57 protein-coding genes, 1 rRNA gene and 1 other annotated feature (1 of these 59 running past the window's edge) are annotated in these 56,515 nt (G+C 43.1%); of the genes, 6 read left to right on the forward strand and 52 right to left on the reverse strand.

From position 1 onward, the window contains the following. From rpsC to pplA, 12 genes are all read right to left on the reverse strand, one after another. Positions 1-295 carry the beginning of a 30S ribosomal protein S3 gene (rpsC, locus tag EP57_RS15220; RefSeq protein ID WP_036088104.1) on the reverse strand. Its footprint begins 362 nt before the window's first position, so only the first 295 of its 657 coding nucleotides appear in the window; it begins with the start codon at positions 293-295; its stop codon lies beyond the left edge, outside the window. Between the two features lie 3 nt (positions 296-298). Next, positions 299-643: a 50S ribosomal protein L22 gene (rplV, locus tag EP57_RS15225; RefSeq protein WP_036088106.1), complete on the reverse strand. Its 345-nt coding sequence runs from the start codon at positions 641-643 to the stop codon at positions 299-301. A 19-nt stretch (positions 644-662) separates the two neighbouring features. After that, positions 663-941, reverse strand: coding sequence for a 30S ribosomal protein S19 (rpsS, locus tag EP57_RS15230; protein WP_036065502.1), 279 nt, complete (start codon positions 939-941; stop codon positions 663-665). Between the two features lie 90 nt (positions 942-1,031). Then, complete coding sequence (gene rplB, locus EP57_RS15235; RefSeq protein ID WP_036088108.1) at positions 1,032-1,865, reverse strand: 50S ribosomal protein L2; 834 nt, start codon at positions 1,863-1,865, stop codon at positions 1,032-1,034. Positions 1,866-1,902: 37 nt separating this feature from the next. Next, positions 1,903-2,187 carry a 50S ribosomal protein L23 gene (rplW, locus tag EP57_RS15240; protein ID WP_036088112.1) on the reverse strand — a complete coding sequence of 95 codons (285 nt, stop codon included), beginning with the start codon at positions 2,185-2,187 and terminating at the stop codon, positions 1,903-1,905. Then, positions 2,187-2,810 carry a 50S ribosomal protein L4 gene (gene rplD / locus EP57_RS15245; RefSeq protein WP_036088114.1) on the reverse strand — a complete coding sequence of 208 codons (624 nt, stop codon included), beginning with the start codon at positions 2,808-2,810 and terminating at the stop codon, positions 2,187-2,189. Before rplD ends, rplW begins: the two co-directional genes overlap by 1 nt. A 24-nt stretch (positions 2,811-2,834) precedes the next feature. Then, a complete protein-coding gene (gene rplC / locus EP57_RS15250) occupies positions 2,835-3,464 on the reverse strand; it encodes a 50S ribosomal protein L3 (RefSeq protein WP_036088116.1) in 630 nt (209 codons plus the stop codon). Between the two features lie 105 nt (positions 3,465-3,569). Further along, the gene (rpsJ, locus tag EP57_RS15255; protein WP_025729837.1) at positions 3,570-3,878 is read right to left on the reverse strand and encodes a 30S ribosomal protein S10; all 309 of its coding nucleotides are present in this window, start codon (positions 3,876-3,878) and stop codon (positions 3,570-3,572) included. A 312-nt stretch (positions 3,879-4,190) separates the two neighbouring features. Next, positions 4,191-4,991 (reverse strand): FAD export ECF transporter transmembrane subunit FmnA, encoded by an 801-nt coding sequence (fmnA, locus tag EP57_RS15260; protein WP_036088118.1) that lies wholly within the window; start codon positions 4,989-4,991, stop codon positions 4,191-4,193. Between the two features lie 32 nt (positions 4,992-5,023). Then, a complete protein-coding gene (gene menA / locus EP57_RS15265; RefSeq protein WP_036088121.1) occupies positions 5,024-5,980 on the reverse strand; it encodes a 1,4-dihydroxy-2-naphthoate polyprenyltransferase in 957 nt (318 codons plus the stop codon). Between the two features lie 14 nt (positions 5,981-5,994). Next, a complete protein-coding gene (locus tag EP57_RS15270) occupies positions 5,995-7,077 on the reverse strand; it encodes an FAD:protein FMN transferase (RefSeq protein WP_036088122.1) in 1,083 nt (360 codons plus the stop codon). Between the two features lie 144 nt (positions 7,078-7,221). Next, positions 7,222-8,118: an extracellular electron transfer flavoprotein PplA gene (gene pplA, locus EP57_RS15275; RefSeq protein ID WP_036088124.1), complete on the reverse strand. Its 897-nt coding sequence runs from the start codon at positions 8,116-8,118 to the stop codon at positions 7,222-7,224. A 392-nt stretch (positions 8,119-8,510) separates the two neighbouring features. Here pplA and EP57_RS15280 point away from each other — a divergent pair, with 392 nt between their 5' ends. From EP57_RS15280 to EP57_RS15295, 4 genes are all read left to right on the forward strand, one after another. Continuing rightward, positions 8,511-10,394 (forward strand): FAD-dependent oxidoreductase, encoded by a 1,884-nt coding sequence (locus EP57_RS15280; protein ID WP_036088126.1) that lies wholly within the window; start codon positions 8,511-8,513, stop codon positions 10,392-10,394. A 113-nt stretch (positions 10,395-10,507) separates the two neighbouring features. Next, the gene (locus tag EP57_RS15285; RefSeq protein ID WP_036088128.1) at positions 10,508-10,945 is read left to right on the forward strand and encodes a NusG domain II-containing protein; all 438 of its coding nucleotides are present in this window, start codon (positions 10,508-10,510) and stop codon (positions 10,943-10,945) included. Between the two features lie 22 nt (positions 10,946-10,967). Continuing rightward, on the forward strand, positions 10,968-11,504 hold the full coding sequence (gene eetB, locus EP57_RS15290) for a flavinylation system FAD exporter subunit EetB (RefSeq protein ID WP_036088129.1): 537 nt from the start codon (positions 10,968-10,970) through the stop codon (positions 11,502-11,504). An 18-nt stretch (positions 11,505-11,522) separates the two neighbouring features. Further along, entirely contained in the window at positions 11,523-12,503 is a 981-nt protein-coding gene (locus EP57_RS15295) for a polyprenyl synthetase family protein (protein WP_036088131.1), read from the forward strand. 54 nt (positions 12,504-12,557) lie between these two features. On the opposite strand, the gene EP57_RS15300 is transcribed toward EP57_RS15295, so the two are convergent. The 34 genes from EP57_RS15300 to EP57_RS15460 form a co-directional block, all read right to left on the reverse strand. Then, the gene (locus EP57_RS15300) at positions 12,558-13,040 is read right to left on the reverse strand and encodes an NUDIX hydrolase (RefSeq protein WP_036088133.1); all 483 of its coding nucleotides are present in this window, start codon (positions 13,038-13,040) and stop codon (positions 12,558-12,560) included. Positions 13,041-13,120: 80 nt separating this feature from the next. Beyond that, positions 13,121-14,308, reverse strand: coding sequence for an elongation factor Tu (gene tuf, locus EP57_RS15305; protein WP_036088134.1), 1,188 nt, complete (start codon positions 14,306-14,308; stop codon positions 13,121-13,123). 106 nt (positions 14,309-14,414) lie between these two features. Next, positions 14,415-16,505, reverse strand: coding sequence for an elongation factor G (fusA, locus tag EP57_RS15310; protein ID WP_036088135.1), 2,091 nt, complete (start codon positions 16,503-16,505; stop codon positions 14,415-14,417). A gap of 75 nt (positions 16,506-16,580) precedes the next feature. Next, on the reverse strand, positions 16,581-17,051 hold the full coding sequence (rpsG, locus tag EP57_RS15315) for a 30S ribosomal protein S7 (RefSeq protein ID WP_036088137.1): 471 nt from the start codon (positions 17,049-17,051) through the stop codon (positions 16,581-16,583). A gap of 29 nt (positions 17,052-17,080) precedes the next feature. Further along, positions 17,081-17,494: a 30S ribosomal protein S12 gene (gene rpsL, locus EP57_RS15320; protein WP_036088138.1), complete on the reverse strand. Its 414-nt coding sequence runs from the start codon at positions 17,492-17,494 to the stop codon at positions 17,081-17,083. Positions 17,495-17,753: 259 nt separating this feature from the next. Beyond that, entirely contained in the window at positions 17,754-19,394 is a 1,641-nt protein-coding gene (locus EP57_RS15325; protein ID WP_036088139.1) for a peptide ABC transporter substrate-binding protein, read from the reverse strand. Positions 19,395-19,412: 18 nt separating this feature from the next. Then, positions 19,413-20,195, reverse strand: a complete 783-nt coding sequence (locus EP57_RS15330; RefSeq protein ID WP_052167717.1) for a gamma-glutamyl-gamma-aminobutyrate hydrolase family protein — start codon at positions 20,193-20,195, stop codon at positions 19,413-19,415. A gap of 137 nt (positions 20,196-20,332) precedes the next feature. Further along, positions 20,333-22,363 (reverse strand): penicillin-binding protein PBP4(5), encoded by a 2,031-nt coding sequence (pbp4, locus tag EP57_RS15335; protein WP_036088141.1) that lies wholly within the window; start codon positions 22,361-22,363, stop codon positions 20,333-20,335. Between the two features lie 58 nt (positions 22,364-22,421). Continuing rightward, the gene (locus EP57_RS15340) at positions 22,422-23,408 is read right to left on the reverse strand and encodes an aromatic acid exporter family protein (protein WP_036088142.1); all 987 of its coding nucleotides are present in this window, start codon (positions 23,406-23,408) and stop codon (positions 22,422-22,424) included. Between the two features lie 384 nt (positions 23,409-23,792). Further along, positions 23,793-27,407, reverse strand: coding sequence for a DNA-directed RNA polymerase subunit beta' (gene rpoC / locus EP57_RS15345; RefSeq protein ID WP_036088143.1), 3,615 nt, complete (start codon positions 27,405-27,407; stop codon positions 23,793-23,795). A 107-nt stretch (positions 27,408-27,514) separates the two neighbouring features. After that, the gene (gene rpoB, locus EP57_RS15350) at positions 27,515-31,072 is read right to left on the reverse strand and encodes a DNA-directed RNA polymerase subunit beta (protein WP_036088145.1); all 3,558 of its coding nucleotides are present in this window, start codon (positions 31,070-31,072) and stop codon (positions 27,515-27,517) included. Positions 31,073-31,355: 283 nt separating this feature from the next. After that, on the reverse strand, positions 31,356-32,228 hold the full coding sequence (locus EP57_RS15355; protein ID WP_036088147.1) for an anti sigma factor C-terminal domain-containing protein: 873 nt from the start codon (positions 32,226-32,228) through the stop codon (positions 31,356-31,358). A gap of 164 nt (positions 32,229-32,392) precedes the next feature. Continuing rightward, positions 32,393-32,998 carry a class I SAM-dependent methyltransferase gene (locus tag EP57_RS15360; RefSeq protein ID WP_036088148.1) on the reverse strand — a complete coding sequence of 202 codons (606 nt, stop codon included), beginning with the start codon at positions 32,996-32,998 and terminating at the stop codon, positions 32,393-32,395. Positions 32,999-33,141: 143 nt separating this feature from the next. Beyond that, the gene (gene rplL, locus EP57_RS15365; RefSeq protein ID WP_036088149.1) at positions 33,142-33,510 is read right to left on the reverse strand and encodes a 50S ribosomal protein L7/L12; all 369 of its coding nucleotides are present in this window, start codon (positions 33,508-33,510) and stop codon (positions 33,142-33,144) included. A 76-nt stretch (positions 33,511-33,586) separates the two neighbouring features. Beyond that, positions 33,587-34,087, reverse strand: a complete 501-nt coding sequence (gene rplJ / locus EP57_RS15370) for a 50S ribosomal protein L10 (protein ID WP_036088151.1) — start codon at positions 34,085-34,087, stop codon at positions 33,587-33,589. A gap of 46 nt (positions 34,088-34,133) precedes the next feature. Next, positions 34,134-34,275: a sequence feature (ribosomal protein L10 leader region), on the reverse strand. A 61-nt stretch (positions 34,276-34,336) separates the two neighbouring features. Then, positions 34,337-35,026, reverse strand: coding sequence for a 50S ribosomal protein L1 (rplA, locus tag EP57_RS15375; protein ID WP_036088152.1), 690 nt, complete (start codon positions 35,024-35,026; stop codon positions 34,337-34,339). A gap of 180 nt (positions 35,027-35,206) precedes the next feature. Beyond that, positions 35,207-35,632 carry a 50S ribosomal protein L11 gene (gene rplK, locus EP57_RS15380; protein WP_036071367.1) on the reverse strand — a complete coding sequence of 142 codons (426 nt, stop codon included), beginning with the start codon at positions 35,630-35,632 and terminating at the stop codon, positions 35,207-35,209. Positions 35,633-35,764: 132 nt separating this feature from the next. After that, entirely contained in the window at positions 35,765-36,244 is a 480-nt protein-coding gene (locus tag EP57_RS15385) for an Imm63 family immunity protein (RefSeq protein ID WP_036088154.1), read from the reverse strand. Positions 36,245-36,419: 175 nt separating this feature from the next. Continuing rightward, positions 36,420-36,953 (reverse strand): transcription termination/antitermination protein NusG, encoded by a 534-nt coding sequence (gene nusG / locus EP57_RS15390; protein ID WP_036088155.1) that lies wholly within the window; start codon positions 36,951-36,953, stop codon positions 36,420-36,422. A 167-nt stretch (positions 36,954-37,120) separates the two neighbouring features. Further along, positions 37,121-37,300, reverse strand: a complete 180-nt coding sequence (gene secE / locus EP57_RS15395; protein WP_036088156.1) for a preprotein translocase subunit SecE — start codon at positions 37,298-37,300, stop codon at positions 37,121-37,123. Positions 37,301-37,319: 19 nt separating this feature from the next. Further along, a complete protein-coding gene (rpmG, locus tag EP57_RS16750) occupies positions 37,320-37,469 on the reverse strand; it encodes a 50S ribosomal protein L33 (protein ID WP_077912854.1) in 150 nt (49 codons plus the stop codon). Positions 37,470-37,626: 157 nt separating this feature from the next. Then, complete coding sequence (locus EP57_RS15400; RefSeq protein ID WP_077916885.1) at positions 37,627-38,247, reverse strand: RNA polymerase factor sigma-70; 621 nt, start codon at positions 38,245-38,247, stop codon at positions 37,627-37,629. A gap of 87 nt (positions 38,248-38,334) precedes the next feature. Next, entirely contained in the window at positions 38,335-38,847 is a 513-nt protein-coding gene (locus tag EP57_RS15405; RefSeq protein WP_036088157.1) for an NYN domain-containing protein, read from the reverse strand. Positions 38,848-38,849: 2 nt separating this feature from the next. Further along, a complete protein-coding gene (rlmB, locus tag EP57_RS15410) occupies positions 38,850-39,599 on the reverse strand; it encodes a 23S rRNA (guanosine(2251)-2'-O)-methyltransferase RlmB (RefSeq protein ID WP_036088159.1) in 750 nt (249 codons plus the stop codon). Positions 39,600-39,615: 16 nt separating this feature from the next. Further along, on the reverse strand, positions 39,616-40,014 hold the full coding sequence (locus EP57_RS15415) for a Mini-ribonuclease 3 (protein WP_036088160.1): 399 nt from the start codon (positions 40,012-40,014) through the stop codon (positions 39,616-39,618). Positions 40,015-40,016: 2 nt separating this feature from the next. Beyond that, positions 40,017-41,435 (reverse strand): cysteine--tRNA ligase, encoded by a 1,419-nt coding sequence (gene cysS, locus EP57_RS15420; RefSeq protein WP_036088162.1) that lies wholly within the window; start codon positions 41,433-41,435, stop codon positions 40,017-40,019. Continuing rightward, positions 41,432-42,064, reverse strand: coding sequence for a serine O-acetyltransferase EpsC (epsC, locus tag EP57_RS15425; RefSeq protein ID WP_036088163.1), 633 nt, complete (start codon positions 42,062-42,064; stop codon positions 41,432-41,434). The genes cysS and epsC overlap by 4 nt, the downstream gene beginning before the upstream one ends. 528 nt (positions 42,065-42,592) lie before the next feature. Continuing rightward, a complete protein-coding gene (locus EP57_RS15430; RefSeq protein ID WP_077916881.1) occupies positions 42,593-43,072 on the reverse strand; it encodes a GNAT family N-acetyltransferase in 480 nt (159 codons plus the stop codon). Between the two features lie 89 nt (positions 43,073-43,161). Continuing rightward, the gene (gene gltX, locus EP57_RS15435) at positions 43,162-44,634 is read right to left on the reverse strand and encodes a glutamate--tRNA ligase (RefSeq protein ID WP_036088165.1); all 1,473 of its coding nucleotides are present in this window, start codon (positions 44,632-44,634) and stop codon (positions 43,162-43,164) included. 16 nt (positions 44,635-44,650) lie between these two features. Next, positions 44,651-45,124: a 2-C-methyl-D-erythritol 2,4-cyclodiphosphate synthase gene (ispF, locus tag EP57_RS15440; RefSeq protein ID WP_036088167.1), complete on the reverse strand. Its 474-nt coding sequence runs from the start codon at positions 45,122-45,124 to the stop codon at positions 44,651-44,653. Continuing rightward, positions 45,121-45,816 (reverse strand): 2-C-methyl-D-erythritol 4-phosphate cytidylyltransferase, encoded by a 696-nt coding sequence (ispD, locus tag EP57_RS15445; RefSeq protein WP_036088169.1) that lies wholly within the window; start codon positions 45,814-45,816, stop codon positions 45,121-45,123. The genes ispF and ispD overlap by 4 nt, the downstream gene beginning before the upstream one ends. A gap of 25 nt (positions 45,817-45,841) precedes the next feature. Continuing rightward, complete coding sequence (locus EP57_RS15450; protein ID WP_036088170.1) at positions 45,842-46,915, reverse strand: PIN/TRAM domain-containing protein; 1,074 nt, start codon at positions 46,913-46,915, stop codon at positions 45,842-45,844. Positions 46,916-47,030: 115 nt separating this feature from the next. Next, complete coding sequence (gene radA, locus EP57_RS15455; RefSeq protein ID WP_036088171.1) at positions 47,031-48,404, reverse strand: DNA repair protein RadA; 1,374 nt, start codon at positions 48,402-48,404, stop codon at positions 47,031-47,033. Positions 48,405-48,485: 81 nt separating this feature from the next. Then, entirely contained in the window at positions 48,486-49,385 is a 900-nt protein-coding gene (locus EP57_RS15460; protein ID WP_036088172.1) for a LysR family transcriptional regulator, read from the reverse strand. A 100-nt stretch (positions 49,386-49,485) separates the two neighbouring features. Here EP57_RS15460 and EP57_RS15465 point away from each other — a divergent pair, with 100 nt between their 5' ends. Then, on the forward strand, positions 49,486-49,896 hold the full coding sequence (locus EP57_RS15465) for a tautomerase family protein (RefSeq protein WP_036088174.1): 411 nt from the start codon (positions 49,486-49,488) through the stop codon (positions 49,894-49,896). Then, positions 49,886-50,212, forward strand: a complete 327-nt coding sequence (locus EP57_RS15470; protein ID WP_036088175.1) for a carboxymuconolactone decarboxylase family protein — start codon at positions 49,886-49,888, stop codon at positions 50,210-50,212. Before EP57_RS15465 ends, EP57_RS15470 begins: the two co-directional genes overlap by 11 nt. Positions 50,213-50,430: 218 nt before the next feature. Here EP57_RS15470 and EP57_RS15475 read toward each other — a convergent pair whose 3' ends face one another. The 6 genes from EP57_RS15475 to rrf form a co-directional block, all read right to left on the reverse strand. After that, positions 50,431-51,429, reverse strand: a complete 999-nt coding sequence (locus EP57_RS15475) for an aldo/keto reductase (protein WP_036088176.1) — start codon at positions 51,427-51,429, stop codon at positions 50,431-50,433. 125 nt (positions 51,430-51,554) lie between these two features. Next, a complete protein-coding gene (locus EP57_RS15480; protein ID WP_052167719.1) occupies positions 51,555-54,068 on the reverse strand; it encodes an ATP-dependent Clp protease ATP-binding subunit in 2,514 nt (837 codons plus the stop codon). Positions 54,069-54,094: 26 nt separating this feature from the next. Beyond that, entirely contained in the window at positions 54,095-55,126 is a 1,032-nt protein-coding gene (locus tag EP57_RS15485) for a protein arginine kinase (RefSeq protein WP_036088178.1), read from the reverse strand. Continuing rightward, the gene (locus EP57_RS15490; protein WP_036088180.1) at positions 55,116-55,625 is read right to left on the reverse strand and encodes a UvrB/UvrC motif-containing protein; all 510 of its coding nucleotides are present in this window, start codon (positions 55,623-55,625) and stop codon (positions 55,116-55,118) included. The genes EP57_RS15485 and EP57_RS15490 overlap by 11 nt, the downstream gene beginning before the upstream one ends. A gap of 10 nt (positions 55,626-55,635) precedes the next feature. Beyond that, positions 55,636-56,094, reverse strand: a complete 459-nt coding sequence (locus tag EP57_RS15495) for a CtsR family transcriptional regulator (protein WP_036088181.1) — start codon at positions 56,092-56,094, stop codon at positions 55,636-55,638. Positions 56,095-56,238: 144 nt separating this feature from the next. Next, a 5S ribosomal RNA gene (gene rrf, locus EP57_RS15500) occupies positions 56,239-56,354 on the reverse strand. Positions 56,355-56,515 lie beyond the last annotated feature (161 nt).

Consider the following 56,515-nt stretch of genomic DNA (forward strand, 5'->3'; position numbering starts at 1 on the left):
GAACTCGTTTACCTGTAAGTTCATTCAGATTTTTACGTAATGATTCTACTTCAGATCCACCTTTACCGATAACCATACCAGGTTTCGCAGTGTGGATAGTGATATTAACACGGCTTGCCGCGCGTTCGATTTCAACACGTGATACAGAAGCATCTGATAAGTTCTTCGCGATATATTCACGGATGCGTAAATCTTCGTGTAAGAAGTTCGCGTATTCTTTACCAGCGTACCATTTTGAATCCCAATCACGGATTATACCGACACGCATACCAATTGGATGTATTTTTTGACCCACGAATTATCCCTCCTCGATTTCAGATACCACGACTGTAATGTGGCTTGTACGTTTATTAATTGCACTTGCGCGTCCCATCGCACGTGGACGGAAACGTTTCAATGTTGGCCCTTCGTCAACGAATGCCTCAGAAATTACCAAGTTATTTACATCTAAATCATAATTATGCTCAGCGTTTGCGATTGCTGATTTTAAAACTTTTTCGATGATTGGAGAAGCTGCTTTTGGTGTAAGTTTCAAAATAGCAACGGCTTCACCGACTTGCTTACCACGAACTAGATCCATTACGAGTCTAGCTTTACGAGGAGCAATACGAACAGTTTTTGCAACGGCTTTTGCAGTTGTCATCAGGATATCCTCCTCTCAATTAGCGTCTAGTTTTTTTATCGTCGCCCGCGTGACCACGGTACGTACGAGTTGGTGCGAATTCACCTAATTTATGTCCAACCATATCTTCTTGGATATAGACTGGAACGTGTTTGCGTCCATCATATACAGCAATTGTTTGACCAACAAATACTGGGAAAATCGTTGAACGACGAGACCAAGTTTTGATAACTTGTTTCTTCTCGCTTGCATCAGCTGCTTCAACTTTCTTCATCAAATGATCATCTACAAAAGGTCCTTTTTTCAAGCTACGACCCATGTCGGAACCTCCCTTCGCATAGTCAGGAATCGGTAAGCCAACGCTTGCCCGTTCCTGCTACCTATAAATTCGTTAAAATGACAAACCCGATTATTTCTTCTTACGACGACGTACGATAAATTTATCGGAGTTATTGTTTTTCTTACGAGTTTTGTAACCAAGTGTTGGTTTGCCCCAAGGAGACATTGGTGATTTACGTCCGATTGGTGCTTTACCTTCACCACCACCGTGTGGGTGATCGTTAGGGTTCATGACAGATCCACGAACTGTTGGGCGTTTACCCATCCAACGTGAACGACCTGCTTTACCAATGTTGATAAGTTCGTGTTGCTCGTTACCAACTTGGCCGATAGTAGCACGACAAGTAGCAAGAATCATGCGAACCTCACCAGAGTTAAGACGGATTAATACGTATTTGCCTTCTTTACCAAGTACTTGCGCGCTTGTTCCAGCAGAACGTACTAATTGTCCACCTTTACCAGGTTTCATTTCGATATTGTGGATAACTGTACCCACTGGAATATCTTTAAGTTCTAGCGCGTTACCAACTTTGATATCCGCTTCTGAACCTGAATAAATTGTTTGGCCTACTTCTAAGCCTTTTGCTGCGATGATGTAGCGTTTTTCTCCATCAACGTAGTGAATTAATGCGATGTTAGCAGAACGGTTCGGATCATATTCGATCGTAGCAACGCGTCCTGGAATACCATCTTTATTACGTTTAAAATCGATCACGCGGTATTGACGTTTGTGTCCTCCACCGTGATGACGAACAGTTAACTTACCTTGGTTATTACGACCAGCCTTCTTTTTCAGAGGACGTAGTAAAGATTTTTCTGGAGTACTTGTAGTAATCTCAGCGAAATCTGAACTCGTCATGTGACGACGGCCGTTTGTGGTAGGTTTATACTTTTTAATCGCCATTGTATTCCCTCCTCTATTAGTTCAATTCATGGAAGTATTAAACTTCGAAAAATTGGATTTCTTTGCTATCAGCTGTCAAAGTAACGATAGCTTTACGACGCTTGTTTGTATAGCCAGCGTAACGGCCCATACGTTTTAATTTACCTTTGTAGTTCATTACGTTTACTTTCGCAACTTTTACTTCGAAGATTTCTTCGATAGCTTTTTTAACGTGCGTTTTAGTAGCGCGTGTATCAACTTCAAATGTATATTTCTTGTCATCTAGAACACTAGTTGATTGCTCAGTGATAATTGGGCGCTTAATGATGTCGCGTGCATCCATTATGCAAGCACCTCCTCTACTTGTTCAAGAGCTGCTTTAGTGATAATTAGCTTATCATGTTTAGCAACGTCTAGTACTGAGATACTTTGAGCTGGAATAACTTTAATGCCTTGTAAGTTACGTGCAGATAGTTCTACATTTTCACTTCCATCGGCTACTACTACCAATGCTTTTGTATCTACAGAGATATTTTTAAGGAAAGCCGTGAATTCTTTAGTCTTAGGAGCTGCGAAAGTTAAACCTTCTAATACTACTAAGCTCTCTTCTTTTACTTTAGAAGAAAGGATCGATTTGATCGCTAAACGACGAACTTTCTTAGGTAATTTGTAAGCATAGCTACGTGGTGTTGGACCGAATACGATACCACCTCCACGCCATTGTGGGGAACGAATCGAACCTTGACGGGCACGACCTGTACCTTTTTGACGCCATGGTTTACGTCCACCGCCGCGTACTTCTGAGCGGCCTTTTACTTTATGAGTTCCTTGACGTAAGGAAGCTCGTTGACTCAAAATTACATCAACAACCACTTTTTCATTTGGTTCAATACCGAAAATAGTATCGTTAAGTGTAATTTCGCCAGCATTTGTTCCATCTTGTTTCAATAAAGCTACGTTGGGCATTTGTTAGTCCTCCTTTCCAATAAATTATCTTGATTTGTTTGCTGTTTTGATTTGGATCAACGCTTTTTTAGCTCCTGGTACGTTACCTTTAACTAAAAGAACATTTTTCTCTACGTCTACTTTGACGATTTCTAGGTTTTGGATAGTGATTTGATCTCCACCCATACGACCTGGAAGTAATTTATTTTTGAATACACGGTTAGGCGCTACAGGACCCATTGAACCCGGGCGACGATGGTAACGAGATCCATGGGCCATTGGTCCACGAGATTGTCCGTGGCGTTTAATAACACCTTGGAATCCTTTACCTTTTGATACGCCTGTCGCGTCGACGATGTCACCTTCTGCGAATACGTCTACTTTAATTTCTCCACCAATTTCATACTCGTCTAAGTTTACATCGCGTAATTCGCGAATGAAGCGCTTAGGAGTAGTATTGGCTTTTTCTACATGACCTTTTTCGGGTTTGTTTGACAACTTTTCGCGTTTATCCTCGAAACCGATTTGAATTGCTTCATATCCGTCTGTTTCAACAGTTTTCTTTTGAAGTACTACGTTAGCACCTGCTTCGATTACTGTTACTGGAATAAGTTCGCCGTTTTCTGTGAAAACTTGTGTCATCCCTACTTTTCTACCTAAGATTCCTTTGGTCATGAGTCACACCTCCTGTTATTTTTGGATTTGGTTTAGCTTGCTCGAGATTGTCGAGTTATAAGCTAGTTATGCATGCGAATGTTTCGCGAGCATGTAATTCATTATTTATAGTTTGATTTCGATGTCCACACCGCTTGGTAAGTCTAAACGCATAAGGCTATCAACAGTTTGTGGTGTTGGATTAACGATATCGATTAAACGTTTGTGTGTACGCATTTCGAATTGCTCACGTGAATCTTTGTATTTGTGGACCGCACGCAAGATTGTGTATACAGATTTCTCTGTTGGCAACGGAATCGGACCAGATACGCTAGCACCTGAACGTTTCGCTGTTTCTACAATTTTCTCCGCCGATTGATCCAAGATACGGTGATCATACGCTTTTAAACGAATACGAATTTTTTGTTTTGCCATTATTTTCCCTCCTTCTCGCCTATTTTCAAAATAGACATTCTCCGTGAAAATCTCCTGAACACTCGCCATGGCAAAGCGGCCGGGTGTGTCAGCAACCTCTCACTTCATCACATCTACAGCCCCAACATATGGGGGTGTCGCACAAAATGGGCAGACCACTGCCTGTTCAATTGCACTTTATCTATTATACACGTCTAGCCTAGTAATTTCAACGATTTTCTTAAAAAACTTTTATGACGGTTATATTACATGATTCCACTTATTTTTAAATGCGAAAAGACCGGCAATCGCAAGTGACGAAAGCCAGTCTTCTCAGGAAATTCTTAGTGTTACTAAACCTACTGTCAACGCTACTAAAACAAGCCCTGCGACTAAATCGCACCAATGCCAATGTAGGATGCGGAATCGGGTTCTTTTTTGGTCACCTTGGTATCCGCGGGCTTCCATTGCGTCTGCAAGGTCTTCTGCGCGATTGAAAGAACTTACGAATAGCGGGATGAATATCGGAACGACGACTTTCATTTGTTCAAATAGGTTGCCTTCACCGAATTCTACACCACGTGCTCGCTGCGCTTTCATAATTTTATCAGTTTCTTCCATTAATGTGGGGATGAAACGCAGAGCTACTGAAATCATGAGCGCGATGTCTTGTACTGGCATTTTTAGAACTTTGAACGGTCTTAGTATGTATGCAATGGCATCTGTCAGGTCCATAGGGGTCGTTGTGAGCGTGATTACTGTGGAGATGAAGATAATCAGCACGAATCGAATGAACACGTAAACACCGTTGATTAGACCGAATGAAGAGATGGCGAAAGGCCCCCAGCTGAAAAAGATTGTGCCGCCGCTCGTGAATAGCATTTGCAAAACTACCGTGAACAAAATCAGCCAAATCAATGGTTTCACGCCTTTTATGAAAAAGCGATAGGAAATACCCGTTAACGCGATGACTGCAAAAGTGAACAATGTTAACAGCGCATAGGTTTGCCAATTGTTTGCCAGGAACAGAATGCCAATAAAGTAAAAACCGGCAATCAATTTCGTTCTGGCATCTAAATGATGAATAAGGGATTCCCCAGGCATGAAGCGCCCAAATATTAATTTATCAATCATCGGAAAATCCCCTTTCTTCTATCTAATAAAATCTAAACGTATTTCAAGATTAAGCTTGCTGCCAAGAAAACAACAATCGCACTATTTGTCACCACAAAGTTCTTGATGGAGATGACGAATGTTTTGGCTTTGACTTGCTCGGCGTTGAATTTCTGTAAATTTTTGAATACCGGGATGACTGCGATGAGGGTTAGTAGCATAATCGGGCTTAGGAATCCGATGGCTACAGAGACAATGATCGCTACAAACGAGCCATAATATAGCGCGTTAAACAGAATCACGGCGTACTTTTTACCAATGTAATACGGCAGTGTGTAACGGTGGTTCCGAATGTCCTCGTCCAGATCGCATATGTTGTTTGCCAACATGATGTTCGCGATTGTAAAAATACATGGCAACGAGATAACAATAATCCGGATAACTTCTATCAAATTCACTTTCACACTAACCCATTCGCCCGACCAAATCAAGTTTGCAATTCCAGCGTCATACGCGTTCACATAAATCGCTAGAAAAACAATGCCGAACCCCATCGTCACGCCTGAAAAAATTTCACCTAACGGCATGCGTGACAACGGAACTGGGCCGAACGTATACAGAATCCCAATACAAAAACAGACAAACCCAACTAGCAGTACTAATAAATCCGTTTCAAAAACGAGCCAAACACCTAGGCCCGTCGCAATGAGAAACATCACGAAAATCGTCGCGATAACTACTTTTTCGGGTATTTGTTCTTGTCCGATGACATTACTCGTCGTTCGGTAGTCATAGTCATGATTGTTTGTTGCTTTTCGGTAATCCATGTAGTTATTAATTGCCGTTGTCGTTAAATCGAATATCAACATCGAGCCAAAGAAAATCAGCGTGTTCTTCCAATTAAATAAGTCGTATTGGTAAACCGCGAATAACGTCCCAATAATAAAAGGAAAAACACTGGCGATTTTCGTTTGTATTTCTACCAATTTTAAAAATGCTGGTATCGACACGCTTTACACTCCTTTTAGTTCGCCATTTGGAAATTCTTATCTGTTAACTTGAACTTCCCTTTCAAGCCAGATGTAATGTATACTTTCTTTTCTTTACTTACAAAAATCGCTTCTACGTCTTTATATGTTTCGATGAACGCCATACCGCCTTGAATACCTTTGGAGAATGTCGCTGTGGAAAGGCCGTCGCCATCAATAGATTTCTTAGAGATGATAGAAACGCCTGCGATATCATTGTTGAATGGGTAACCTGTTTTAGGGTCCAATAGGTGATGGTATTTAACGCCGTCTACTTCCAAATAACGTTCATAAATACCAGATGTTACAATCGATTTGTTTGCTTCTGGAATCGTGCCAATGACTGTTCCGCGAGATTCGAACGGATCTTGAATACCTACTACCCAGTCACCGCCTTTTGGACTGTCACCTTTCACAATGATATTCCCACCAAGGTCAATGATTGCTGTAGTTACGCCATTTGCGTCTAAAACTTTCGCTACTTCATCTGCAATGTAACCTTTAGCGATGGCGCCAAGATCGAGTTCCATGCCTTTTTCTTCGAGGTATACGGTTTTGTCTGCGTCGTTCATTTTTACTTTTTTGTAGTCAATTAAAGGTAATTTGGCATCAATCTCCGCTTGGCTTGGTTTACGTGCATCGTCAAAGCCGATATGCCATAGTGAAGTTAGCGGGCCAATTGTAATATCAAAGCTACCGCCTGAGCTTTCGCTATATTTCAAACCTTCTTGTATTAAATAGTAAACATCGTCATTCACTTTTACTGGTTTCTCGCCAGCTGCTAAATTTACTTTGTCGACTTCTGATGTTTTGCCGCTATCGCTTGTTGTGATTTGTTTGTCTAATTCTTTGATTCGGTCAAAAGCTTTGAGAAGGACATCCTCTTTGCCTTTGTCGTAGATTTTAATAACATTGACTGTTCCCATTAGAAAGTCTGTTTTTGTATATGGTTGGGAAAGTAGAACTGGATCAGAATCTTTAGATGTATCGCTTTTTTTAGCAGTTGTGTCATCGTTACCGCAAGCTGTGACAACGACCGCCATGATTAGTAGGAGAAATAACATATAGAATTTCTTCATTTTAGTTGCACCTTTCGAATTGGGATTCATTTTTGAAATGGTATGATTGCTACTTTAATGTATCGGTGATTGATTGCTTTGTCAACAAAAAGGAGCCCCAGAGTTTTCGCTCTGAAGCCCTTGATTTGTTGTAAACTTATTTACTTATTCTGCTTCTACTTTGTTGTAAACTTTGATCATATCTGTGTTACCAGATTGAGCTGCGTTGTAAAGTTGTGCAGCATATGTTTTGAACAAGTTAGAAGAGTTTGTTGCGCCTGTAACTACTGCTACGTCGCCTGGGTTTTGTTTGTCAACAAGAGCTTTGTTTAGTGCTGGGATGTATTCTTGTGGACCAACGCCAGTTTTGTCTTTCATGTTCTTCTCGTAGTCAGCGTCGTCTGTTTTCTTCTTGCCATCTTTGTCTACGTAGTTGTAGTCAGATGTCGTGATTTTACCATCTTTAACTTCCATGCTGAATACTGCACGGTAGCCATGTGAGTAGTTTTGTTCTTCTAATGAATATTTACCGTCTTCTAATTTAGCGCCATTGTTGATTTCAATTGTAGCTGTGTCTGCGCGTTGTGCTGCTTGGATTAATTGGTTCGCATAGTTGATGAAAGCATCAGAAGAGTGAGTCGCTCCAGTTACTACTTGAACGTCTGTTGCTACTTGTTTGTCAACTAATGATTTGTTTAGTGCTGGAATATATTCTTGTGGACCTGTTCCTACTTTAGCTTTCATGTTCTTCTCGTAGTCAGCGTCGTCTGTTTTCAGTTTACCGTCTTTGTCTACGTAGTTGTAGTCAGATTCAGTGATTTTACCATCTTTAACGTCGATTGAGAATTTAGCTTTCCAACCGTTGTCATCGAAGTTCTTTTCTTCTAATTTGTAAGTACCGTCTGTCATTGTACCATCTGTTTTAGCTTCTGTTTTCTTTGTATCTGACTGTTTAGTATCGCTAGACTTGCTATCGCTACTATTATCATTCCCACATGCTACTAACAACATGCTTGACGCCATTACAGCTGTCAAAGCCATTACCAACTTTTTCTTCTTCATAAAATTAGCTCCCACCTTTTAAAATATTACTTGTGATAACATGAACAATGAAAATCGCGCAAAATCACAAGCTCACCTTAATTCCACTTAAATATAACATTATTGTCTCAATTTGTCTACACTTAGTACACCAGATTCAAAAACTAACAATTTTCAGAAAGCGATTACTTAATTAATTTCCCGTATTATATTTCAATTTTTTTGACACATATCGGGTTTGTTGCGGCGCCGTGCTTTCCGTTCGAATTTGCGTTTGTTTCTCACTTTTTAAGGGTAAAGACCTCTAGACAGCGTTTGTTCTATCTGTTAAACTATGATAGGTTATTACTATAATTTTTAGTAACAGGACTTATAATTTTTGTGAATATACTTACAAGGAGTTGAGAAAGCATATGCCTGAAAAGAATATCGTTATTATAGGGGCGGGATATGCAGGTGTACATGCGGCTAAGAAATTAGCGAAAAAGTACAAGAAAGACGATTCGGTGACGATCACGTTAATTGATAGACATTCCTATCACACGATGATGACTGAATTACATGAAGTAGCTGGGGGACGCGTAGAACCAACAGCAATACAGTATGATTTACGCCATTTGTTTAATCGTACGAAGGTGAAATTGGTAACGGATAACGTAACTAATGTAAACCACGACACAAAAACAGTGACTACAGAACATGGAAGCTATCCGTATGATTACCTAGTTTTAGGTATGGGCGGCGAGCCAAATGACTTCGGAACTCCTGGTGTTGGTGAACACGGTTTCACACTTTGGTCTTGGGAGAACGCGGTTAAATTACGCGAACATATCGAAACTATCGTGCATGACGCTTCTGAGGAGCAAGATGTAGCGCGACGTAAAGCCATGCTTACTTTTGCTATTTGTGGTTCTGGTTTTACTGGGATCGAAATGGTTGGGGAATTGCTTGACTGGAAAACACGCCTTGCTAAAGATAACAAGGTGGATGTTTCTGAAATTGAATTGATTGTTGTCGAAGCGGCACCAACGATTCTGAACATGTTAGATCGCAAAGATGCTGATAAAGCTGAGAAATTCATGCTGAAAAAAGGCATCAAGATTATGAAAGACGCTGCCATTGTTGAGGTTAAACCTGAGAGCATTGTCTTGAAATCTGGCGAAGAAATTCCAACGCATACATTGATTTGGACTGCTGGTGTTCGTGCGAATTCTGATACGAAAGATTACGGTATGGAAGCAGCGCGTGCTGGTCGTTTGAAAGTTAATGAATACATGGAAGCTGAGAAATTCGAAAACACATACGTTATCGGTGACTTAGCTTACTACGAAGAGGAAGAAGGCAAACCAACTCCTCAAATCGTTGAAGCAGCGGAACAAACTGGTATGACAGCTGCAAAAAGCATCATTGCTGAAATCAGCGGAACAGAAAAAGAAGCTTATAAAGGTAAATACCACGGTGTCATGGTTTCCATCGGCTCTAAATACGGTGTTGCTAACTTAGGCGGTCTTCGTTTACATGGCTGGTTCGCGATTTTCATGAAACACATGGTTAACCTTTACTACTTCTTCGGAATCCGTAGTGGTTACTATATGACGCAATACGTTTTCCACGAGTTCTTCCATATTAGAGACAATCGTAACATCTTCCGTGGCTGGACATCCCGCTATGGTAACGTTCTTTGGTCCCTACCACTCCGCGTTTATCTCGGTTGGTTCTGGGTTGATGAAGCACTTTCTAAGATTTATGGTGAAACAACGTGGGATAAAGTTAGCCTTACGAACTTAAAACCATTGTTCCAAGGACTTGGATCTGATTCATGGTTAACAGCAACAACTTCAAAAATGCCATTCGAATGGTTACAAACGGATGCAACTTCTGGGGCTTCTCAAGCAGCAGGAGACGCGGCTGGAGCTGCAGCAACAAACGTAACAACACCAATTTTGAGTCATATGCCTGGTTGGTTTGAATGGATTATGAAATTAATTATGCCAAACCTTGACGTAGCACTATTCATGCAAAAAGTAGTACCGTTTATCGAGTTAGCAATCGGTCTTGCTTTAGTAGTTGGTCTATTCACTTGGTTAGTAAATATCGGAAGCGCTGGTTTCCTTGTAATGTTCACTCTTTGCGCAATGCTTGGTTGGGACAAATTCTGGGCGCTACCTGCTTCACTTGCACTAATGAATGGCGCTGGACGTACATTCGGTTTGGATTACTGGGTTATGCCTTGGTTCCAAAGACACTTGGGCCATTGGTGGTACGGAAAAGAAAGCTCCATATACCGAGACAAGTAATTTTATACGCTTAAATCCTAGCGAAAGGCAGCTAAAAACTGTCTTTCGCTATATATTTTTAGACTAATGTATTACAATGTTAAGAGAAACTAGTTAGAGGGAGGACAAGAACCATGAAGGAATACTTACATATGGTTAAACGTTGGGATGTTATTATTATCGTACTGCTGACCATTCTTTCTTTTTTGCCTCTAGCTATTTTTACATATGCAAAAGCGCAAGAACCTGCCCCACCTGCTGGATCATCGTCAAAACTGGTGGCCGTTGTTAAGGTGGACGGTAAAGAGTACAAACGTGTGGATTTGACTGGGCACACGGGTACTGAGAAGTTTCGCGTGAAGGCCGAAGATGGCGACTATAATGATATTGAAGTGAAGAACGAACGAATCCGCATCAGCGGCGCTAATTGTAACGATCAAGTATGCGTTCGTGTTGGCTTTATTGACAAAATCGGGCAAACCATCGTTTGTCTACCACATAAAGTCGTTATTGAAGTACAATCAGAAACTGGCGAAACAGAGCCAGATGACGGGATTATTATTCCTTCATAGTTTTTAATTAGGGGGTGTGTACATGACTAAGAATAAGCGATTAGTATATATTGCATTACTGGCCGCGCAAGCCGTTGTTATTAGTCTGCTGGAACGCGCGATTCCGTTTCCTTTCGCTTTTGCACCCGGGGCTAAGCTTGGTTTAGCTAACATTATTACGTGTATTTCTTTATATACGCTATCTACGAAAGATACGTTTATGATTATATGTATTCGCCTCGTTTTGGCAACATTGCTTGGTGGAACGATTTCTACGTTTATGTACAGTGCCGCTGGAGCGATCTTAAGTTTCGGTGGTATGTGGCTTGTGAAGAAACTTGGGCCAAAAAGGGTAAGTATTATTGGGGTTAGTACGACTGGCGGGATTTTACACAATGTCGGTCAGTTAGTCATCGCGAGTTGGATTGCTGGCAGTTGGAGCGTTATGCTTTACCTCCCTGTCCTTTCGTTCATCGGCATTCTTTCGGGGATTGCTGTTGGGATTGCAGCTAACTATCTTATCAAAAACGTGCAAACTTTACGTGCTTTTAATAAAACAAATGAACCGATTCAAAATTAAGGGAAAAGAGGATGAACTATGCAACTTCACCCGATGTGGGATAACTATCCAAATCTACAAATTGATTTGCAAGATGTACTCACAACTATTGAAAAAAATGTCCAAATTCGAGATAAACAAGTCGAGCAAAATGTGAAAGCGCTGATTCATGCTGGCGGTAAGTTGTTGCGCCCTGCTTACGCAATGCTTGCTGCACAAATCGGGCCTGATAACAATCGTGATCGCGCCATCGCGGTTGCTGCTGCATTGGAAGTTTTACATATGGCGACACTTATTCATGATGACGTGGTGGATGATGCGCCAACTCGTCGTGGCATTGAAACGATTCATTCCAAATACGGTCGTAATTACGCCGTCTACACTGGCGACTATCTTTTCTGTATTTGTTTTAAAATCCTGTCCAGCCACGCGGATTCTGTTTCTACTATCGAATTCAACAGCAAGAGCATCGAGAAAATCCTGATGGGCGAACTCGATCAAATGCGGACTCGCTATGATTTGCAAGTAACGGTACGCCAATACTTGTCACGCATCTCCGGAAAAACAGCCCAACTTTTCGCTTTGAGCACGTATTCTGGCGCACTGCAAAGCAAAGCAACACGTTTTCAAACACGCAATGCTTGGAATGTCGGTCACTATCTCGGCATGGCTTTTCAAATTATTGATGACGTACTGGATTATACGAGTTCCAATGACGGCTTAGGAAAACCGGTTCTAAACGACGTCAAACAGGGTGTTTATACGCTACCACTTATTTATGCGATGCAAGGAAACGCCCACCTTTTCCACCCTCTGCTTGAAAAAGGTTTGGACATGACCGATGCTGATTTAAAAGAGTTGCTCAGACTTATCACCAAATATAACGGCGTCGACAAAGCTTTCGCGCTCGCTAATAAATATACAAAGAAAGCATTGAAAGAAATTAAAAAACTGCCTGCCGGTGAGTATCGTGACCAAATGTACGAACTAACGGCTTCGATATTAGAAAGGGACATTTAATCTGTGAATTGAGATTAGATGTCTTTTTTCGTGGTGCAGAATTAATATCAAAAGCTACTTCTCTTTCACTACCCAATTTTCGTAACTGCTGGCATTTAACACACTATCAGCGAACTCATTTTTGATTTCTTGCAATAGTTTAAGTATTACTGGGGATGCATTATCTTTAGTTAGATCATGTAAGTCTACCAACGAACACCCTAAAGAATCGTTTTCCTCATTTTCTAACTCTAGATGCAACTCTTTTCTTTGCCCTACTTCCATATCGTACAGAACAAAAACATGGTGTACTGTTTTATCATTTCGCTTCACAAAAGCATCATAACATCTTACCTTAGCATAGTTTATAACAGAGTAACCCGTCTCTTCCATCACTTCTCTTTTAAGCGTATCAATAAGGCTTTCGGATTGTTTTTGGCTACCTCCCGGCAAATCAAATCTATTTTTATACGGTCCGGTATTTTTATGAATACATAAAAGCTTCCTTGCCCTAAAATGAACTCCATATACCCCGAAATGTGTAGCATATACTGACATTGTTGCTAGCTCCTTTCATAACTATACAAAAAATCCTGAACAGTCGCATACACGACCGTTCAGGATTTTTAAAAAGGCTATTATTTAGAGATAGTTGCTACTACTCCAGCGCCTACAGTACGTCCACCCTCACGGATAGAGAATTTAGTACCTTCTTCAATCGCAACTGGTGCGATTAGTTCTACTGAAATTTCAACGTTATCGCCAGGCATAACCATTTCAGTACCTTCTGGAAGCATAACAACACCTGTTACGTCAGTAGTACGGAAATAGAATTGTGGGCGGTAGTTGTTGAAGAATGGAGTGTGACGTCCACCTTCTTCTTTTGATAAAACATAAGTTTCAGCTTTGAAAGTAGTATGCGGAGTGATTGAACCCGGTTTAGCCAATACTTGACCACGTTGGATTTCTTCACGAGCAACACCACGTAAAAGTGCACCGATGTTATCGCCAGCTTCAGCATAGTCAAGTAACTTACGGAACATTTCTACTCCAGTTACAACGACTTTCTTAGTTTCTTCTTCGATACCTACAACTTCAACTTCGTCACCAACTTTAACTTGGCCACGTTCAACACGACCTGTAGCAACTGTTCCACGACCAGTGATTGAGAATACATCCTCAACTGGCATCATGAATGGTTTGTCAGTGTCACGAGCTGGAGTTGGGATATAGCTATCAACTGCGTCCATAAGTTCGTTGATTTTTTCTTCCCATGCTGCATCGCCTTCAAGAGCTTTAAGTGCAGAACCTTTGATTACAGGAATATCGTCGCCAGGGAATTCGTATTCTGTTAATAGATCACGGATTTCCATTTCAACTAATTCTAGTAATTCTTCGTCGTCTACCATATCACATTTGTTCATGAATACAACAAGGTAAGGAACACCAACTTGACGAGAAAGCAAGATGTGCTCACGAGTTTGTGGCATTGGGCCATCAGCAGCAGATACTACTAAGATACCACCGTCCATTTGCGCAGCACCAGTGATCATGTTTTTAACATAGTCAGCATGTCCTGGGCAATCTACGTGTGCGTAGTGACGGTTTTCAGTTTCATACTCAACGTGTGCAGTAGAGATTGTGATACCACGTTCTCTTTCTTCTGGAGCACCATCGATTTGGTCGTATGCAGAAGCTTCTGCAAAACCTTTTTTAGATAATACAGTAGTAATTGCAGCTGTTAAAGTAGTTTTACCATGATCGACGTGTCCGATAGTACCAACGTTAACATGGGGTTTTGAGCGGTCAAATTTTTCTTTAGCCATTTTAAAATTTCCTCCTTAATGTTTAAAAAAATTATTGATAACATGCAGGCAAGCCACATGAATCTCGTTACTATTTAGTTATACAGGATATAACGCTAGTTTGCAATTAATCCTCTTTATTATTGCCACCGTTAGCTTTAATAATTTCTTCACCAACAGATTTTGGAACTTCTTCATAGTGGTCAAACTGCATTGTGTAAACACCGCGACCTTGCGTACTTGAACGTAGGTACGTAGCGTAACCAAACATGTTTGCAAGTGGAACGAATGCACGAACAACTTGAGCGTTACCGCGTGCTTCCATACCATCTACACGACCACGACGAGATGTGATGTTACCCATAATGTCTCCAAGGTAATCCTCAGGTACAATTACTTCAACATTCATCATTGGTTCCAAGATGACAGGGTTACATTTCTTAGCCGCGTTACGAAGAGCCATAGAAGCAGCCACTTTAAAGGCCATTTCATTGGAATCGACATCATGGTAAGATCCGTCATATAATTTCGCTTTAATATCGATTAGCGGATATCCTGCAAGTACACCATTTCCTAGTGCGCCTTCAAGACCTGCTTGAACTGCTGGGATGTATTCACGTGGAACAACACCACCAACGATAGCGTTCTCGAACTCAAAGCCTTTTCCTTCTTCGTTAGGACTGAATTCAATCCAAACGTGACCATATTGTCCACGACCACCTGATTGACGAACGAATTTACCTTCGACTTGAGCAGATTGACGGAATGTTTCACGGTAAGAAACTTGTGGATCACCCACGTTAGCTTCTACCTTGAACTCACGACGCATACGGTCTACAAGGATGTCTAAGTGAAGCTCACCCATACCAGAGATGATTGTTTGACCAGTTTCTTGGTCAGTCTCTGTACGGAATGTTGGATCTTCTTCTGCAAGTTTTGCAAGAGCTTGACCCATTTTATCTTGGTCTGCTTTTGATTTAGGCTCAATCGCAACCGAGATAACTGGTTCTGGGAATTCCATAGATTCTAAGATAATTTGATTCTTTTCATCACATAGAGTGTCCCCAGTTGTAGTATCTTTAAGACCTACAGCTGCAGCAATATCACCAGAGTAAACGATATCGATTTCTTCACGGTGATTCGCGTGCATTTGTAGGATACGACCTACACGTTCACGTTTACCTTTAGATGAGTTTTGAACGTAAGAACCTGAGTTCAAAGTACCTGAGTAAACGCGGAAGAAAGTAAGACGACCAACATAAGGGTCAGTCATAACTTTAAATGCTAATGATGAGAATGGCTCTTCGTCACTTGCATGACGTTCTGCTTCATCTTCGCTACCTGGTAAAATACCTTTGATAGCTGGGACATCAGTAGGAGCTGGAAGGTAATCAAGTACTGCATCAAGCATCGGTTGTACACCTTTGTTTTTGAATGCTGTACCACATACAACAGGGTAGAATTCTACAGCTAGTGTTCCTTTACGGATCGCAGCTTTCAATTCTTCTTTTGTAGGTTCTTCGCCTTCTAGATATTTCATCATAAGATCTTCATCTAAATCTGCAACAGCTTCAATTAGCTTGCCGCGGTATTCGTCAGCTAGCTCTTTCAAGTCAGCTGGGATTTCACGGATTTCAGGATCATTTCCTACATCATCAAGATAATACAAAGCGTTCATCTCAACTAAGTCAATGATACCTTCAAAAGTGTCTTCTGCGCCGATTGGTAATTGGATTGGGTGTGCATTTGCATCAAGACGGTCATGTAATGTACCTACTGAATACAAGAAGTCAGCACCGATTTTATCCATTTTGTTAACAAATACTACACGAGGAACCCCGTAAGTAGTTGCTTGGCGCCAAACTGTTTCTGTTTGTGGTTCAACACCTGATTGTGCATCAAGAACGGCAACAGCACCATCTAATACACGTAGTGAACGTTCAACTTCAACCGTGAAGTCTACGTGTCCAGGAGTATCGATAATGTTTACGCGGTGACCTTTCCATTGCGCAGTTGTCGCAGCGGATGTGATCGTGATACCACGTTCTTGCTCTTGCTCCATCCAGTCCATTTGGGATGCGCCTTCGTGTGTTTCACCAATTTTATGAATACGCCCTGTATAGAAAAGGATACGCTCTGTAGTAGTGGTTTTACCAGCATCAATATGTGCCATAATACCAATATTACGCGTCTTTTCTAAGGAGAACTCTCTAGCCATGGGTATTTCTCCTTCCATTATTAACGATTTAGTTAGGCAGCAATTGTTGCCTGGTTTGTGCGGATAAGAAAAATCTTACCAGCGATAGTGAGCGAATGCTCTGTTTGCATCTGCCATTTTGTGTGTGTCTTCGCGTTTCTTAACGGAAGCACCAGTATTGTTAGATGCGTCAAGAATTTCGTGCGCAAGACGTTCTACCATAGTTTTCTCTCCACGTAGACGTGAATAGTTAACTAACCAACGTAGACCTAGTGTTGTACGACGATCAGCACGAACTTCAATCGGAACTTGATAGTTAGCACCACCGACACGGCGAGCTTTAACTTCAAGAACTGGCATGATGTTCTTGATTGCTTCGTCAAATACTTCCATAGGATCTTTACCACTTTCTTGTGCAATGATATCAAAAGCTGAATAGATGATAGATTGTGCTTTACCACGTTTACCATCAATCATAAGTTTATTGATTAGACGTGTTACCAATTTCGAATTATAAATCGGATCGGGCAATACGTCACGTTTAGCAACAGGACCTTTACGAGGCATTGGATATCCTCCTTTCTAATGAGTTTAGTTTATTTCTTAGGTTTTTTCGTTCCGTATTTAGAACGGCTTTGTCCTCTATTTTCAACACCAGCTGTATCTAGAGCACCACGTACGATATGGTAACGTACCCCCGGTAAATCTTTAACACGTCCTCCACGAATAAGTACTACACTATGTTCTTGTAGGTTGTGTCCGATACCTGGGATATAAGCAGTTACTTCAAGACCGTTTGTCAAACGTACACGGGCATACTTACGAAGCGCTGAGTTAGGTTTCTTCGGAGTCATTGTACCAACACGAGTACATACACCACGTTTTTGTGGAGATGAAACGTCAGTTAATGATCTTCTGAAAGTATTCAGGCCTTTGTTAAGTGCTGGAGAATCTGATTTTTGAATTTTAGATTGACGCGGTTTGCGAACTAATTGATTAATTGTAGGCATTTTTTGGTTTCCTCCTTCCAACTTTTCTAGAGCCACACATCCAGGTGGTTCATTTTTTCTTTAAAATAAAATTGCTGATAGGTTTCCCTAGCAACAGCTTCTATTTTCTATACCTCAATACAAGTGAGAGAGGCACCTTTGATATAATAACACTTATTCGGTAATGTTGTCAAGGGTTTCGGCTATATGTTCTTGCGCAAAAAGAATAGCTAAAACAGCCGTTTGGGTTCGGTTGTTCTAGCTATTTCTTCCGTGTTGCTTATTTGTCGACGTAGGCTAGTCGGTAAGAGATATTTCGACCAAATGGATAGATTTGAACGCCCTTCACATTCGGGTCTAGCAAGTATGCTGTTGCGCCTTGATAAAATGGAGCAATAACGGCATCGGTTTGGATGAGTTGCTTCTCAAGTGTCAGCATTTCATCCCAGCGTTTCTCGGGTTCAGTCGCGTATGTGCTCTTAACCGCATTTAGCCCCACATCGTAAGTCTTGCTCTTATATTTCGAAAAATTAAGACCGCCATCGGATTGATAAACTTCTAAAAAGTTGATTGGATCACTGTAGTCTGGTGACCATGTACCGTAGAAAATGTCGTAATCGCCAGCTGTTGTCAGGGCTAGACGGTTCTTTAATGGGACACTTTTTAGTTTGATAGTGAGGCCGGGTAGGTTTTTCTGGATTTCGCTTTGTAGGAATTCGACGGTTTTCTTGGAGACTTCGGTGTCGGATGATAGGATTTCTAGAGTTAGTTTGTCAACGCCGAGTTCTTTTTTGGCTGTTGCCCATTCTGATTTTGCTTTGTCTGGGTCGAATGTGACTAGGTCGCCATTTTCAGCGCGGAAATCTTTGTTGTTTGCTGGGTCTTTGGCGAAGTCAGCAGGGATATAGCCGTTTAGTGGTTTGGAGCCGTCGCCAAGTATTGTGTTTGTGTAGGCTTCTTTGTCGAATGCCATGGATAGTGCTTTGCGCAGGTGGACATTGCCGGTAGATACGCGGTCTTCGTTAAATCCGAGATAACCAATTAGTGATTTGGAATCGGAATGATAGGCTTTGTCGTTTTTGTATTTTTGGACGAATTCGTCGGTTAGGGCGGTGTATTGGACGTCGCGAGTTTCGTAGAGGTTGACGCCTGCGCCGGTGTCTTTAGCGACTTGGGTGGAGACTTTGTTTAGTTTGACGTTCTTGGCGTCCCAGTAGTCTTTGTTCTTGATGTATGTCCATGATGTGCCGATTCCTGACCAGTCTTTTAATAGGAAGGGACCGTTGGATAGGACGGTGTCTGCGGACGTGCCGTATTTAGAACCTGTAGACGTGACAAACTTTTCATTTTGTGGCAAAAATGGTGTGCCGGTTAGCAGTTTTGGTAAGTATGGAATTGGGTTTTCTAGTGTGATTTCGAGCGTTTTGTCGTTTATGGCTTTGACGCCTAATGTGCTTGGCTCGGCTTTTTCGTTGCGAATGAGGTTTGCGTTTTTGATAACGTCGAGTTGGTTGGAGCTTGGGGATGCTGTTTTTGGGTTGACGACTTTTTGGAATGCGTAAACGAAGTCGGCGGCTGTGACTGGATCCCCGTTTGACCATTTAGCGTCATCGCGTAGTTGGAATGTGTATACTTTTTTGTCAGCGCTCACGGTTGGTTCGGCTTTAGCGATGCCGAGTTCTGCCTCGTTATCGGGATTGACGCGGTATAAGCCTTCGGAAATTTGACCGATTGCATCTGAACTGAATGTGTCGCTGTACAGCGCGCTGTCGAGTGTTGCGATTTCGCCTGCGGATGTGACTTTGATAGCTTGTTTTGTTTCGCTAGTGCTTGCTTGTTGTTTGTCCCCTTTACTGCCTCCGCATGCCGCGATAACAACGCCGAGTAGTAAAATCATCGTGATAAGTATCCCATTTTTCATGTTGTTTCCTCCCTTTTGCTAACGTAATGTAGCTCTCTTTTTAAAATTTATTGGCGCTGCATTGTAAAATTGTTTGATAGCGCTATGTTCGGCGCTTTTTATGAACTCTTGGAAAAGGCGTTGCATTCCGATGTCGGTTTCGGCGATTAGTTCTGGGTGCCACTGGACGCCGATGACGAATGGTGCGCCCGGCTTTTCGATTGCTTCGATGACGCCGTCCGGGGCTGTTGCACTTACGTGAAGGCCTGCGCCTAATACATCGATTGCTTGGTGATGGAAAGAGTTAACTTGCGCTGTATTTCCTAACATTTTGAAAAGTCGTGATGTTTCTGTGATTTGCACAGGATGTGTGGCTGTGGTTGCAGTTTCTTCTTGCATGTGTGACAGGTTCGCGCGCTCCATGTAGCTCGTATCCTGATGCAATGTGCCTCCAAGTGCGATATTTAAAAGCTGGGCGCCGCGGCAAATTGCTAATACCGGTTTCTTTTGCGCCAATGCTTCTTGTAAAAGTGCTAATTCAAAAATGTCGCGGGCATGTGAGGTGTGACCTAACTTGTCGGTTGGTTCTGAGCCGTATAGCGACGGGGAAACGTCCTGGCCACCGGATAAAATCAACCCATCAATCTGATTGACAAAAGTAGTGACGAGATTTGCGTCCGTGACTGGTATAACAAACGGGGCTGCCCCGCTTTTTGCAACGACGGATATGTAGTCGCCGCCGACAAATGTGCCGTTGCGTGAAATCGTGTTTGGTACCTGCTCGCTTAGTTGTGCTGCAGAAATTCCAATAATAGCAGTCATGGCCGTTCCTCCCTTTTTAATAATTCGCATCGTTTTACTCGGAATTAATATTTTACTTATTATACCGCGTTCGAATTGGAAAGTAAAGTAATTTCAAAAAAACCTGAAAAGTCGCGGAGACCTCTCAGGTTTGATGACTATTTATAGAACGATTCGATAACTGGTTTCATTTTATCAATAACAAGACCGCTACCGCCTCGGCCGTTGACGTCTTCGATCATGGCTAGCATTAGATATTGCGGATTGTCGCTATCGAATGCTAGTAAGAAACCATTTTCTAGACCACTTTCGCCTTGTTTTTGTTTCAGTTCTGCTGTTCCTGTCTTGGCTGCGATGTTTTTGCCAGCGATTTGTAATTTATGCGCGGTTCCTTCTGGTTTGGAAACGGCTTGTACGAGTGCATTTTTGACTGTGTTAGCTGTGTCTGCGCTCATGGAATCTTTGGCCGCTTTTGTTTTTTCTGTTTCGGTTAGTTTCGGATAGACCATCTTGCCGTTGTTCGCGAATGGTGTGTAAGCTACGGCTTGTTGGATTGGTGACATGAGAAGTTCGCCTTGGCCGTACGCTGTGTCCGCTAGTAAAATATCCGTTTTGATACCGTCGTTGGAAATTTGAGCGGGTTCCATGTTGAATGGTAAATCGAATTCTTCGCCGAAATCGAATTTCTTCAAGCCGTCTTGGAATTTCGTTTCACCCATCGCTAAACCTTCTTGAGCAAAATAAATATTATCGGAGTTTACTAATGCATCAACCATGTTTACTTTTGGAATATCATGAACGCGGGTTACAAAATAGTTACCCCATGATGTGTCTTTTTGCCACTTCAATCCGGAAATTTCGCGGACTTTATCTGGTTTTGTAGTGCCATTTTCTAGACCTACTGCTGCTGTGATTGTTTTAAAAGTAGAACCTGGCGCGTAACGTGTGGCATAACGGGCTAGGAATGGAAGTTTTTTGTCATCCGTAAGTTTCTTGTAGTCTTCGCTAGAAATACCTGCTACCATTTGGTTCGTGTCATACGATGGCGAGCTCACTAGTGCTACGAGGTTGCCGTTTGTTGGATTGATGACCGTCGCGGAACCTGCTTCGCCTTTTAGTGCATTAAATGCGTTTTGTTGGATTATGCTGTCAATTGTTAGCTTGATCGTGTCGCCGTCTTTTTTCTTGTTTTCTTGAAGAACGGTTTCTTCTTTAGTGTCGTCATTCACGACGATGATTTTACCACCGTTTGTGCCGCGCAGTGCTTTGTCGTAGTAGCGTTCAAGGCCAGCTTTTCCGATGAAATCGCCTACGTTTAGCAATTTGTTCTTCTCGATGTCTTCTGCGCTAACTTCGCCAACGTAGCCGATAAGATGTGCTGCGGCTTGGCTTAGTGGGTAATAACGCGTTTCGATTGTCGCGTAACTCACGCCTGGCATTTGCACGGGCGCGCCAGTTGTTAGAACTTTGATTGGAACAAATGTGTCCGCGTGTACCCAGCTTTGAGATAGTTTCTTCTCTAAATCAGCAACCGGAATGTCAAATTGCTTACTGATAGCCTCTAGATTTTTGGTCTTCGTCTCACCGTCTCCTAATTCACTTGGGACGATGCCTGCTTCGCTCACGTTCTTGTTTATCGCAAGGCCCTTGCCGTTGACGTCTTGGATTTGACCGCGCTTAGCTTCATCAGTTGTCAGGCGGACTTTGTCTGATTTCACCATACCTGGAAAAATTAGATTTGGCTGCCAGTCGACTTTCCAATTATCGTCTTCGCTAGAGATTGTTGCTTTATAGTTCTGCTTGCCCATTTTGCCAAGCGTCGTTGTCATCGTTAAACTGTAGGCTAAGTTATATTTCTTTTTACTGTCGTCATAGCTTACTTTTAGATTAGAAACATTGATATCACGCGCATCGATGCCTGTATATACCGTTTCGTACTTCGCTTCCATTTCTTTTGCTGTAAAACCGCTTTGTTTTAGTGATTGTTTTGTAACGTCGTCGGACAATTTGGTGAACTTTTGTTTCTTAATGTTGGTTGTGAAATTTTCTGCTGCTTCGTTTGCTAGTTTCTCGTTCTTGGCACTGCTATTCATGAAATAATAGTAAGCGCCTCCGCCCGCAATGACTAGGACTACTGCGACGATGATACTGATCCACAAGCCTTTTCTACTTTTCTTTTGTCTGCGCACCTTGGTTCCCCCAATTCTCTTTTTCCATCATTATAGCAAATATTACAAAAGCTAGCACTTAGCTAGCGTTAATCTTTAATAATTCTTTATCTTCTTTGAACTGCTGCGTAAAATCGCGTTTTAACTCTAACAAATACCGCAAATCATTTAAAAACTGGAAAAGTAAAGCGCGTCCTTCGAATTCTTCGCGTGTTTTGGGTAATTCACTTTGGCGAAAATCGGTTAGGATTTGGTTTACGTCTTCGATTAAGTCTTCTGCGGGGTTTTGTTCGGAGAGTGATAAAGCGGTTTTTTCGACTAGTTCGGCCATTTTTGTAGCGTGGTTAGTTAGGATGCTGACGCTTTGGATGGAGAGGCTCATTTGTTTGATGACACGGAGTTGAACGGTTCGCATGTCGATGTATTTGATGTAATATCGTGAATCAGCGAACAATTGATTGTCAAAATGGCGCCTTGATTGTTCGTTAGCCTCTGTTAGATAGGCTGATAATTGTTTGATGAGCTTCTTTTCGTCTAGGTAAACTGGTTCTCTTTTCAAATCTTGCGCAAAACAAAAGAAAATTTGACGCATGATCGATTCGATTTTTTGGCGTTGTTGTTTCATCTCGATGTCCATTTTTGGCATGTAGAGGTTTAGGAGGATGCCGATTCCTGCGCCGACTGCCATGAGGAGCATTTCGTTGGTGAACCAGAATAGGGATAGTGATTGCTCGACTAGGATGTGTGTTACGAGCACAGAGCTGACGACGATGCCATCGGTTACTTTTAGGCGCACTGCGATGGGAATGAAGACGAGTAAGTATAACCCAAATGCAATGGCGTTAAACCCGAGTAGCAGGAAAAATATTGCCGAAATTGTTAGGGCAATAACCGTCGAATAGACGCGCTGCACTGCTAATTGTATGGAGCCCTTTTTTGTGTTTTGAATGCTGAGTACCGTGATTAGCCCAGCGGAGACGGCGTATTCGAGGCCAAGCCATTCTGCGATAAGGATGGCAAGGGTCGCGCCGACTGCGGTTTTTACGGTACGCAATCCGATTTTCAAAGCCTTTCACCTCTTTTTCATATACGTACCTATTTTACACTATTTATGACAAATAAAAAAGCCACCTACGAAAAACGAAATTTCGCGGATAGCTTTTAATATTAACCGTTGAACTTCACGCGCCAAACCTTCAGCACTTTGTTGCCACTCTTAGAAAATCGTTTTCTTAGAGTAGCAATATGAGTGCGAATACCATGAGCATTCGTTCCTTGCGGAGGCTCCAAGTGCTTTCAGGTCTGAACGGGCGCGTTCAGCATCTTGGTCTATCGAGCTTCACGCGCCAAACCTTCGGCACTTTCACCTCCTCCGAAAAAGTCAAAAGAGGACTTTTCCTGCGGAGGCTCCAAGTGCTTTCAGGTCTAGACGGGCGCGTTCAGCATCTAATTAAATATGCGTCGTTTCTTCTACATCTGCAACTTCTTGTTCTTTTCCTAGTACGGATGATTTCAGTTTGCGGTAGTGGTGGATACCTGTACCAGCTGGGATCAGTTTACCTAGGATAACATTTTCTTTCAGGCCGAGCAATTCATCGGTTTTACCTTTGATTGCTGCATCAGTAAGAACACGTGTTGTTTCTTGGAATGATGCGGCGGACAAGAAGGAATCTGTTTCAAGAGATGCTTTTGTAATACCTAGCAACACTGGACGTCCAGTTGCTGGTTGTTTGCCGGCAAGTAATGCGTCGCGGTTAGACTCTGTAAATGTATGCACGTCCATTAATGTACCTGGCAAGATGTTTGTATCACCAGTGTCCATTACGCGGATTTTACGCAACATTTGACGAACCATAACTTCAACGTGTTTATCGCCGATTTCAACCCCTTGCATCCGGTAAACTTTTTGTACTTCGGCAAGTAGATATTCTTGTACGGAAAGCACGTCGCGTACGCGAATCAATGCTTTTGGATCGATGGAACCTTCTGTTAGAGCTTCCCCACGGTCTACTTTATCGCCAACTTTAACACGGAGGCGAGCAGTATAAGGAATGCTGTAGCTACGACGGTCTTCATCTTTCCCTTGGATCACGATTTCTTGTTGACGGTCACGCGCTTCATCGATAGAGATGACTTCACCTTCTACCTCTGTAATAACGGCTTGACCTTTCGGATTACGTGCTTCAAAAATTTCTTGGATACGTGGAAGACCTTGTGTAATATCGTCACCGGCTACCCCACCTGTATGGAACGTACGCATTGTAAGCTGTGTACCTGGTTCCCCGATGGATTGTGCCGCGATAATACCAACAGCTTCTCCGACTTCAACTTCTGTTCCTGTTGCCAAGTTTTTACCGTAACATTTCTTACATACACCGTGCTTTGTATTACATGTGAATGCAGAACGGATAGTTACTTTTTCGATACCGGCTTCAACGACTAGACGTGATTTCTCTTCTGTGATCAAGTCATTTTCAGCAACGATAACTTCGCCTGTTTCTGGGTGTCTGATTGATTTACGAGCGTAACGACCTTCGAGACGTTCTTCTAGTGCCTCGATAATTTCAGTACCTTCACGGATTGCTTGGATTTCTAGACCGCGGTCGGTGCCACAATCGTATTCACGAATGATAACATCTTGCGCCACGTCAACCAAACGACGAGTAAGGTAACCAGAATCGGCTGTTTTAAGGGCTGTATCGGTAAGACCTTTACGAGCACCATGGGTAGAGATAAAGTATTCCAAGACAGTCAGACCTTCACGGAAGTTCGATGTGATTGGAAGTTCTACGATACGTCCAGATGGATCGGCCATCAGACCACGCATACCTGCTAGCTGTGTAAAGTTGGAGATGTTACCACGAGCTCCGGAGTCTTGCATCATGAAGATCGGGTTTAGACGTTCCAAACTCAAAATCAGCTTGCCTTGAATGACATCTTTCGCTTCATTCCAAACAGCAATAACGCGTTCGTATCTTTCGTCATCGGTAATCAAACCACGACGGAATGTTTTAGTGATTTTCTCTACTTTATCATGCGCTTCTTCAAGAATGTCATGCTTTTCTTCCAGCGTCAAGATGTCAGCGATACCTACTGTGATACCAGCTTGTGTAGAGATTTTGAAGCCTAGGTCTTTCATACGGTCCAACATTTTAGATGTTTCTGTAATGTGGAATCGTTTGAAGACTTCTGCGATAATATTTCCAAGAATTTTCTTCTTGAATGGGTCTACGACTGGTTGTTCTTGAATATGTTTCTTCACGTCAACGTTCGTATCCACGAAATATTTCTCAGGTGTTTCGACTTCTAGATTGTAGCTTGTTGGTTCGTTAATATATGGGAATGATGGTGGCAAAATTGTATTGAAAACAAGTTTACCAACTGTTGTAATTAGCAATTGTTTGCGTTGTTTGTCAGTGAATCTTTCGTTATCGATTGATCCTGCGACAACACCGATACGCGTATGCAAGTGAACATAGCCGTTTTGATAAGCTAGCAATGCTTCATTAATATCAGTGAACACGGTACCTTCACCAACTGTTCCTTCACGTTCCAATGTCAAGTAGTAGTTACCTAATACCATATCTTGGGAAGGAGTTACAACTGGTTTACCATCTTTCGGGTTCAAAATGTTTTGGGCTGCAAGCATTAAAATACGTGCTTCTGCTTGTGCTTCTGCGGATAAAGGAACGTGGACGGCCATTTGGTCACCATCGAAATCGGCATTATAGGCAGTACATACAAGCGGGTGAAGACGAATTGCGCGACCTTCAACTAACGTAGGTTCAAAAGCTTGAATACCTAGTCTGTGAAGTGTAGGTGCGCGGTTAAGCAAGACTGGATGCTCACGAATTACTTCTTCTAAAACATCCCAGATTTCTGGTGAAGAACGCTCAATTTTACGTTTTGCGCTCTTAATGTTATGAGCAAGGCCACGGCCAACGAGTTCTTTCATCACGAAAGGTTTGAACAGTTCAAGAGCCATTTCTTTTGGAAGTCCACATTGGTACATTTTAAGGTTCGGACCTACGACGATAACGGAACGACCTGAATAATCGACACGTTTACCTAGTAAGTTTTGACGGAAACGACCTTGTTTACCTTTAAGCATGTGAGATAGTGATTTCAATGGACGGTTACCTGGTCCTGTTACTGGACGGCCACGACGACCATTATCGATCAACGCATCTACTGCTTCTTGTAACATACGTTTTTCATTTTGCACGATGATGTTAGGCGCACCTAAATCAAGCAAGCGTTTCAGACGGTTATTCCGGTTAATAACACGGCGATAAAGGTCATTCAAATCACTTGTTGCAAAACGTCCACCTTCAAGTTGAACCATTGGGCGGATTTCTGGTGGGATAACTGGTAGTACGTCAAGAATCATCCAACTTGGATCATTGCCTGAGTGACGGAACGCTTCTAGAACTTCTAGACGGCGAATCGCACGCGTTCTACGTTGTCCTTGTGCAGATTTCAATTCTTCTTTCAAGCCATTAACTTCTTTTTCAAGTTGGATGTCTTGTAGAAGTTTCTTGATTGCTTCTGCGCCCATTCCGGCTTGGAATGATTGGCTATATTTCTCGCGGTAAACGCGGTACTCTTTCTCAGATAGCAATTGTTTTTTCTCAAGTGGTGTATCGCCTGGTTCTGTAACAACGTACGAAGCGAAGTAAATAACTTCTTCTAGCGCACGTGGTGACATATCTAAGGCTAACCCCATACGACTTGGAATACCTTTAAAGTACCAAATGTGCGAAACTGGTGCAGCTAGCTCAATGTGTCCCATACGTTCACGACGAACTTTGGACTTCGTAACTTCAACGCCACAGCGGTCACAAACTACGCCTTTATAGCGAACACGTTTGTATTTCCCACAAGAACATTCCCAGTCTTTCATTGGTCCGAAGATTCTTTCGCAGAACAATCCGTCGCGCTCTGGTTTTAGCGTACGATAGTTGATTGTTTCTGGTTTTTTAACTTCTCCGTGTGACCATGAACGAATTTTATCTGGAGACGCGAGACCTATTTTCATATACTCAAAATTTTTCACATCTAACAAACTGGTCTACCTCCTATTTTTATGATCTCATATCTAATAAAATAGTGACGGAGATTGCTAGGCTAGACTTAACTAGTGTAGCAATCTACCTCATGTCACAATTTTAATTACTGGTTAGAGTCAATGATACCCGCTGGCTTAGTTGGCTCGGATACGATGTTGAAAGCGTCGTTTTGAGCGCCGAATTCTTCGTCTTCTAGGTCGCGTAATTCGATTTCTTCTTTGTCAGCAGATAGGATTTTAACGTCCATTCCTAGACTTTGAAGCTCTTTAATTAATACCTTGAAGGATTCTGGTACGCCTGGTTCTGGAATGCTTTCACCTTTGACGATAGATTCGTATGTTTTCACACGTCCTACTACATCATCGGATTTAATCGTCAGGATTTCTTGGAGTGTATAAGCGGCACCGTATGCTTCTAGTGCCCAAACTTCCATTTCCCCGAAACGTTGTCCACCGAACTGTGCTTTACCGCCTAGTGGTTGTTGCGTTACTAGTGAGTAAGGTCCAGTTGAACGAGCATGCAATTTATCATCAACCATGTGGGCAAGTTTAATCATATACATGATACCTACAGAAACACGGTTATCAAAAGGTTGCCCAGTACGTCCATCATACAAAATGGTCTTCGCATCTGGTGCCATACCTGATTCGGCTACTGTGCTCCATACGTCGTCATCGTTCGCGCCATCAAATACTGGTGTCGCGATGTGGATGCCAAGGTAACGAGCTGCCATACCTAAGTGAAGCTCCAATACTTGTCCGATATTCATACGTGATGGTACCCCAAGTGGGTTAAGCATGATATCAACTGGCGTTCCGTCTGGCATAAATGGCATATCTTCTTCTGGTAAAATACGAGAGATAACCCCTTTATTTCCGTGACGTCCAGCCATTTTATCGCCTTCGTGAATTTTACGTTTTTGAACGATGTAAACACGAACGAGTTGGTTAACGCCTGGTGGTAACTCATCGCCAGCTTCACGTGTAAAGATTTTCACGTCAAGGACAATGCCGTCGCCGCCATGTGGTACGCGTAGTGATGTATCGCGAACTTCACGTGCTTTTTCACCGAAGATAGCGTGTAGTAAACGTTCTTCTGCTGTAAGTTCTGTGACACCTTTTGGCGTTACTTTACCTACTAGTAGGTCTCCGTCTTTTACTTCCGCTCCGACACGAATAATTCCGCGTTCGTCAAGGTCGCGCAATGCGTCTTCCCCAACGTTAGGAATGTCACGCGTCATTTCCTCAGGTCCGAGTTTCGTATCACGAGCTTCTGATTCAAATTCTTCAATATGAATCGACGTGTAAACATCATCTTTTACAAGACGTTCACTCATGATAATCGCATCCTCGTAGTTGTAACCGTCCCAAGTCATGAACGCTACAAGAACGTTACGACCTAGTGCAAGTTCTCCAGCATCCATCGAAGGTCCGTTACCAAGGATTTCTCCTTTTGTTACGCGATCTCCTTCTGCTACGTTTGGACGTTGGTTATAACAAGTACCGTGGTTTGAACGGACAAATTTACGCAATGTATATTTATCAATTCCACCGCTTACTTCTTTGCCATCTACTTCTGAGATACGACGAACCCAGATTTGTTTTGCTTCTACGTGTTCTACAACGCCATCATGTTTACAAACAACAGCAGCCCCAGAGTCACGTGCTGAAACGTGTTCCATACCTGTTCCAATGATTGGAGCTTCCGGATGCATCAACGGTACAGCTTGACGTTGCATGTTGGCTCCCATTAGCGCACGGTTGGAGTCATCGTTTTCAAGGAACGGAATACATGCCGTCGCGACCGAAACTACTTGTTTTGGCGATACATCCATGTAATCGATACGTTCTTTTTCTACCGCTAAGTTGGCAGAACGGAAACGAGCCATTACTTCTTCTTCTGTAAAAGTACCAAGTTCATCCAATTTGGAGTTCGCTTGGGCTACTACGTAATTATCCTCTTCATCTGCAGTTAGGTAATCGATATGATCGGTAACGCGATTCGTTTCGGAATCAACGCGACGATATGGTGTTTCGATAAAACCAAACTTATTCACTTTCGCAAAAGATGATAAGGAGTTAATCAAACCAATGTTTGGTCCCTCAGGCGTTTCAATCGGACACATACGACCATAGTGAGAATAATGCACGTCACGCACTTCATAACCAGCACGTTCACGCGTCAAACCACCAGGTCCAAGCGCTGAAAGACGACGTTTATGCGTCAATTCGGCAAGTGGATTCGTCTGATCCATAAACTGTGATAACTGAGAGCTACCAAAGAATTCTTTAATTGATGCCACAACTGGGCGAATGTTAATCAATTGTTGCGGTGTTACAGTGCTCATGTCTTGAATCGACATACGCTCACGAACAACACGCTCCATACGAGATAAACCAATACGGAATTGATTTTGTAAAAGTTCTCCAACTGAACGCAAACGACGGTTACCAAGGTGGTCAATATCGTCTGTGTCGCCTACTCCATGAAGTAAGTTGAAGAAATAGCTGATAGAAGAAATAATGTCGGCTGGCGTGATGTGTTTCACGTTTTCGTCGATATACGCGTTACCAATAACATTGATAATTTTTTCTTCTTCGCTGTTTGGTGCGTAAATTTTGATAGATTGAACAACAACGCTGTCTTCCATAACGCCATCTGTAGGACGCAACGTACGGAAACCAACTCCATTTTCCAAGTTCTCAATGATAGAATCTAATTTACGACGATCTAAAATGTCACCTTTAGAAGCAATAATTTCACCAGTTTCTGGGTCTACTAATGTTTCTGCAAGTGTTTGATTGAATAGACGATTTTTCAAATGCAGTTTCTTGTTGATTTTGTAACGACCAACGCTCGCTAAATCATAGCGTTTTGGATCGAAGAAACGAGATACTAGCAAGCTCTTCGCATTTTCAACAGTTGGCGGTTCACCAGGACGTAAGCGCTCATAAATTTCAAGCAATGCTTTGTCCGCATTATCTGTATTATCTTTCTCAAGTGTGTTGCGTAAGTAGTCATTTTCACCGATTAATTCTAAAATTTCGCTGTCGGAGCCGAATCCAAGCGCACGTAAAAGCACAGTAACTGGCAATTTACGCGTCCGGTCGATTCTCACGTGGACAACATCTTTCGCATCTGTTTCATATTCCAGCCACGCCCCACGGTTAGGGATGACAGTAGAACCGAAACCTTTCTTACCGTTCTTGTCTAGTTTACCGTTAAAATAAACACCTGGGGAACGCACTAATTGGGATACAATAACACGCTCGGCGCCATTGATAACAAATGTACCCATTTCGGTCATGAGTGGGAAATCACCCATAAATACTTCTTGGTCTTTCACTTCGCCAGTCTCTTTATTGATGAGACGTAGCTTTACGCGTAGTGGTGCAGCGTAATTCGCATCACGGTTTTTCGACTCTTCTACTGAATATTTTGGTTCTCCCAAATCGTAGTCGATAAATTCTAGTGACAAATTACCAGCGAAATCCTCAATTGGAGAGATATCGCGGAACATTTCACGCAATCCTTCATCCAAAAACCATTGGTAGGACGCTGATTGAATCTCGATTAAGTTTGGCAACTCCAACACTTCACTAATACGAGCGAAACTTCTACGTTGGCGATGTCTTCCGTACTGAACTAGTTGACCTGACAACTCATTCACCCTCTCAAATAAACTAAATTTATTAAGCACATTGCAACAAAAATAGTACAATGGAACTTGGCAAAAATACCTAAAAAAGACAAAAAGAAAGTGGGCTCCTTAAAGAAAACCACTATTTTCTTGCTATGTGAACCAAACAGGCTAAAACTGCAATTCCTCCATATTTACCGTCAAAAATGGCAATATCGATTCTTTTGGCATCTTATTATAATAGCATAGTGAAAAGACTGAGTCAACAAAATACACTTCGCCAATTCAGCCTTTTCGTTTGGGGTTATTTGTATGGTTTGATATATGGAACAATGTCTGCTGTTGCGCCGATTTCTGAGGCGCGGATGAATTTGTGGTTCGCAATGGTTTTGAGGTTTTTTTCTTGTCCCGTTACGATGATACCTTTGACTTGTACCTCGTTCCAGCTTAGTTCGCTATATTTTGCGTACATGTCCGCCATTTTGCTAGTTTTGTTTTGCAACTTATCAAGTCCCGCAAGGAAATTACTATAGTTTGCAGCGTACACTTCCTTATCATTGACTCCTGAAATCGGTTTTTGCAAGCCTTCAAATCCGTAAACTTGCGCCATATCTAACAGCTCATTCGTATTCTCAGCCTCTAGCCAAAACCATGCTACATTAAGATTAGTCGGCAGAAAACCTACAACTTCTTGCAAATCGTATGGTTTATCAAATGATATCGCAACTTCCATGACCTTATTCGTATTTCCTGTCAAACCTTCAAGTTCGTTTGCCACACTTGGATAGCTCCCATCAGGTTTATAAAAATGCATCATTTTTTGATTCGTATTTTCGGCAAACTCCGTCGTACCATTCGTCTCACTCATTGCATTCCCTTGGTACCAGTTGTCCCCGGAGTTAGTATAACTAGCATACACATCCGACCACGGAATTATGTATCCATCAACATCTTTCATTTGTTTATACATGAACTTACCACCAAATAAGTCTGCTGAAATCTTCACTTGATTTCCTAATTTCACATTTGGTGAGTTAACGATAGATTGATTCAGAACATCTTCATCTAATTGTACAGCGCTAGATGTCACTGACTTCAATAACACGACAAAAGCAATCCCACAAAGAACTGCCAACGTTGCTAATGTCATCCAAATCTTTTTGGTACCAGTTTTCATAAATATGCCCTCATTTCATATGTTTTCTTAATTATACTCCATATGAACATATTTAACCACTAACAACTATATATTGGCTATTTCATATACAAAAAGACTTTATTCAACAATTTTTCCACAAAAAAAAAGCTACCATCTCATTTAAAATAGTAACTTCACTGTTCTTACTCTTTCACACTCCGATAAATAAAATACCCCTTATCCTTCGTCACAACTTCCACATTACCAAAAACCTCTTCCATCTTGGCCGCCGCAGAAGGCCCACCTTGTTTCTTCTGAATAACAATCCAAAGACTGCCGCCAGTTTGCAGGTGTTCGAAGCTTCCCGAAAGAATCTCATGCACAATTTTCTTCCCAGCACGAATCGGCGGGTTACTAATAATATCAGTATAATCACAATCCGCAACCGCGTCATACACCGAACTTTCAAAAACACGAACATTTTCCAAACCGTTTTTCTTCGCGTTTTCCGCAGATAATTCCAGCGCCCGATCATTCACGTCAACCATGTCCACTTGCGCTGCCGGATAGCTTTTCGCAAAAGCAAGACCAATTGGACCATAGCCACAGCCGACATCCAAGAACTTCCCAGTTGGACTTGTTGCCTCAAAACTTTCAATCAACAAACGCGACCCAAAATCCACCGTTGTCTTCGAAAAAACGCCAGCATCACTAATAAATTTGATAGAAGAACCTCGTAGTTCAAAGTTCCATGTTTTACGGTTATGGTCTAAATCACTATTTTTTGTGTAGTAATGTTTATTGCCCATGTTTGCCGCCACCTTTCTATGTATAAAAAAACGAAGAGCCCCAAGATCAGCATTAGGCTAATTTGGTGCTCTTCGTGTCTAGTTTCGCGTGCTGGTATCTAACAGATTCTGCAAAGAGTACCCGCGCGCTACACTTATCGTTCTTATTTAACAGCTACGTTAGCGCCAACTTCTTCAAGTTTAGCAACGATTTCGTCTGCTTCTTCTTTAGTAACGCCTTCTTTAAGAGCTTTAGGAGCGTTATCTACAACTTCTTTAGCTTCTTTCAAGCCAAGACCAGTGATTTCACGAACCACTTTGATAACTTTGATTTTTTGATCTCCAGCAGAAGCTAATTCTACTGTGAATTCAGTTTGCTCTTCAGCAGCAGCGCCACCAGCAGCAGCACCAGCAGCTACAGGAGCAGCAGCAGTTACGCCAAATTCTTCTTCGATTGCTTTTACTAAATCGTTTAATTCTAATACAGTTGCTTCTTTTACGGAAGCAATGATTTCTTCAATGTTTAAAGCCATTTTGAAATTCCTCCATTATAATATATTTTCGGTCTATGCCGAGATTGGTTGTTGGTGAAGATTCACCATGTAAAACTTACGCGCCTTGTTCTTCTTTTTGGGTTGCAACAGCTTTTGTAGCAAGTGCCAAGTTACGAACTGGAGCTTGAAGTACGCTAAGCAGCATAGATAGCAAGCCTTCGCGTGATGGTAGAGAAGCAAGAGCTTTAACATCTTCAACAGAAGATACTTTACCTTCGATGATACCAGCTTTGATTTCTAATGCTTCGTGTGCTTTTGCGAAATCGTTAATGATTTTTGCAGGAGCAACAACGTCTTCGTTACTGAAAGCGATAGCGCTAGGGCCTGTCAATACTTCGTTCAAGCCTTCTAGTCCAGCAGCTTCAGCAGCGCGACGCATTAGCGAGTTTTTGTATACTTTAAAATCAATACCAGCTTCACGTAATTGTTTACGTAATTCGGTAATTTCAGCAACGTTTAAACCGCGATAGTCAACGATTACTGTTGAAGCACTGTCTTTAAATTTCGTAGTAATTTCATTTACAGCGCCTTGTTTTAATTCTAAAATTTTACTCATCTTTGTTTTCCACCTCCATCATGATTGTTTAAGTCAATAATGACTCAAAGCATATAAGAAACCCCTCACACCGTAGACGTGAGGGGTTCACGCAAGGACACAAAGTCACTTGCCAAAAATCCTCGGCGGGCGAATATTAAGCGTACATAGGACGCGCCAGCTGTCTACGGTTAGGATATTCTGTTTTGTTTCAACTATGCTATTCTATCAAAATAGAACAACGTCGTCAAGCTCATTTCTAAGATAAACTTAGAATGAAGATGGATCTACTTTTACGCCAGGTCCGAATGTAGTTGTAACAGTTACGTTTTTTACATAAGTTCCTTTTGCAGCAGCAGGTTTTGCTTTTTGAAGAACGTCGTTAATTGTACGGAAGTTCTCAATTAGCTTGTCAGTATCGAATGAAACTTTACCAATTGCAGTGTGGACATTACCAGACTTGTCAACGCGGTATTCTACTTTACCAGCTTTGATTTCGTTCACTGCTTTTGTCACGTCCATTGTTACTGTTCCTGTTTTAGGGTTTGGCATTAAGCCTTTTGGTCCTAGGACACGACCTAATTTACCAACTTCACCCATCATATCAGGTGTTGCTACGATAACGTCAAAATCGAACCAACCTTGGTTGATCTTCTCAACGAAATCTGCTTCTCCAACGAAATCAGCGCCAGCAGCCTCAGCTTCTTTTGCTTTCTCGCCTTTTGCAAATACTAATACGCGTTGTGTTTTACCTGTACCATTTGGAAGTACAACAGCGCCGCGGATTTGTTGATCTGCTTTTTTAGGGTCAACGCCTAAACGAAATGCTACTTCTACAGTTGCATCGAATTTAGCGAAGTCTGCTTTTTTAGCAAGTTCTACAGCTTCTTCAACCGAATAAGCTTTGTCAGCATCGATTAGCTTTACAGCATCTTGATACTTTTTACCTTTCTTAGCCATTCTTTTTTCCTCCTATTCTGTGGTTATATCGGAATTTCCTCCCACGTAAACCAGAACATTGTCTGATTTGAAATAAGAAAAGATGAACGTTTTATTCAAAAAATATGATAAACGGTTTGACCCGCTTCGTTCAGTGGTTCTTTTTCTTATTCCTGATACGCATTAAAGACATGATTGGTATTAGTCTTCGATTGTAATACCCATGCTACGCGCAGTACCTTCAACCATACGCATTGCAGATTCAACATTTGCAGCGTTTAGATCCGGCATTTTTAATTCAGCGATTTCTTGTACTTGAGCACGTTTCACAACCGCAACCTTATTACGGTTTGGTTCACCTGATCCTTTTTCAACTTTAGCTGCTTTTTTAAGCAAAACTGCTGCTGGCGGAGTTTTAGTGATGAATGTGAAAGAACGATCTTCATACACAGAAATCACAACAGGAATAATTAGACCAGCTTGATCGCTTGTGCGCGCATTGAACTCCTTACAGAATCCCATAATGTTTACGCCCGCTTGACCTAGTGCTGGACCAACTGGTGGAGCTGGATTAGCTTTACCTGCTGGAATTTGCAATTTAACCTCTTTGATTACTTTTTTAGCCACGAGACACACCTCCTTAAGTCCGTGATGTGGTTTAATGGGGTTAATCATTTCCCCTCCCACGTTAAAAAGCACAAAAATTGTACCTCATATAGGATACCACTAACACGCCCTGATTGCAAGATTTTTTTGAGGTTATTCTGTAGCCTCAAACCTACCTGTCGCAAAATTGTACGTGACGTTCTTGTTGGTTCGCCACATGTTGAGATATTCGGCGTAATGATACGCGGCTTGGCGCGCCCAATCTGGATTCATTTGCTTTAAAAGGCGAACTGTTTCTTCAAAAGCTACTTTTCGTGTGTCGCCCTGGAGATCGTCATCGTTTTTGCGGATATAAGTGAGATCGCGTTGTTTCAGTTCGTATGCGAGCCCCATGCGGAATGCGAGATGGAGAAAAACTTCATATTTGAAAGTATCGAAATCCTCTGTTTTGAAAAGACTCACTCGTTCGCCGCGCTCATCGCCATACAGAAGATAGCCGTCCGCCTCATTCCAATCCATGCAAAGTTCGCCGAATCCGCCGGAACTTTTTAAATATAAATGAAAGTCGATGTCGTAAAGTGATGCGATGCTTTTTAGTTGTAGGTAAATGGATTTCGCGTACTCGTCTGCCATCTGCAAAACCTCCTTCATAGTGCGAGAAAAGACCTGGACGTATTTATCCAAGTCTTTTTATTCTTATTTTTTAGTTGCTTTCCATATGATTGAGCCGCACATAATCAATACGATAATGCCTAGGATGGCAATCAATGCCGCGGCTATAGCTGCTGATAGTCCTAAACTCATAGCCTTACAGTCTTTCGATTTGGTCGAAATCAACCTCAACTGGTGTTTCGCGCCCAAACATGTTAACCATAACTTTGGCTTTTGCTTTGTCGTTATCGATTTCTTCTACTTTACCTGAGAACTCAGCAAACGGCCCTTCTTTGACCATTACTGTTTCGCCAAGCTCGAAATCAGCTTCTTGACGGCGTTCGTTCATACCCATACTCTTCAGAATGCGATCTGCTTCTTCTGGTAGCAAGGCAGTTGGTTTAGAACCCGCTCCAGCAGAACCGACGAATCCAGTAACACCCGGCGTATTACGAACCACGTACCAAGAATCATCTGTCATAATGATTTCGACAAGTACATAACCTGGGAAAACTTTGCGTTTCAGTGTTTTTGTTTTACCATTCTTTACTTCTGTTTCTTCTTCTTCAGGAACCATCACGCGGAAAATCTTATCTGACATTCCCATGGATTCTACACGTTTCTCAAGGTTTGCTTTAACTTTGTTTTCATAACCAGAATACGTGTGCACAACATACCAATTCTTTTCCATGCTCTTGTTTGACCGCCACCAATTGGGGTCATCCTCCTTCTAAATGTATATAATAAAACCTCTATAATTCCTTTAATAGGTACTGTTCCAAAATAAAAAACCCGAAAACGCCTCGGGTTCTATCTCAATAATTGTATTATAGCATTCTTTATCAAAAAAGCCTAGTCTTAAAGGATGAACTGAATAAGCATCTCGATTAAAAAGTCGACAACCATAAAGAACACAGCCATACAAGCTACGGCAATGATAACTGTAATTGTATATGTTCTAAGTTCTTTTCCAGTTGGCCATGTAACTTTGCTCATTTCAGACTTTACGTTACGGAAAAACTTTGAAATTGCTGACATGTTATAACCTCCAAATTCACTATTTTGTTTCGCGATGAAGTGTATGCTTATTACAGTGTCTGCAAAATTTCTTCACTTCGAGCCGTTCAGTTCGCGCTGTGCCACCGACACCGACGGAATAGTTTCGTGATCCGCATTCTGAACATGCAAGTGACGTCTTCTTCTTCATAATCACAATCAACTCCGCTTATTTCTATGTTTTTAGTGTCAAAATCCCCATTCAACACTTTACATCCATAATAATATACCATTAAATGCTGAATTGAGTCAAGAGTGAAAAGTATTTTACACCTAGCAACCCGCGGCACTTCTATGTTTGAAAATCTTTATAGTGAATCGTCCACTTGCTTCATCATCTTTTTCTTTACCCGCTGAATCGCATTGTCAATCGCTTTTTCTTTCTTTCCGAAGTGTTGGGCCATTTCTTGATAGCTCTTGCCTTCTAAGTACTGATATAAGACTTCTCGCTCGAACTCACTCGTTACTTCTTCAAGCTTATGCGCGACTCCTGCTAACTTCTCATTCTGAATCAAGAAATCCTCTGGCGTCATCGCTTCCTTCTCGGAAATCACGTCGAGCAATGTCCAGTCAATCGTATCGCTTTCGTCAACGGGCGTATCAATGGAAACAGAATGGTTCAACGCGTAATTCTTCTGGCGCATCGACCGCTTCACTGCGGACAAAATCTGGCGGTTAATACAAATCTCAGCAAACGACCGGAAAGATGCTTCCCGATCCTCTTTAAAATCACGAATCGCCTTGAACAACCCAATCATGCCTTCTTGAATGAGATCGTCCCGCTCGGCTCCTTGTAAAAAATACTGTGTGGCTTTCCAATAAATGATAGACTGATATGACTTGAAAAAATGTTCAATGGCCGTGGTATCGCCTGATCTGGCAAGTTGCAACATTTTCATTTCTGCTTCTTTACTGTCATTTGTTTTCAATGGAACCGTCAAAAAGCCTCCTTCGTCAAGCTTCGTATTTCCTCTGTGAATCCCATTATACAAGGGTTTTAACGCCTTCGTCAATGACTATTTTCGGCCTCTTCGTAGCTTTTCTAGGGCTTGAATTGTCTCAAAATCGATATTTAGACCTGTTTTAGGCTGTTTTTCCTGGATTTCCTTTACTTTGCGGGTGATTTGATGGGTCATTTCCTTAATTTCAAAAACTAACTCCCGCGCTGAAATCCGCAATGCGCCTTGGCCAAATATCGCCCATTGTTCCGTATAATCACTCGTCGCCACCATGACTTGTGTTTTGACATTTTTGTATTCGATGGCCTTTTGTTCAATGTATTCGTCTGCGGTTTCGTCCTCTTTTGTGAACACGATTTCGACTTTGTTTTTCTTGTATTTGCGCTCTTTGGCACGGACGTATTGTGCGTCGAACACGACAACCACGCGGTAACCGGTATAGCTTTGATATTCAGCCATCCATTCTACCAACTGGTTTCGCGCCGTTTCCAAATCCTTTGCTTTTAAGCGCGCTAGTTCTGGCCATGCCCCGATTACATTATAGCCATCGACTAGCAAAACCCGATTCATCTTTATTCACCTAACGGCAGGCGTTTTCGATAAATCTCATACATTAATACACTCGCTGCTACTGACGCATTTAGTGATGTTACTGCGCCACGCATTGGTAAATGTACAAGAAAATCGCATTTTTCACGAACGAGGCGGCTCATCCCAAAGCCTTCACTGCCAATAACAAGCGCAAGCGGCATGTTCGCATCCATCGTCCGGTAGTCACTGCTCCCACTTGCATCCGTACCAAAAATCCATAATCCCCGCTTCTGCAAATCTTCCATTGTACGGCTAATATTCGTTACGCGCGCCACTGGAATATGTTCAATCGCGCCTGTTGAAGCCTTCGCAACCGTCTGCGTCAAGCCAACTGAACGACGTTTCGGAATAATAATACCGTGCGCCCCAACCGCATCTGCCGTACGCATAATCGATCCCAAATTATGCGGATCTTCCAGCTCATCTAAAATAATGAAAAACGGCATTTCTTCACGTTCTTCCGCTTTCGCAAAAAGATCGTCTAGTTCTGCGTATTGATAAGCCGCCACTTGTGCCGCAACACCTTGATGTGAGCCGCTTACGATTTTGTCAATTTTTGATTTCGGCACGATTTGCACTTGAATTTTGCGTTCTTTCGCTGCGCCGATGATTTGTTGCATACTTCCTTTTTGCGAGCCTTCCGCAATGAGAATTTTATGAATGTCGCGTTCTGATTTTAATACTTCACTGACAGGATTTCGACCTGCAATCCACTCTTGATCTTGCTCCATCTTGTTTTTTGCCTCCTTATTTCGCTTTAATAATCTCCGTAGCTAAATTAAGCCATTCCGTAAGCCGCGCTGTTTCGCCGCCCAAATATAAATAGCCAATCACCGCTTCAAATGCTGATGATAAACTGTATGTTTGCAAATCCGTATTTTTCGGGACGCTATTGGATTTGGCATTTCGTCCTCGTTTTGCGATCCGGTCCTCTTCTTCTGTCAAAAATTCCTGCGCATACATCGCTTGTAAAATATAAGCTTGCGCCTTCGCAGACACGTATTGCGTCGCCGTTTTGTGCAGGTGGTTCGGCTTTGTTTTGCCTTCTGCTAAAAGTAGTTCGCGAATGTGGCGTTCATACACCGAGTCGCCCATGTACGCCAAAGCCAAGCCGTTTAGCTGTTTGTAGTCCTTCACAGTCGCCATCTTTAACCTCTTTTCCAGCGCGTACCTTGAGCTGTATCTTCCAAAATAATTTGTTTTTCCTTCAACATATCACGAATTTCATCCGATCTTGCAAAATTTCGTTCGTTGCGCGCCTGAATCCGCTCTTCAATCAGCGCCTCAATATCCTCGTCACTCAGCCCGCTTTCACTCGCTTCCACGGCCAACTTAAAGCCAAGAACATCCGCAAACAACGTCATCATCCCTAAAAACTCACGCAAAACCGTAATCGAAATCTGCTCATTCGTTAAGTAAATGTTTGCCCGTTTTGCCAGTTCATAGAAGACCGAAATCGCATTCGCCGTATTGAAATCATCATCCATTTCATCTTCGAATTGTGTTTTCAGCTCCGTTAATTGCTCTAACCAATCATCCTCTTCCGGCGTACCTGTATAATCCTCTTCTGCGACCTGCAAACGATGATCCACATTTTGATATGCCGTCCGCAAGCGATCCAAGCCATTTTCCGCATCTTGCAATAACGCCTCACTATAAGAAATCGGGCGACGATAATGCACAGATAACATGAAGAACCGCACCACATTCGCGTTATGCTGCTCCAAAACCTCATGAAGCGTAATGAAATTCCCTAGTGATTTCGACATTTTCTCGCCATCAATATTCATATAACCATTATGCATCCAATACTTCGCAAAAGTTTTACCAGTCAAAGCCTCCGACTGCGCGATTTCATCCTCATGATGCGGAAAAATCAAATCTTGCCCACCAGCATGAATATCAATCGTGTCTCCCAAATACTTACGAGCCATCGCCGAGCATTCAATATGCCAGCCTGGACGCCCAGCTCCCCAAGGACTTTCCCAAGAAATCTCACCCGGTTTCGCCGCTTTCCATAAAGTGAAATCAAGCTGATCCTCTTTTCGATCATTGGCCTCCACACGAATCCCGTGCTGCAATTCCGCCAACGGTTGCTGCGACAATTTGCCATAGTCCTTAAATTCCTTCGTACGGAAATACACATCGCCCGCCGACTCATACGCGTAGCCCTTTTCAATCAATGCTTTTATAAACGCAATAATATCATCCATGTCCTGCGTCACCCGAGGATGAACATTGGCATCGCGCACATTCAACTGATGCACATCGTCAAAATAAGCCCCAATAAAGCGTTCCGCAACCTCAGGCACCGTCAATTCCAACTCATGCGCCGCACGAATCAACTTATCATCCACATCCGTAAAATTCGAAACAAAATTCACATCAAAACCACGATAAGTCAAATAACGACGCACCGTATCAAAAACAATAATCGGTCGCGCATTCCCAATATGAATATAGTTGTAAACAGTTGGCCCACAAACATACATTTTGACCTTCCCATCTTCAAGTGGCGTAAAAACCTCTTTTTCACGAGACAATGTATTAAAAATTTGTAAAGTCATTGTTCCTCTTCTCCTTTTTCCGTCCGATTTTTTAATTCCTCTAATTGTTTTTCAATTTCCAGTATCCGCCGTTTCATCTCTGCCACTTGCGGTTCCGTATGTTGCGTCACGCGACCATTTAGCCGCACAACTTTTGCAGGAACCCCGACCACCGTCGCACCAAGTGGCACATCTTTTATGACCACAGCGCCCGCACCAACTTTTGCGTCCTCGCCAATATTTATCGGTCCAAGAATCTTAGCACCCGCAGAAATCAGCGCCCGGTTTCCCACAGTAGGATGGCGTTTCCCTTGATGTTTTCCCGTCCCACCAAGCGTCACCCCATGAAAGAGCACGACATCATCACCAATCTCCGCCGTCTCCCCGATTACAATTCCAGCCCCATGATCGATAAACAAACGCCGTCCAATCGTGGCCCCCGGATGAATCTCCACATTCGTCAAAAACCGTGCCACCTGCGACAACCATTTCGAAAACACCACCATCCGATGCCTATAAAAAAAGTTCGCAAACCGATGCCACCATATCGCATGGAGACCCGGATAATTCAGAAACGCGTCCACATAACCACGCGCCGCTGGATCATTCACCATCACCATTTTCATATCCTCTTTCATGCGACTAGCCATTGTAATCCCTCCTTATCTACTCTGAATTAAAACGCAAAAAAGACCCCTCAACAGAGGCGTCACGCGGTTCCACTCTGATTCAAGTACAGTTTGGAGTTCCAAATCTAATAATCGGCGGCAAGCGTTCGCATTCCGTCTATTTCCTAGACTTCCGGTGCTCACATACCTAAGTATGCTCCGCTTCCGGCTTCTAGAAAATAGACGGAATACAAACGCTTTCGCTCGATTTGCGTACAAACACCGTTTTGAGATCCTCTCTTTCAAAAAGACCTTTGACGTTGTTTCGCGTTAGGGACTCGTTCACTAAACTTATCTCATCTGAATAACGGTCAGTCGCCGCTTTGCGATACTATGATTTCCCACAAAGATTCCGAGATGCATTTCAGAATACGCCTGCGCTAAGCCACTCCCAGCCTTGGTGGCACTCTCTGTTTAGCCGTCATATTTCCTACTTCTTCTCATCAACATTTTCGCTTATTAAGTCTCATTGTACCACAGACCACTTCCACCGTCACCAAAAATCTCTTCTTATTCATTCGCCAATTTCGTTAGCGTTTCCCCAGCAATCCGATACACCGTCCAATCCTCCATCGCCTCCGCGCCCATCTTCAAATAAAAGTCAATACTCGGCTTATTCCAATCCAAGCACCACCACTCCAACCGGCCACATCCACGCTCCACCGCAATCTCCGCCAACCGCTTCAAAAATGCCTTCCCGAATCCCTTCCCACGCACATTCGGTTGCACATATAAATCCTCCAAATAAATCCCCGAACGCCCCAGAAAAGTTGAAAAATTATGAAAAAATAACGCGAATCCAACCGATTCACCATCATACTCACCAATCAAAACTTCCGCTTTCTCCTTCTCAAACAACCACTCGTGCAACGCCTCTTCCGTCGCCACAACTTGGTCCAACATCCCTTCATACTCCGCCAATTCCTTAATAAATCGCAATACTAACGGAACATCGCCCTCCGCTGCAAATCTAAACTGTAATTCTGCCATCCTAATTCCCCCTAAATATCTATAATTCGCCATTATTATACACTAAAAAAGAACATACCTGCAAAAAACAGATACGTTCTCCAAAATTATTATTTCGCTTCATTGAGTCGGTTTTCCAAACGGTTTACCACTTTTTCACGACCTAGTACTTCGATTGATTGTGGTAATTCAGGACCGTGCATTTCACCAGTAACAGCAACACGAATCGGCATGAATAAGCCTTTTCCTTTTGCGCCAGTGGCTTTTTGCACACGTTTAATCGCAGCCTTCACTTCATCCGCCGCAAATGGTTCAATGGTAGCCATTTCTTCTTTAAACGCCGCCAAAACTTCTGGCACTTGTTCGCCAGCAAGCACTTCTTTTTCTTCTTCATCAAATTCTACATCATCCGTGAAGAACATTGCTGAAAGTTCCACGATTTCCGCGCCAAAACTCATTTGTTCATGGTAAAGCGATACGAGTTTGTGCACCCAAGCCAACTCATCCGCATCAGCCGTTGCTGACACAAGACCTGCTTTAACTAAGTGCGGCAAGCATAAGTTCACAACTTGCTCCAAATCTAATTGCTTCACATATTGGTTGTTCACCCAAGTCAATTTATGCGTATCAAACAACGCCGGCGACTTCGATAAACGCTTCGGATCAAAGATTTTAATAAACTCTTCCTTAGAGAAAATCTCATCTTCGCCCTCCGGAGACCAACCAAGCATGGCGATAAAATTAAACAACGCATTTGGCAAATAACCTAAATCTTTATACTGCTCGATAAATTGAATAATCGACTCATCACGTTTACTCAATTTACGTTTGCTTTCGTTCACGATTAGCGTCATATGACCAAACGTTGGCGGCTCCCAACCATACGCTTCATAAATCATCAGTTGTTTTGGCGTATTCGAAATATGATCATCCCCACGCAACACATGCGTCATTTCCATTAAATGATCATCAATCGCCACCGCAAAATTATACGTCGGAATCCCGTCTTTTTTCACGATAACAAAATCACCAATACCATCTGATTCAAAAGACACATCGCCTTTGACCATATCGTTAAACGTATACGTCTTGCCTGGTTGTACCGCATAGCGAATGCTCGGTTTCAAGCCTTGTGCTTCCTTCTGCGCGCGTTGTTCCGCCGTCAAATGACGACATTTCCCACTATAACGCGGCATCATGCTATTCGCTTTTTGCTCTTCACGTTCTGCTTCCAGCTCTTCCTCCGTACAGTAACACTTGTACGCCTTGCCTTCTGACACGATCTGCTCAATTAGCGGATCATACAGATGTTGACGCTCACTTTGACGATACGGGCCATAATTACCGCCCTTGTCCACGCCTTCATCCCAATCCATGCCAAGCCACGCCAAATTCTCTAACTGGCTCGACTCACCATTTTCGATGTTCCGCTTTTGGTCCGTATCCTCAATACGAATCACAAAATCGCCATCATTATGTCTTGCAAACAAATAATTAAACAACGCCGTACGCGCATTCCCAATATGCAAATGCCCCGTTGGACTTGGCGCATAACGCACACGCACTCTCTTTGCTTCACTCATTTTTATCACTACTCCTTCATTTTTCTAAAAGTACAACCGCAAGACTAGCAATTCCTTCGCCGCGTCCTGTAAATCCTAATTTTTCCGATGTCGTTGCTTTGACATTCACCTGCTCTGGCGTCGCGTGCAATAATTCCGCGATACGCGCTTTCATCGCATCCACATATGGCGCCATCTTCGGCTTCTCCGCAATAATCGTGCAATCAATATTGCCTAGCTTATAGCCCTCTGCCTCAATCTCCGACCAAACCTTCGTCAAAAGTTCCGCCGAATCCGCGTCCTTATAAGCCATATCCGTATCTGGGAAGAAATGCCCAATATCACGCTTACCAACTGCGCCAATCACCGCATCCGTCACCGTATGAAGCAGCACATCCGCATCACTATGACCTAGCAAACCTTTCTCATATGGAATCTCAATCCCACCAATAATCAGCTTGCGGCCCTCCACTAGCTGGTGCACATCATAGCCTTGCCCCACTCGAATCATACCCGATTCCTCCATTTCTCCTGCAAAATCGCTTCCGCAAAAGCAATATCCTCTGGTGTCGTCACTTTAATATTGTTATAGCTACCTTCGACCATATGAACCGCGACGCCCATTCGTTCCACCAGACTCGCCTCATCCGTCCCTAAAAACTTCGCCTGTTTCGCAATCTCATGCGCCCGCTGCAAAATTTCCGTTCGAAAAACCTGCGGCGTCTGCACTTGCCATAAAACCGAGCGATCAATCGTCTCCTCAATCACGCCGTCACGCACCCGCTTCATCGTGTCCTTCACTGGTACACCACAAATCGTCGCGCCATGAACCGCCACATCCGCAAGCAAACGATCAATCATCACCTGATCCACAAAAGGTCGTGCACCGTCATGCACCATGACAAAATCCGCTTTTTGACCACACGCAGCAAGTCCCTTCGCAACACTATACTGCCGCTCCGAGCCTCCCGCCACAATCAAAACCTCTTTTTGCACATGCAGTTCTGCAAGCATATCACGCACATAATCCAGCTCATCCTCTTGCGCCACAACGACAATCCGACAACAAGCCGCATCTTCCAAGAACGTACGAATCGTATGGATAAACAAAACATTGCCCGAAAGCTCCAGCCACATTTTATTCTGCCCTAACTGCATTCGCTTCCCCTGACCAGCCGCCAAAAGAATCAATTCATATTTCATCAAACATTTCTCCTAAAAAGCCAAATTAAGCCGGTTTTGCAAAAATCATACGTCCTGCAGAAGTTTGCAAGACACTCGTTACTTCCACTTGAATCGTATCATTAATAAACTTGCGTCCATCCTCAACGACAATCATCGTACCGTCATCCAAATAAGCCACACCTTGATTATGCTCCTTACCATCTTTGACAACAAGAACCGTCATCTTCTCACCTGGCAATACGACAGGCTTCACAGCATTCGCCAAATCATTAATATTCAGCACTGCCACGTTTTGGAATTCACAAACTTTGTTCAAATTATAGTCATTCGTTACGACTTTACCTTGCATTACTTTTGCCAATTTCACAAGCTTGCTGTCCACTTCCGCAATGTCCTCGAAATCGCCTTCGTACATTTCTACTTTAATCTTGTCCTCTTTTTGCAGTCGGTTCAAAATATCCAACCCCCGACGACCACGCGTCCGCTTCAACGTATCCGACGAATCTGCAATATGTTGCAACTCCGCCAATACAAACATCGGAATCACAATCGTCCCATCAAGAAAACCAGTTGTTAAAATATCCGCAATCCGGCCATCAATAATAACGCTCGTATCTAAAATCTTGTATTCGCGCGCCGCCGTAGCCTCTTCCTTCACTTCCTCAGGAGTCTTCTTCTTCGCACCACGCGCCGCAAATAAGTTGCCCCATTCATTACGTCGACTAATCCCAACTCGGAAGCCCAGATAACCAAGCACCAATGTCAAAATAACAGGCACAACCGAATTCAAAATCGGAATTTTCGTCTGATTCAGCGCATTTCCCGCAAAAAAAGCAATGACTAAACCAATCATAAGCCCCAGACCACCGTAAATAATCACTGTATTAGAAGTTTTCGTAAGCCCGTTTTCTAACCAGTTCAAAGCGGCAACCACATACTTCACCGCCCAAAAAGTAAAAAGATAAAATATAAGTGCACCAACCAAGGCGTCTGTATAAGGATTATTAATGACAAAAATATCGTGAACACCAAGCGTTTCCCAAAGTTCAGGCAACGTGAACACACCAATCGTACCGCCAATAATCATAAAACAAATTCTAATTACCCATCTCAGCATTAGTTCTCCTCCTTTCGCTTCATTTCTAGTCTCACCTCTTCATTCTACACTAAGGAAAGCCCGTATCGCAATTAAAACGAGACTGTATCGCAAAATAACAGCCCCGTCACCCGTATCATTTCGGTAATGCCTTGCTCAGCGCCTCGCCAAGTGTGGCAACTCCAACAAGCTCAACGTCCTTTGGAAGTTTCCATTCCCCTTGATTGTTCGCCGGAATAAAGATGCGTTTAAAACCTAATTTTGCAGCCTCTTGCACACGCTGCTCAATCCGCGATACCCGTCGTATCTCACCCGTCAAGCCAATCTCGCCGATGAAACAATCCGTACTTTTCGTAGGCTTATCATTATAACTGGACGCAATGCTCACCGCCACAGCCAAATCAATCGCCGGCTCATCCAGTTTCACACCACCAGCCGCCTTCAAATAAGCATCCTGATTTTGCAACAACAAGCCAACCCGTTTCTCCAGAACCGCCATAATTAGCGACACCTTATTGTGATCCATCCCGGTGGCCATCCGTTTCGCATTCCCAAACATCGTCGGCGAAATCAGCGCCTGAATTTCCACCAAAATTGGTCGCGTTCCTTCCATAGAAACAACAACCGTCGAGCCCGAAGCCCCGTCCAGCCGTTCCTCCAAGAATACTTCCGACGGATTCGCGACTTCCACAAGCCCAACATCCCGCATCTCAAAAATACCAATCTCGTTCGTCGAGCCAAACCGGTTTTTCACAGCCCGCAAAATGCGGTACGCGTGATGTCTCTCACCCTCAAAATAAAGCACCGTGTCCACCATATGTTCCAACAAACGAGGACCCGCAATCGCGCCTTCCTTCGTCACGTGACCAACGATAAACACAGCAATATTGCCACCCTTCGCAATCCGCATCAATTCCGCCGTACACTCCCGAACCTGCGACACACTTCCCGCCGCACTCGTCACATCCGGATGATAGACCGTCTGAATCGAATCAATAATCACGAAATCCGGCTTCACATGCTGAATCGTCTGCTGAATCGCCTCCAGATTCGTCTCCGCGTACACATACAAATTGTCCCCCGTCACAAGCAACCGTTCCGCCCGCAACTTCGTCTGTTTCACCGACTCCTCACCAGAAATATAAAGCACTCGCTTCCCAGTTGTCGTCAATTGCGCCGAAACCTGCAGTAACAGCGTCGACTTCCCGATTCCCGGATCACCACCAACAAGCACCATCGAGCCCTGAACAACACCACCACCAAGCACCCGATTAAGCTCAGGCATCTGCGTCTCAAATCGCGGCTCATTCTCACTCGTTATTTTCGTAATCGGAACAGCCGCAGCCGCTTCACCCGTATGCGTAAACGTCGAACGCCCCTTCTTCGTAGGCTCCAACATCTCTACCATCTGATTCCAAGCCCCACAATTCGGGCATTTCCCCATCCATTTCGGTGATTCATAACCACATTCCTGACACATGAATTTCACACTACGCTTCGCCTTCGCCATTCTCAAATCACCTTCCAATTTTTCATATCTGTCCCTATTCTACCACACTTTCCCCAACAAAAATCGCCCAACTCTAAAATTCTATTTTAACCCTTGTTCCTGTTTTATAACGCCTAATTCCTCTTTCAAGCAATCTAAAAACAGCTGTTTAACCCCCGATAAAAAGTCGCGATTTCTCCGTCTTAATACACCAATCGACAATAATTGATTTTCTAACGGTATCGAAATTCTCACAACACCATCAGGTATCGCAGTCGATGACAAAACAACCCCCACAAAATCCGTCTCCGAAATAATGGCCGGTATTGCTGAAATTTGGCTTATAGAATGAAAGAACGGCGTCATCTCGCGCTTCGCAAACTCCCTTTCCAATTGCAATCTATATAAACAATTAGGACCACCCGTAACCAGCGTGTATGAAATTAAATCTTTAATACCCCAATCCGTTTTCCTAGCCAACTCATGCTCTTGATTTACAATAAACTGTATCGACTCACTATAAAGATGTTCATGATGTAGCCCCGCTAAATCCTCAGGCTCCCCCGAAATCGCAAAATCAAGCGCTTCCTCATCTAATAATAACCTAGAAAGCATATCCGTATTCCCCACCGTAATATGACAACTAACATGTGGCTTACGAGCATTAAACCGCTTCATTGTATTAGCAAGAACTAAATCCGATAGCGATTCAATAACGCCAATACGCAACATCCCAATCTCCTCTTCCTTCAGATCCGCAGCCTTTTCAAGAACTAAATTCCAATGATTGATCAACATATTTACTTCATTCGCATATATCCTCCCCGATTCCGTCAATTCCGAATTCCAACCACGTTTAAACAAAACAATCCCCAACTCTTTTTCCAATCTTTGTATCTGATTAGTCACCGTCGACTGAGAATAATGCAACTTCTCCGCAGCTTTAGAAAACGTCCCTTCCTCCACTATCGTTCTAAAAGTAATTAACTCCTTCAAATCCATAAAACCATCTCCATCCCAAAAATCGATAATGATGTTAAAATAATTCAATTATACAAATAAAGATAGGTCATGTAAACTAAAATCAAAGGAGGCGTTTAAAATGCCATTTGTACGAATAGAATATATGAAAGAAGCCCACCATAACAAAAATTTAAACAAAATTAGTAAAACCATTCAGCAAACCCTAATCAATGAATTCGATGTCCCAATCAAAGATTACTTTCAAGTTTTTCAAAGCCATGAGGCACACGAATTTTTCTATGACGAATCTTATTTCCTAAATAGCAAACGCTCCAATAAATTATTATACATCTATGTAACACTAGCACCCGGTCGTTCTAAAGCCAAAAAGCTTCGGTTTTACAAAGAGCTCTCCACCTCATTATCAACCCATTGCGGCATACAAACGGAAGATATATTTATCCTGCTTGTTGAAACAGAACGCGAAAACTGGTCATTCGGAAACGGCCTCGCCCAAGCATTAGAAGGAGGCATTCCCATTGAAAAATAGACCAATCCTATCCACTGCCAAAGAAAATTATGACGACCTAGCTCCCACATTTGTCGAATACACAGAGAAAGTTCTGTTCGGCGATGTCTGGCGTAGAGAAAACTTATCACTTCGAGACCGCAGCCTCATTACAATAAGCGCCCTAATCACCGCAGAACATCTTAATCAACTTCCATATCACTTAAATTTAGCTCACGAAAACGGGCTTTCAAACGAAGAAATCATCGAGACCATCACACATTTAGCATTCTACGTTGGATGGCCTCGCGCAGCCTCCGCACTAGACATCATAAAAAAAGAAGAGTCTGGGACATAACCCAAATAAATCGGCGACAAGCGCTCGCATTCAGGGAGTTTGGCGGACTTCCGGTTCTCACATACACAAGTATGCTCCGCTTCCGGCTTCCACCAAACTCCCTGAATACAAACGCTTTCGCTCGATTTGTGTATAGCAATATTTTTCATCCTACCCAAAGTAAATGGCTTAGCGGTTTTGCTTTATCTTGGATTTGTCCCGGCCTCTCCTCCTCAAAATTAATTATTAGGATCTGGAATCAAGCCAACCGGTGGGTGCGGAATATACAGCTCTTCCAAATACGCCACCTCTGACTGCTCAAGTTTCACATCAAGCGCGCCAACAGCACTCACCAAATGGCTCTCCTTCTGCGCACCAACAATCGGCGCCGTAACTTGGCTTTTTTGCAATAACCACGCAAGCGCAATCTTATCACGCGTCACACCATGATTTACAGCCACCTCAGCTAACCGTTCCACAATTCCCCGATCCGCATCCATCATCCCGTCATATTTCGAATGTTGCACCTGATCCGTCTCCGAACGAAAACTCGTTTCCGACCAATCCCGCGTCAAACGCCCCGAAGCAAGCGGACTATACGGCGTCACAGCAATCTTTTCATCCCGACAAAACGGAATCATTTCACGTTCTTCCTCCCGATAAATCATATTGTAATGATTTTGCATCGACACAAATTTTGTCCAACCATTGCGCTCAGCCACCCGTTGCGCCTTCTGGAATTGCCACGCATACATCGCACTAGCCCCAATATACCGCGCTTTTCCAGATTTCACAACATCATGTAGCGCCTCCATCGTCTCCTCAATCGGCGTATCATAATCCCAACGATGAATAATATACAAATCTACATAATCCGTTCCCAATCGTTCCAAACTATGATCAATCTCACTCAAAATCGCCTTCCGTGACAAACCGCCACCATTTGGCTGACCAGGTCGCATAATCTGGTGAACCTTCGTCGCAAGCACGATATCATCACGATTCGCATAATCATTCAACGCCCGTCCAAGAATTTTCTCACTTTCACCCATCGAATAAATATTCGCCGTATCAAAAAAATTAATTCCTAAATCCAGCGCCTTTTTAATAACTGGGCGACTATTCTCCTCATCCAAAACCCATTTATGCGTCCACTTTTCCACATCACCAAAGCCCATCGCACCTAAACAAATCCGCGACACATCCATACCAGTATTGCCAAATTTAACGTATTCCATCCCAATTCCTCCTCACTTCATCTATCTAACATCTCCATTGTATCTCTTAGAGCTCACTCCAACGCAAGCAAAAAGAACATCCTATACGCCGTCACAAAATCCGACCCATAGGATGTCCTGCTATTTTATTCTTTTTCTGCCGCTTTCGTTTTCGGCTTTGCTTTCGGTTTTGCCTTTGCTTTCGTCGTTGTTACTTTTTTCTTCGCAGCTGGAGCTTTCTTTTCCTTCACTTGAACCGTCAATTCGCCAGCTTTCGTTCCGATAACGACCGTATCGCCAACTTTCACTGTTCCGCGAAGCAACTCCTCAGATAACCGATCCTCAATATTTTTCTGGATTGCCCGTTTCAATGGACGCGCACCGTATTCAGGATCATAACCATCCTTAGCAATTTTTGCTTTCGCGCTTTCCGTCAAGCTCACGTGAATGTTACGCTCACCCAAACGCTTCGTCAACTGACCAGTTAACAACGTCACGATTTGTTTCAATTCCTTCTCATCCAACGAGTGGAAAACAATCGATTCATCAATCCGGTTAATAAACTCCGGACGGAACGCTTTTTTCAGCGCTTGAAGCATACTATGTTGCATCGCTTTGTGATCCTTCGTCATATCCGAAACATTGAAACCAACCGATTTATCATCTTTCAGTTCCTGCGCTCCAATATTCGAAGTCATAATGATAATCGTATTTCGGAAATCAACAACACGACCTTTAGAATCCGTCAAACGCCCATCATCAAGAACTTGTAGCAACATATTAAACACATCCGGATGCGCCTTCTCAATTTCATCTAAAAGAATAACCGAGTAAGGTTTTTGGCGAACTTTTTCAGTCAACTGGCCGCCTTCTTCATAACCAACATATCCTGGAGGAGCCCCAACCAAACGCGCCGTCGAGAATTTCTCCATGTACTCTGACATATCAATCCGAATCATTGCTTCCTCGTCACCAAACATCGATTCCGCAACCGCACGCGCCAATTCCGTTTTACCAACACCAGTCGGGCCTAGGAAAATGAAAGAACCAATTGGGCGTTTCGGATCCTTAAGACCCGCACGAGCACGTCTCACAGCTAGCGACACGGCTTTAACCGCTTCCGCCTGGCCAATTACCCGTTTATGAATTAATTCCTCCATATTAAGCAATTTGTCCGTCTCTGTTTCCGCCAATTTCGTCACCGGAATACCCGTCCAACTCGCCACGACCTCCGCCACAACGTCTTCTGTCACTTCACTATTATCCTGACCTTGTTTCGCTTGCCAATCTTTCTTCTTCTCCGCAAGTTCCCGACGAAGTTTTTGCTCCTTATCACGCAATGACGCAGCCTTTTCAAATTCCTGACCTTGAACCGCCGCATCCTTCTCTTTTTTCAGCTCAGCCAAGTTCGATTCCATTTCCTTCACATTCGCAGGCGTCGTATAAGCCTTCAAGCGAACCTTTGAACCAGCCTCATCAATCACATCAATCGCCTTATCCGGCAAGAAACGATCCGAAATATAACGATCCGACAACGTCACCGCAGCCTCAAGCGCAGCATCCGTAATAGCCACACGATGATGCGCCTCATACCGATCCCGAAGCCCACGCAAAATTTGAATCGACTCATCCACAGTTGGCTCCTCAACACGAATCGGTTGGAAACGTCTTTCAAGCGCCGCGTCCTTTTCAATGTACTTGCGGTATTCATCTAGCGTTGTCGCACCAATACATTGCAACTCACCACGAGCAAGCGATGGTTTCAAAATATTCGACGCATCAATCGCACCTTCCGCACCGCCAGCACCAATCAACGTATGCAACTCATCAATGAACAAAATAACATTGCCCGCTTGGCGAATCTCGTCCATCACTTTTTTCAAGCGATCTTCAAACTCACCGCGATATTTCGTACCAGCAACAACCGTCCCCATATCCAGCGTCATCACACGTTTTCCGCGCAACGTTTCTGGCACTTCATTACGAACAATCTGTTGCGCCAAACCTTCTGCAATCGCCGTTTTACCAACACCAGGCTCACCGATAAGTACCGGATTATTTTTCGTCCGGCGGCTCAGAACCTCAATCACACGTTGAATCTCTTTCGAACGCCCAATCACAGGGTCCAAATTCTCTTCCCGCGCAATCACCGTCAAATCACGAGCCAAGCTATCCAAAGTCGGCGTCGCTTGCGTATTCGTCGAACGGCCCGAAGTCCCACCGTCCCCGCCACCAAGCAATTGCAATACTTGCTGACGCGCTTTATTTAAACTAACGCCAAGGTTTCCAAGAACGCGCGCTGCGATTCCCTCACCCTCACGAATCAATCCTAACAAAATGTGCTCCGTCCCAACATACGTATGACCAAGCTTCCGCGCCTCATCCATCGACAACTCAATGACCTTTTTCGCACGCGGCGTATATTGAATCGTTTGAACAGCCGTCTCACCCTCACCGATCAAACTCTCTACTTCCTTTTGAACCTTATCAGAACTAATTCCAAGCTCATATAATGCCTTCGCAGCAATACCTTCACCCTCACGAACCAGTCCTAACAAAATATGTTCCGTACCTAAGTTACTATGTTTCAATCTCATTGCTTCTTCCTGTGACAAAGCCAGTACCTTCTGAGCTCTTTGCGTAAATCTTCCAAACATCATGGCAGTTCCTCCTCTAATTTTCGAAGCTAGTATGTATCCAAAATTTCTCGGATAGCCGCAGCCCGAATCACTTTTTCTTCTAATTCATTCATATCCCGCTGCGCAAATCTTCGCAAAAAAGCTGGTTGCGAAAATAATATCAGTTCATTGACCTTTTGACTAGGTATATGCTCAACGTATCCCATCTGTATCCCTAATCGCAAATCAGAAATAGCGTCCGCGGCTTCTTTCTGCGCCAAAATCCGGCTATGTTTCAACACCCCATACGCCCGAAAAATTCGATCTTCCATCGCAATATGAAATGTCTGTTTCAACTTGGTTCGGCAAACCCGTTCCTGCATAATCACCTGTTCCATCACATCCGACAAATCCTGCACAATCTCAAGCTCTGTCTTCCCTAATGTCACCTGATTCGAAATTTGGAAAATATTGCTCGCAGGCCGACTTCCCTCTCCATACATTCCTCTTACCACAAAACCGTACCTTCTAATCGCTTCTACCGTTTTTTGTAATTTTTTTGTTGCAACTAACCCAGGCAAATGGACCATCACCGAAGCTCTGAGTCCCGTCCCAACATTCGTCACACACGTCGTCAAATACCCCAAACGCTTATCAAAAGCATACGGCATATTTATCTCCAACTCATCATCCAGCACAAACGCCTCATTCAAAACCTGCTCCAACTGCAATCCCGGCGCCATACACTGAATCCGAATATGATCCTCCTCATTAAACATCACACTAGCCCGCTCATCATCACTAACCATCACAGCCCCAAAATCCTGCCGCCGCATCATCTCCGGACTAATCAAATGCCTCTCAACCAACATCCCGCGCTCCAAAACCGACAAATCCCCCATCGCTAAAAAAGAGAAACCATCACGCGTACCGAGCTCTTCCCGAACCCGAGCAAACAACTCCACCCCAGCACCAGAAAAATTCCAGTCCTTGAAATTCCGAGCTAGCCTCACACGCGAACTAATCACAACATCACTCTGCGGCCCATCCTGCTCCAACCAAGAACTGAGCACCGGTTTAAATAAATTTTCAGATCCCATCCAAACCAGCTCCATCCTCTTTCAAAGCTTTAATCTGATCCCGCACAATCGCAGCTTCCTCAAAAGCCTCATCCGCAATTAAATGTTCCAATCTTTCCTGCAAAACACGAATCTGCTCCTGCTCAGCAAGCGCACCCCTCTGACTTATCGGAACCTTCCCAATATGGCCCTTGTTCCCATTCTGAGCCCGTTCCACCATCACATTCACCTTCTGCGCAAACTGCTCATAACAATGCTCACAGCCCAACCGAGAAGAATCCAGTACCGCCTGCAAAGACATCCCGCAGTACGTACATTCCAGCATCTCGCTATCCTCTTCCGAAGCCTTCTGCAATAAACTCAAGAAGTCCACACTAGCCTCTGCGATTTGCTCCTGCATATAAGCCATGCTCTGCTTCTCCGCACAATTCTTGCACAGAAACACCGAGAACGTCTCACCATTAAACTCATGTCTAATTTCAATATTCGCTTCATGTTCCCCACAACTCTGACAAATCATAAAACGCCTCCTACTCGTATTTCAACGCCTCAAGCATCGCCTCAAGTATCCGACTACGCATAATATCTCGCTCCGGTAAAGGCAAAGCAATCACATTCCGATCCATCGCAGCCAGCATCAACCTAGCCTCCCGTTTCGAAACAACCTCCTCCTCCAATAACCGCAACAACACATCCTCCGCAAAATTCTGCGACACCTTCTTCTCATGCACCATCACAATAATCGCGTCCAACAACTGCAACTTATCATTCATCTTCACCTTAATAATCCTGATATAGCCACCACCGCCGCGCTTACTCTCAACCAAATACCCACGTTCCATCGTAAACCGCGTATTAATAACATAATTTATCTGCGACGGCACACACTGAAACTGGTCCGCCATCTCACTCCGCTTAATTTCCACAGCCTCACTAGCCTCCAAGACCTGCTTCAAATAAGCCTCAATAATATCCGATATATTCTTCACAAGGATCCACTCCTCTCATCACACTGACTTTGACTATTTTTGACTTTAATTATACTAAAAAAAAGAGCCCAATTGCAAAGAATTAGCCCTAAATAAACAAAAAACCAAACATAAATGCTTGGCAATCCTAAAAATATGTACACTGCCCGGCGACGACCTACTCTCACAGGGGGAAGCCCCCTACTACCATCGGCGCTGAAAAGCTTAACTTCCGTGTTCGGGATGGGAACGGGTGTGACCTCTTCGCCATCATCACCAGACAATGTGATTCGAAAGAACGCTGTTCTCTCAAAACTAGATAAGAAAGTGTATCGCTAACGTTTGTGTTTCACCGAAAAATCATGTATTGGTTAAGTCCTCGATCGATTAGTATTTGTCCGCTCCATATGTCACCATACTTCCACTCCAAACCTATCTACCT

Origin of the sequence: Listeria booriae (genome assembly GCF_000766865.1) — a bacterium.
In the GTDB taxonomy this organism is placed as follows: domain Bacteria; phylum Bacillota; class Bacilli; order Lactobacillales; family Listeriaceae; genus Listeria_A; species Listeria_A booriae.

What these genes read in the sequence shown, in the direction of transcription:
- rplV (WP_036088106.1), bottom strand. Translation starts at nt 643, where the DNA reads ATGACAACTGCAAAAGCCGTTGCAAAAACTGTTCGTATTGCTCCTCGT.
- rpsS (WP_036065502.1), bottom strand. Translation starts at nt 941, where the DNA reads ATGGGTCGTAGCTTGAAAAAAGGACCTTTTGTAGATGATCATTTGATG.
- rplB (WP_036088108.1), bottom strand. Translation starts at nt 1,865, where the DNA reads ATGGCGATTAAAAAGTATAAACCTACCACAAACGGCCGTCGTCACATG.
- rplW (WP_036088112.1), bottom strand. Translation starts at nt 2,187, where the DNA reads ATGGATGCACGCGACATCATTAAGCGCCCAATTATCACTGAGCAATCA.
- rplD (WP_036088114.1), bottom strand. Translation starts at nt 2,810, where the DNA reads ATGCCCAACGTAGCTTTATTGAAACAAGATGGAACAAATGCTGGCGAA.
- rplC (WP_036088116.1), bottom strand. Translation starts at nt 3,464, where the DNA reads ATGACCAAAGGAATCTTAGGTAGAAAAGTAGGGATGACACAAGTTTTC.
- rpsJ (WP_025729837.1), bottom strand. Translation starts at nt 3,878, where the DNA reads ATGGCAAAACAAAAAATTCGTATTCGTTTAAAAGCGTATGATCACCGT.
- fmnA (WP_036088118.1), bottom strand. Translation starts at nt 4,991, where the DNA reads ATGATTGATAAATTAATATTTGGGCGCTTCATGCCTGGGGAATCCCTT.
- EP57_RS15270 (WP_036088122.1), bottom strand. Translation starts at nt 7,077, where the DNA reads ATGAAGAAATTCTATATGTTATTTCTCCTACTAATCATGGCGGTCGTT.
- pplA (WP_036088124.1), bottom strand. Translation starts at nt 8,118, where the DNA reads ATGAAGAAGAAAAAGTTGGTAATGGCTTTGACAGCTGTAATGGCGTCA.
- EP57_RS15280 (WP_036088126.1), top strand. Translation starts at nt 8,511, where the DNA reads ATGCCTGAAAAGAATATCGTTATTATAGGGGCGGGATATGCAGGTGTA.
- EP57_RS15285 (WP_036088128.1), top strand. Translation starts at nt 10,508, where the DNA reads ATGAAGGAATACTTACATATGGTTAAACGTTGGGATGTTATTATTATC.
- eetB (WP_036088129.1), top strand. Translation starts at nt 10,968, where the DNA reads ATGACTAAGAATAAGCGATTAGTATATATTGCATTACTGGCCGCGCAA.
- EP57_RS15295 (WP_036088131.1), top strand. Translation starts at nt 11,523, where the DNA reads ATGCAACTTCACCCGATGTGGGATAACTATCCAAATCTACAAATTGAT.
- EP57_RS15300 (WP_036088133.1), bottom strand. Translation starts at nt 13,040, where the DNA reads ATGTCAGTATATGCTACACATTTCGGGGTATATGGAGTTCATTTTAGG.
- tuf (WP_036088134.1), bottom strand. Translation starts at nt 14,308, where the DNA reads ATGGCTAAAGAAAAATTTGACCGCTCAAAACCCCATGTTAACGTTGGT.
- fusA (WP_036088135.1), bottom strand. Translation starts at nt 16,505, where the DNA reads ATGGCTAGAGAGTTCTCCTTAGAAAAGACGCGTAATATTGGTATTATG.
- rpsG (WP_036088137.1), bottom strand. Translation starts at nt 17,051, where the DNA reads ATGCCTCGTAAAGGTCCTGTTGCTAAACGTGACGTATTGCCCGATCCG.
- rpsL (WP_036088138.1), bottom strand. Translation starts at nt 17,494, where the DNA reads ATGCCTACAATTAATCAATTAGTTCGCAAACCGCGTCAATCTAAAATT.
- EP57_RS15325 (WP_036088139.1), bottom strand. Translation starts at nt 19,394, where the DNA reads ATGAAAAATGGGATACTTATCACGATGATTTTACTACTCGGCGTTGTT.
- EP57_RS15330 (WP_052167717.1), bottom strand. Translation starts at nt 20,195, where the DNA reads ATGACTGCTATTATTGGAATTTCTGCAGCACAACTAAGCGAGCAGGTA.
- EP57_RS15355 (WP_036088147.1), bottom strand. Translation starts at nt 32,228, where the DNA reads ATGAAAACTGGTACCAAAAAGATTTGGATGACATTAGCAACGTTGGCA.
- EP57_RS15360 (WP_036088148.1), bottom strand. Translation starts at nt 32,998, where the DNA reads ATGGGCAATAAACATTACTACACAAAAAATAGTGATTTAGACCATAAC.
- rplL (WP_036088149.1), bottom strand. Translation starts at nt 33,510, where the DNA reads ATGGCTTTAAACATTGAAGAAATCATTGCTTCCGTAAAAGAAGCAACT.
- rplJ (WP_036088151.1), bottom strand. Translation starts at nt 34,087, where the DNA reads ATGAGTAAAATTTTAGAATTAAAACAAGGCGCTGTAAATGAAATTACT.
- rplA (WP_036088152.1), bottom strand. Translation starts at nt 35,026, where the DNA reads ATGGCTAAGAAAGGTAAAAAGTATCAAGATGCTGTAAAGCTAATCGAT.
- EP57_RS15385 (WP_036088154.1), bottom strand. Translation starts at nt 36,244, where the DNA reads ATGGCAGACGAGTACGCGAAATCCATTTACCTACAACTAAAAAGCATC.
- nusG (WP_036088155.1), bottom strand. Translation starts at nt 36,953, where the DNA reads ATGGAAAAGAATTGGTATGTTGTGCACACGTATTCTGGTTATGAAAAC.
- secE (WP_036088156.1), bottom strand. Translation starts at nt 37,300, where the DNA reads ATGTCAGCAATTTCAAAGTTTTTCCGTAACGTAAAGTCTGAAATGAGC.
- rpmG (WP_077912854.1), bottom strand. Translation starts at nt 37,469, where the DNA reads ATGAAGAAGAAGACGTCACTTGCATGTTCAGAATGCGGATCACGAAAC.
- EP57_RS15405 (WP_036088157.1), bottom strand. Translation starts at nt 38,847, where the DNA reads ATGAATCGGGTTTTGCTAGTCGATGGCTATAATGTAATCGGGGCATGG.
- rlmB (WP_036088159.1), bottom strand. Translation starts at nt 39,599, where the DNA reads ATGGAGCAAGATCAAGAGTGGATTGCAGGTCGAAATCCTGTCAGTGAA.
- EP57_RS15415 (WP_036088160.1), bottom strand. Translation starts at nt 40,014, where the DNA reads ATGGCGACTGTGAAGGACTACAAACAGCTAAACGGCTTGGCTTTGGCG.
- cysS (WP_036088162.1), bottom strand. Translation starts at nt 41,435, where the DNA reads ATGACTTTACAAATTTTTAATACATTGTCTCGTGAAAAAGAGGTTTTT.
- epsC (WP_036088163.1), bottom strand. Translation starts at nt 42,064, where the DNA reads ATGGCTAGTCGCATGAAAGAGGATATGAAAATGGTGATGGTGAATGAT.
- EP57_RS15430 (WP_077916881.1), bottom strand. Translation starts at nt 43,072, where the DNA reads ATGGCAGAATTACAGTTTAGATTTGCAGCGGAGGGCGATGTTCCGTTA.
- gltX (WP_036088165.1), bottom strand. Translation starts at nt 44,634, where the DNA reads ATGAGTGAAGCAAAGAGAGTGCGTGTGCGTTATGCGCCAAGTCCAACG.
- ispF (WP_036088167.1), bottom strand. Translation starts at nt 45,124, where the DNA reads ATGATTCGAGTGGGGCAAGGCTATGATGTGCACCAGCTAGTGGAGGGC.
- ispD (WP_036088169.1), bottom strand. Translation starts at nt 45,816, where the DNA reads ATGAAATATGAATTGATTCTTTTGGCGGCTGGTCAGGGGAAGCGAATG.
- EP57_RS15450 (WP_036088170.1), bottom strand. Translation starts at nt 46,915, where the DNA reads ATGCTGAGATGGGTAATTAGAATTTGTTTTATGATTATTGGCGGTACG.
- radA (WP_036088171.1), bottom strand. Translation starts at nt 48,404, where the DNA reads ATGGCGAAGGCGAAGCGTAGTGTGAAATTCATGTGTCAGGAATGTGGT.
- EP57_RS15460 (WP_036088172.1), bottom strand. Translation starts at nt 49,385, where the DNA reads ATGGATTTGAAGGAGTTAATTACTTTTAGAACGATAGTGGAGGAAGGG.
- EP57_RS15465 (WP_036088174.1), top strand. Translation starts at nt 49,486, where the DNA reads ATGCCATTTGTACGAATAGAATATATGAAAGAAGCCCACCATAACAAA.
- EP57_RS15475 (WP_036088176.1), bottom strand. Translation starts at nt 51,429, where the DNA reads ATGGAATACGTTAAATTTGGCAATACTGGTATGGATGTGTCGCGGATT.
- EP57_RS15480 (WP_052167719.1), bottom strand. Translation starts at nt 54,068, where the DNA reads ATGATGTTTGGAAGATTTACGCAAAGAGCTCAGAAGGTACTGGCTTTG.
- EP57_RS15485 (WP_036088178.1), bottom strand. Translation starts at nt 55,126, where the DNA reads ATGGGATCTGAAAATTTATTTAAACCGGTGCTCAGTTCTTGGTTGGAG.
- EP57_RS15490 (WP_036088180.1), bottom strand. Translation starts at nt 55,625, where the DNA reads ATGATTTGTCAGAGTTGTGGGGAACATGAAGCGAATATTGAAATTAGA.